Raw genomic sequence first — 45,000 nt, 5'->3', positions numbered from 1 at the left:
TGTGATATAACTCCATGTGTCCTTACCGGTTTCGACCGGATTGGACACAAGGAGTTTTCTGTGAAGCCGGCGCGTGAGCGATCCGGTGGAGAGATCACTAGTGAGAATGATGACATGAGTAGCGACAAAGAGTGTGAGAGACACTCTCGCCGAAAGTCCAAGGGTTCCTGCTTAAAGCTAATCTGAGCAGGGTAAGCCGACCCCTAAGGCGAGGCCGAAAGGCGTAGTCGATGGGAACCAGGTTAATATTCCTGGGCCAGATGGAAGTGACGGATCTCGAGGGTAGTTCATCCTTATTGGATTGAATGGGCTGCTTAGAGGTTCCTGGAAATAGCTCCATCATAAGATCGTACCCTAAACCGACACAGGTGGACTGGTAGAGAATACCAAGGCGCTTGAGAGAACTATGTTGAAGGAACTCGGCAAAATACCTCCGTAAGTTCGCGAGAAGGAGGCCCAGTTTCTACGCAAGTATTGGCTGGGGGCACAAACCAGGGGGTGGCGACTGTTTATTAAAAACACAGGGCTCTGCGAAGTCGCAAGACGACGTATAGGGTCTGACGCCTGCCCGGTGCCTGAAGGTTAAAAGGAGGGGTGAGAGCTCTGAATTGAAGCCCAGGTAAACGGCGGCCGTAACTATAACGGTCCTAAGGTAGCGAAATTCCTTGTCGGGTAAGTTCCGACCTGCACGAATGGCGTAACGACTTCCCCGCTGTCTCCAACATAGACTCAGCGAAATTGAATTACCTGTCAAGATGCAGGTTTCCCGCGGTTAGACGGAAAGACCCCGTGCACCTTTACTACAACTTCACACTGGCATTAGGCCGAACATGTGCAGGATAGGTGGTGGGCTTTGAAGCGTGAACGCCAGTTTGCGTGGAGCCACCCTTGAGATACCACCCTTGTTCTGCTTGATGTCTAACCGCGGTCCGTTATCCGGATCCGGGACCCTGTGTGGTGGGTAGTTTGACTGGGGCGGTCGCCTCCTAAAGCGTAACGGAGGCGCGCGAAGGTTGGCTCAGAGCGGTCGGAAATCGCTCGTTGAGTGCAATGGCAGAAGCCAGCCTGACTGCGAGACTGACAAGTCGAGCAGAGTCGAAAGACGGCCATAGTGATCCGGTGGTCCCGAGTGGAAGGGCCATCGCTCAACGGATAAAAGGTACGCCGGGGATAACAGGCTGATACTGCCCAAGAGTCCATATCGACGGCAGTGTTTGGCACCTCGATGTCGGCTCATCTCATCCTGGGGCTGGAGCAGGTCCCAAGGGTACGGCTGTTCGCCGTTTAAAGAGGTACGTGAGCTGGGTTTAGAACGTCGTGAGACAGTTCGGTCCCTATCTTCCGTGGGTGTAGGATACTTGAGAGGAGTTGCCCCTAGTACGAGAGGACCGGGGTGAACGATCCACTGGTGGACCTGTTGTTGCGCCAGCAGCAGTGCAGGGTAGCTATGATCGGAAAGGATAACCGCTGAAGGCATCTAAGCGGGAAGCCCCCCTCAAAACAAGGTATCCCTGAGGGCCGAGGTAGACCACCTCGTCGATAGGCCAGAGATGTAAGCACAGCAATGTGTTCAGTTGACTGGTACTAATTGCCCGATAGGCTTGATTTGATCCAGTAGAAGAGAGATTTTCTAATAGGCTCAAAAGCATACACAACACAGTCGTACGTGACTTGGACAGAGGTTTTTCATGGTTTGGTGGTCATAGCGCAAGCAAAACACCCAGCCCCATCCCGAACCTGGCAGTTAAGTGCTGTAGCGCCGATGGTACTGCGTCTTAAGGCGTGGGAGAGTAGGTCACCGCCAAACCTAGTAAAACCTCTGTTCCGTATCTCTCTTTCGATGCGCCTCATATCAGATCTGACCTGAGGCAGCGCAATTGGCGCGGGATGGAGCAGCCCGGTAGCTCGTCAGGCTCATAACCTGAAGGTCGTAGGTTCAAATCCTACTCCCGCAACCAATTTAACCTCCGAAGCGCCCTCTGGGGCGCTTTGGTCGTTTTGGACAAGCCCTAACGCGGCCTTGTGTGCTTCGAGTACAGCGTTTGTTAGTTGCGACTTGGACTTCGTTTCGTCTGACAGAGCCAGTATTCCAGCCAGACTGCCGTGAAGATCAGACACAAGACGGTTTTCGCTGTCGTCAGGTGTCAGTACGATCTTCTCGATGAGGGATCGAACAGCATCAATCGCTTCGGCGCGATGCTCTTGCGAATTTAGTGTTTCTATCAGTTGCCCCACTTGGACACGATATCTGTGCGACATGTTTGGATGTAGGAGCGGAGGCGGTTCCTCAACGTCCTCCAACAAGGCTTCAAGTTCCACCCTGCGGTTTTCCAAAGCGTGCATTCTGTCCTTGATGGGCGCGACAGGCGCGCCGTCACAGATGGCGTCAACCATTTGCGACAGCTTATTCTTTGTCCGTTCGTGTTCTGCCCTGAACTGATTCAACGCGGCGTCATGTTCGCTGCGGAGCTTGTTCATGTGTTTTGTATACTCTTCACAAAATACAGCGCAGAGCTCTGGGTCCATTAAGTGCTCTTCAAGGGCGCTGAGAACGCCAGCTTCGAGTTTCTCACGGTGGATGCCCTTCCGGTTGGAGCAGATGCCTGTGTTGCGGGCGCTAGAGCAGCCCATGTGCGTTTGCGAGATCATCGAGTATACTGCTGCAATATCTTGTTGATCACGTGATACACGATTCAGTGCCTCAGAGACCACCTCATCAAATTTGCCCGCTGCCGCGTCCTGCATGAGCATCTGGATGCCAGGACGCGTAAGGGAAGCCCCTGATACCGCATAGTGTGTGACGTCAGCGCCGATCGGACAAATTTAGGTGTTTGAGCAACGGAGGATTTCTGGTTCATCGAAGCCATTATGGAGCGAAGATGAACAAGAAATCCGGAACATCGAAAGACGCCGCTGACAAGTTGGTCAGGGGCATCAAGCGCTAGACCCGCAAGCACTACTCGGCCGAGGAAAAGATCAGGATTGTCCTGGCGCGCCAGTAAGGCGTTTTCACGCAAGTGCCCCCGGACCATCCCACCAAAACAGCTAAAGGAGCCTTAGAAGATGATCTCAGCCAATTACTGCCGTTTCATGGCGCGTTATAACGCCTGGCAGAATACCTCGCTGCTCAGCGCAGCAGATGAACTTTCCGACGCGGCCCGCCAGAAAGACCGGGGCGCATTTTTCCGATCGATAGCGGCGACGCTGAACCACCTTTACTGGGCCGACGCTCTGATACTGAACCGTTTGAAGGGGAACGCGCGACCGGAGGAGACTATCAGGCACTCGCTGACCAGCCCGTCGGTCTGGAGCGACTATAAAACCCTGCGGATGGAACGTGACGCCGAAATCGAGGCGTGGGCAGACCTGCTGGTCGATGCAGATCTGGCGGGCGTGGCCGTCTGGTATCCGGGCGATGGCTCAACCCGCATTGAGAAACCAAAAAGCCTTTGTGCTGCCGAGCTTTTCAATCACCAGACACACCACCGCGGACAGGTCCATGCAATGCTGACAGCCGCCGGTGCAGAGCCCGGACCAACCAATCTGTCAGCGATGCCGCAGGTGCCCCCGAATGCCCGTAACCGGTGAGACGAATAGACGTGCAGACAGAGCTCTCCGCGGCTGTCAGCCCCGCGGGAAAGGATGGGTTTCGCCTGTGTGATCGACAAGGTTGCGCACCATCTCTGCGGCACGAGCAGTGCCATGCGCAGCGAAAGGATCGGTGGGGGGATTTGGTGGAGCCTAGCGGGATCGAACCGCTGACCTCCTGCATGCCATGCAGGCGCTCTCCCAGCTGAGCTAAGGCCCCATCGTGGACATATGTCCGGTGCGCCGCTGAATAGGCGCATCGCGGGGCGGGATCAAGCGTAAAAATGACCCGCCGCGCGACTTGTTGCAAAATCAGCTGTCGTCATCCTCGGAGGCGACGTCGGCGATTTCGTCGAGCGGGACGCTGTCATCATCATCCTCGTCGTCGTCCAGGATATCATCGCCCAGATCCACATCGACGTCCTCGTCGTCATCGTCCAGAACAACTTCGTCATCGGCTTTGGCCGCTTTGGCCTTCGCAGTCGCGGCATCCTCGGCGTCGGCGGCAATCATGCGCGACTTGGAGTTGTCAATCTCGACTACTTCACCAGAGTAGGGACTGATGACCGGATTTGCGTTCAGGTCATAAAACCGCTTGCCAGTAGTGGGGCAGAGGCGCTTGGTTCCCCATTCTTCCTTGGGCATGAAAAACCCCCTTTGCATTTGTGGTTCATGTATAGATGATTCCGGCCAAGTGCCATATGCAACGGGGGCTGTAAAGGCCTGCCGGACAGGGCAGGAGATCAGGAGCCCGATAATGTCCCAGATTACACTGCCGGGCGATCCGCCGATTCCCGTTGTCCTGCGCCGTTCGGCGCGGGCGCGACGCATTTCGCTGCGGGTGTCACAGCTGGACGGCCGGGTCACACTGACCCTGCCGCGGCGTGTGTCAGAGCGCGAGGCGTTGTCCTTTGCCCGGGAAAAACAGTCGTGGATTCGCAGGCACCTGGAGGCGCGGGGTGAGGATGTGCAGATCGGCCCGGGCAGTGTAATTCCCATAGCGGGCGAGCCGCATGAAATCCGCAGCGGCAGTGGACGGCGTGTCGTGTTCACAGAAGGTCAGGTGCGTGTACCCGGAGACCCGGAGCGCATCGGACGCAGGCTGGCGGGGCATCTGCGCGAACTGGCTCGCGTGCGGCTGGCAGAGGCCTCGGATTTCTATGCAGAGCGGCTGGGCAGGCCCTACAGCGCAATCACCCTGCGGGATACACGCTCGCGCTGGGGGTCGTGCACGTCGGAGGGCCGGCTGATGTATTCCTGGCGTCTGATCATGGCCCCCCCGGGGGTGCTGGAGTATGTCGCGGCCCATGAAGTGGCGCATCTGGCTCAGATGAATCACTCTGCCGCTTTCTGGGCAGGGGTGGAGCGCATCTATGGCGAGTATGACGCACCGCGCCGCTGGCTGCGCACCTCTGGCGGGGAATTGCACCGGTACCGTTTCACGGACAAGGGCCGCACTTCTTGACGGGCTTTGATTTTGTGATCACAAACGATGCATGATACTGAACCAGCGCCCACCCGATGCCGCCCCTGCCGCCCACGACCGGGTGTACCGCGTATTGCGCGCGCGTATCATGCAGGGCGAGCTGCCGCCCGGGCAGGCGCTGACCCTGCGCGGGATCGGACGGGAGTTTGGCGTATCCATGACACCCGCGCGCGAATCTGCGCGGCGTCTGGTGGCAGAGGGCGCGCTGACCATGTCGACCTCCGGGCGTATCTCGACGCCGGAGCTGAGCAACGAGCGGATCGAGGAGCTGGCAGCCCTGCGGGCCCTGATCGAGGTGGAGCTGGCCAGCCGGGCGCTGCCGCGTGCGCATATGGCGCTGATCGAGCGGTTGCAGACCATCAATACAGCGGTGGCAGAGGCCGTCGCGCACCGGGACGCCGTCAGCTATATCCGGACCAATCTGGAATTTCACCGTACACTCTATCTGCGTGCTCAGGCCCCGGCCATGCTGGCGATGGCAGAGACTGTCTGGCTGCAGCTGGGCCCGACCATGCGGGCGCTTTATGGGAAACTGCGCAAAACCGAGCCGCCTCAGTTTCACCGTCTGATCATTGCTGCGTTACGTGCGGGGGATGAGCCCGGACTGCGGCTGGCTGTCCGGTCTGATGTCACGCAGGGTCTGCGCATGCTGGCCAGCTAGAACGCGGGCCGCAGCGGGATCAGGCCGCGAGGCCCTGTTTGCCCAGATCGAGGAATTTTCTGCGGCGATCCGCAATCAGCGCCGCAGGATCCTTTTCTGACAGACCGTCCAGCATGTCGCCGATCGCGTTGCCTACGGATTTGATGGCAACCAGTGGATCGCGGTGCGCACCGCCCAGCGGTTCGGTGATGATACGGTCAATGACGGCGAGCTGTTTGAGATCCTGCGCGGTCAACCGCAAAGCCTCGGCCGCTTCGCGCATTTTCTCGGCGTCTTTCCACAGGATCGAGGCACAGCCCTCCGGGCTGATCACTGAATACACGGAATGCTCCAGCATTGCGACGCGGTTTGCCGTGGCAAAGGCCACAGCGCCGCCCGAGCCGCCTTCGCCGATGATGACAGACACCAGCGGCACGCCGATCTGAAGGCATTTCTCGGTGGCGCGGGCGATGGCTTCGGACTGGCCGCGTTCCTCGGCCCCTTTGCCAGGGTAGGCGCCCGGTGTGTCCACAAGGGTGACAACAGGCAGGCCAAAGCGGTGTGCGAGATCCATCAGGCGGATGGCTTTGCGGTATCCTTCGGGGCGGGCCATGCCGAAATTCCGTTCGATCCGCGAGCGCGTATCGTTGCCTTTCTCGTGGCCGATGACCATGACCGGTTTTCCGTCGAACCGCGCCAGACCGCCCATGACGGCGTGATCGTCGGCAAAGTTACGGTCGCCTGCAAGCGGCGTGTAATCAGAGAAAAGCGCGTCGATATAATCCTGGCAATGCGGACGCTCGGGGTGACGGGCAACCTGGCATTTGCGCCAGGGTGTCAGGGATTTATAGAGATCCTCGAGCATGGCGCGGGCTTTGACATCAAGTGCCCCGGCCTCGTCCGAGACATCCATGCTCTCGTCCGAGCGGGCCAGGGCCCTCAGTTCCTCTGCCTTGCCTTCGATTTCGGCCAGGGGTTTTTCAAAGTCCATGTACTGGGTCATTCGGGTCTCCGCATCAGACCCCTGTTATATGGCGGGCATTCACGGGCAATGCAACGGCCTCAGCCCGGACGCAGCACCGGCCAGAGAGACGCAAGCAGCAGGGCGGCCATGATGCGGTTAAAGATGCGCAGGCGTGTCGGGCTGGTGAGCAGGCGTGCCACCTGCTGGCCCAGGACTGTCCACAGAGTAATTGCAGGCAGGTTCACCAGGCAGAACACAAGGGCGACAGTGACAAAAGATGCAAGCGCAGCATCCGGCGCATAAACTGTCAGCGCCGTCAGGGCCATTGCCCAGGCCTTGGGGTTGACCCATTGAAAAGCCGCGGCCTGCAGGAATGTCATAGGGCGGCCCGTGACCGTCTGGTCGGCAACGGGAGCCGCTGTTGCAATTTTCCAGGCCAGCCAGGTCATATAGATGACTGCCAGCACCCGGAGTATCGTGAAGCTGATCGGAAAGGCATCAAAAATCTGCATCAGTCCCGCACCCACCAGGATGATCATAACGGCAAAGCCGACCGAGATGCCCAGCATATGCGGCACAGAGCGCAGAAAGCCGTAGTTGGCCCCGGAAGCCATCAGCATCAGGTTATTGGGCCCGGGGGTTGCCGAGCTGACAAAGGCAAAGGTGGCCAGGGCAAGAAGGATGTCAGTGGTCATGGCGGTGGTTCCGGATCATGTCCGGGACTTTGTCTGCCGCCGCCGCAGGATTTGCAAGCACGGTCGCGCTGTCAGATTTTATGCCTCCGGCGGGGATATTTCAGGCCAGAAGAAACCGGCTATTGTGTTGCTGTCTGGCCGATGGCTGCGAATTTTTCATCCAGTTCGGCAGCGAGAGCGCGCAGCTCTGCGCCGCCTTCGTCGAAGTAGGGTGCGAAGACGAAGCCCGGTGTTTTCCAGGACAGGGTGGCTGTGCCGTCTGTTTCCTCTGTCACGTAAAAGCGGATCGGGGCCTCGATCATCGCGGCGGTGGAGGCCGCCAGTACGCGCACGGCAAAATCATTGTTAAAGACACCCACAACACGGTTTTCGGGAATGGTGATCCCCCTTTTGCGGGCTGTGGCGGTGGGGCCGGCCTGGGTCACCACGCCCATTTTGTGTGCTTTGACGGCTGCCCGCAGGTTTTTCAGCAGGTCTGCATGAGTCTGGCCGGTTTCGATGACGACCCAGCCATCGCGTAGCGCAATGTCACCGGCCAGGGCGGTTGAGAGGCTCAGAAATATGGCAGTCAGGGCAGCGGTAAGGCGCATCGGGCAGTCCTTTTCATGGGTCTGCCCTATTGAGACACGTGATCCTGTACCTGCCAAATCAAAGTTGCGTCAGCCAGAGATCATTTCGGACTGGCGCACGATGACCTCGGCCTGTTTGATCGAGGCAATGTCAACGAGACGGCCTTTGTAGACTGTCGCACCTTCGCCGTTGGCCTTGGCCTGTTCCATTGCCGCCAGAATTTCACGGGCCTCGGTCACGGCTTCCTGTGAGGGGGTGAAGACTTCATTGGCAATCGCAACCTGTTTGGGATGGATTGCCCATTTTCCGACCATCCCCAGAGTGGCAGAGCGCCTTGCCTGGGCGCGGAAGCCGTCGTCGTCAGAGAAATCACCAAAAGGCCCGTCTACCGGCAGCACGCCATGGGTGCGGCAGGCTGCAACGATGGCGGCCTGAGCCCAGTGCCAGGGGTCTGACCAGTGTTTCTGGCCTTCGCGGATCATATAATAGTTTTCCTGGGTGCCTCCGATGCCGGTGGTTGCCATGCCCATGGAGGCCGCGAAATCTGCTGCGCCGAGGCTCATGGCTGCAAGGCGCGGGGAACTGGCAGCGATTTCCCCGACATGTGCAATGCCGGCGGCGGATTCGATAATGACCTCGAAAGTGATTTTTTTGCTGCGTCCTTTCGCGGTTTCGATTGCGGTGACCAGGGCATCAACCGCATAGACATCTGCCGCGCATCCGACCTTGGGGATCATGATCTGGTCGAGGCGGTCTCCGGCCTGTTCGAGCAGGTCCACGACGTCGCGGTACCACCACGGCGTGTCCAGGCCGTTGATCCGAACAGAAAGGGTTTTACTGCCCCAGTCGATGTCCGAAATCGCAGCGATTATGTTTTTCCGTGCGCTGTCTTTGTCGGTGGGGGCAACGCTGTCCTCCAGATCCAGGTTGATCACGTCGGCCGCTGACGCGGCCATTTTCTCAAAGATTGCCGGACGCGAGCCCGGGCCGAAAAGCTGGCAGCGGTTTGGACGGGCAGGAGGAGTCGGTTGGATGCGGAAGCTCATGCGGATCCCTTGGGTAATAAAATTGCGATTGCGTTGCTGTGGTTGGTATTAAATTGCGCAGTATGCTGCAAGTGCATTTTGCATCCGCAGCAATTCAGTCGGCGTTGCCTGAGGTATGCGGGCGCTGAAAAATTCATCAATCCGGAGAATTGTTCGAAGAAAATTGCGCATAAGCCGTTAATGTCGCTGTTTTCACGAAGTCTTTGCGGCCTGTTTGGGTGAAATTGCGGCAAATCTGACGGAGGCTAAATCATGATCCAGACACCTTACCTTTTGTTCCTTGGAGACGCGCCTGACCAGCTGGCGGCCAAGGTCGCCCAGGGCATCCGGGACTGGCGTCCGGAAAACGCTGTCGGCCAGTTCCGGCTGCCGGGCTGTGGCGCGGATATGGGCCTGACGGACATGACACTGGAAGAGGGCCTGAAGGCCGGCGCAAAAACGCTGGTGATCGGCGTGGCCAACCGGGGTGGTGTGATCTCGGACGAATGGAAAGTGGTTTTGGTTAAAGCGCTGCAGATGGGTTATGACCTGGCCGCTGGTCTGCACAACCTGCTGCGCAACGAAGACGAGCTGCAGGCGGCGGCCAAGGTCAACGGCATGACCCTGCATGATGTGCGTGTGCCGTCCGTTGCCTATCCGATTGCCAACGGACAGAAACGCACCGGCAAACGTGTGCTGGCGATCGGGACTGATTGTTCCTGCGGGAAAATGTACACCGCGATGTCGATGGACGCCGAAATGGTCAAACGCGGCCTGAAGTCCGATTTCCGCGCGACCGGCCAGACGGGTATTCTGATCACCGGCAAAGGCGTGCCGCTTGATGCTGTGATCGCGGACTTTATGGCCGGTGCGGTTGAGTATCTGACACCGGACAATGACGCGGATCACTGGGACCACATTGAGGGCCAGGGCAGCCTGTTCCACGTGTCTTATTCCGGTGTGACCATGGCGCTTATTCACGGCGGGCAGCCGGATGCGCTGGTGCTTTGCCACGAACCCACGCGGACGCACATGCGGGGCCTGCCGCAATTCAGCCTGCCGAGCCTGGAGCAGCTGCGGGACACAGCGCTGCCGATTGCCCGTGTCGCCAACCCGGCCTGTCAGGTGACCGGCGTTTCGGTAAACACCAAGGCGCTGGATGAAGCCGCGGCCAAAGCCTGTCTGCAGGAGATTGAGGACCGGATGAACCTGCCGGCGACTGACCCCTTCCGGTTTGGTGCCGGTAAGCTGGTGGATGCACTGCTGGAGATGTAAAAGCCGCTGCGCGGCGGTATGATGCCTCCGGCGGGGATATTTATGGCCAGAAGAGAGCAGCGATGCAGATTGAAGTAACACGCGACGTATTCCGGCTGGCGCAGGTTTTTACCATCAGCCGGGGATCACGGACCGAGGCAAAGGTGCTGACGGTCCGGATCAGCGACGGGGGCGTAACCGGTGTAGGCGAATGTGTTCCTTACGCGCGGTATGACGAGACGCTGGACAGTGTGACGGCCGAGATTGAAGGGCTGCCGGAGGCGTTTACGCGCTCTGATCTCTTCGATCTTCTGCCCGCAGGGGCGGCCCGCAATGCGGTTGACTGTGCCTTGTGGGATCTGGAAGCGAAACGGGCGGGAAAACGGGTCTGGGACCTTGCCGGTCTGCCCGCACCCGGCCCTGAGATCACGGCCTATACGCTGTCGCTGGATTCGCCGGAGAAAATGCGAGCGCAGGCTGCCGAGAATGCCTTTCGCCCGCTTTTGAAGATCAAGCTGGGTACACCCGATGATATGCCAAGGCTGGAGGCTGTGCGGGCCGGGGCACCTGAGGCAAAGATTATTATTGATGCCAATGAGGGCTGGAGTGCTGCCGTCTATGCGGATCTGGCGCCGCACCTTGTCCGTCTGGGCGTGAGCCTCGTGGAACAGCCGCTGCCCGCAGGCGAAGATGAAGCGCTCATTGGCATGGAGCGGCCGGTGCCGGTCTGTGCTGATGAGAGCTGTCATGACCGCGCAAGCCTGCCCGGTTTGAAGGGCAAATACGATGTGATCAACATCAAGCTCGACAAGACCGGCGGGCTGACTGAAGCACTTGCGTTGCGGGCAGAGGGACTGGCGCTGGGGTATGATGTGATGGTGGGTTGTATGGTCGGCTCCAGCCTTGCGATGGCCCCCGCGACTTTGCTGGCCCAGGGCGCTCTGGTCACAGATCTCGATGGCCCGTTGTTGCTGGCCGAGGATCGTGAAACGCCTCTTTTGTTCGATGAGGCGGGCGTGCACCCGCCTGATGCGGCGCTTTGGGGATAGGCTGATGGAAACGGTCGTTGTTTATGACTGCGAGTTTCTGACAGCGCCCGGCGCGCCGCAGCGGTTCTGGTGCGGGCCGGATGATCCCGATCCGCTGACCATTCAGATTGGTGCCGTGCGGCTGGACCTCTCTGCACCCTTTGCCGTCTCTGACCCGGTGGGCTGGTACGTACGCCCGGTGGACCGTGATGGTCAGCTGGTGCCGCTGCACCCGCTGGTCACGCAGCTGACAGGGATCAGTGCGGCAATGATTGAGGCCGAAGGGCTGGATCTGGGTGAGGCTCTTGCGCGGCTGGATGACTTTTCGGAAGGTGCGCCGCTGCTGGCCTGGGGCAAGGATGAGCTGCTTACCCTGGCCGCACATCTGTTTGTAACCGGCACGCAAAGTCCGATCCCGGCGACGCGGTTTCGCAGTGCTGTGCCATTGCTGGTGCGTGCAGGTGAGCCGGTGGAAAGGGTTCAGACCCTGCGCAGCCATACCATCTGTGCGCATTTCGGTCTGCCGCCTGCGGGGGTTGCCCATGATGCGCGCGGGGACGCGCAGTCTGTGGCTGCGGTTCTGCAACACCTGCTTGCAACCGGACGGCTGACCGCCCTAGATGTGATGGAATTCTGTGGTCAGAGCCCAGACGGGCCGACCAGTTAACCAAAGCGCCCGACAGCTGATTTACGGGCAGGACGAATGGCAGGGAGAAAACGATGCGCACGGTATATCTGAACGGCGACTACATGCCCGAGAATGAGGCGCAAGTCTCCATCTTTGACCGTGGCTTTCTGATGGCGGATGGCGTCTATGAGGTGACGTCGGTTCTGGGTGGCAAGCTCATCGATTTTGACGGTCACGCGGTGCGGCTGCAACGGTCGCTGGACGCGCTGGAGATGCAAAGCCCGATCAGTAAAGAGGACCTGCTGGAGGTGCACCGCGAGTTGGTGCGCGCGAACGGGATCGACGAAGGCATGATTTATCTGCAGATCACGCGCGGTGCGCCGGGCGACCGGGATTTCGTGTTCCCTGATCCGGAGACGACGCCACCGACAATTGTGCTCTTTACCCAGAACAAGCCCGGCCTGGCCAACAGCCCGGCGGCACAGAAGGGTATGAAGGTCATAAGCATCGAGGACATCCGCTGGGGGCGTCGCGATATCAAAACAGTGCAGCTGCTCTATCCGTCGATGGGTAAGATGATGGCCAAAAAGGCCGGTGCCGACGACGCCTGGATGATCGAGGATGGCTATGTCACCGAGGGCACCAGCAACAACGCCTATATCGTCAGGGGCAATAAGATCATCACGCGTGCCCTGAGCAACGATATCCTGCATGGGATCACCCGTGCGGCTGTCCTGCGGTTCGCGCAGGAGGCACAGATGGAAGTCGAAGAACGCAACTTTACCATCGACGAGGCAAAAGAGGCGGATGAGGCCTTTATCACTTCGGCCAGCACTTTCGTCATGCCAGTGGTACAGATCGACGATGCTGTTCTGGGCGCGGGCGTGCCTGGGCGTGTCGCGCCGCGTCTGCGGGAGATTTACCTTGAGGAAAGCATCAAAGCGGCGGTCTGAACGCTGTCTGGTCCGATCCGCAAAGGTAGCAGCCTGACGCGTCATGCGCTTGGCGCGCTGACGGGCGGCGACATCGGTTGTTCCGACTGGATCCGTGTCGGTCAGGATCGTATCAGCGGATTTGCAGAGGTCACAGAGGACAGGCAGGGCATTCACCTGGACCCGGATGCGGGGCGGGCGGCCGGGTTTGATGGCACCGTTGCACACGGATTCCTCACGCTTTCGATGCTCTCGGCCTTTGCCTATGACGCTGTGCCAGGCGTTGAGGGTCAGACCGCATCAGTGAATTACGGCTTTGACCGCATTCGTTTTACAGCGCCTGTGCCGGCAGGTGCAGAAATCCGCGGGCGCTTTGTGCTGTCAGACTTTGAGGAGCGTTCCGACGGGTCACTGATGCTGGTGCTGGGCGTCACAGTTGAGGTCCGCGGGCAGGACGCGCCGGCGCTGCGCGCGGAATGGCGCATTCTCATCCTTTTCTGATCTGCCCTTGAAGCGGGTGGCACGGGCACCATGTCCTGCGACAGACAGCAAAGGACCAGTCCATGTACAAAGCAACCCTGACCGTCCTCATACTCAGCGCGCAGACTGCAGCTGCGGATATCTCCGTGCGGTTTGTCGAAAGTGCACCGAAAGACCGGTTCGTGATCGAAAACACGGGTGCATGTGCGCTGAAATCAGCGGCGATTACGCTGGATATGGCCGGTTCAGCCGGTGGTCTGATCTTTGACGTCACCGGCAGCGGTGCAGGGGTGGAGGTGTTTCAGCCCTTTGACCTCGTTGCAGGGGCGGAAGCTCTGACGGAGCTGCCGCTGGTGCAGGACGGTGACAGCGCGCTGTCGCTGAGTGTCGGAACACTCGAGCCCGGCGGTCAGATCGCCTTTACCATCGATGTGGATGACACCTCAGAAGCGCGGGGCATCATGGTGTCCGGCGCCGAGATCACAGGTGCGGCAGTGCGTGTCACCGAAGGCGCCGACACGCGCTCAGCCGCGTTTGACGCCGGTGCCACGGCGACGGTTGCGGCAGGAGCCTGCGCATCCACCTGAGCGCGTTACAGAGCAGGTCTGAAGCCAGAATCACCTTTCCGGGCACTGCGGATGCCCCGATACTGGTATGAGATCCTGGCTATTTTCGCCTGAACAGCCCTATTGTTGACAGAATCCGGGTGTATCCGGCCGCCTGAGAACACTCAGGGGTGCCACCCATGGATACCGTTTTGGGGTACTTTCGGTACCTGCTGAATATCTTTTTCAACATGAATGAGCGGTTCGCGCTCTTTTACATCTGCTGCACGGTGTTACTGGCGTTTGCCGTCTGGTGCTGGCGTGGCCGGCCCGGGTCCTTCCTGACATGGCTGGTGCCGGCAAAGATCTATCTGCATCGCTCGAACCTTCTGGACATAAAGCTGTTTCTCGCGGTGCGCTGCATTGCGTTTTTCGGCGTACTGGGAAGCCTGTTTTTCCCCACGGCAGTAGCCTATTTTGTCTTGTCCTGGTTGTCCGAGAGCTTTTCTGGCGGGTTCAGTCAGCCGCCGGTGACCTGGGGGCGCAGTCTGATCGCGACGATCGTGATCGTTATGGCGTCGGATTTCTGCAAGTACTGGGCGCACCGGCTTCATCACGAGTGGAAAGTGCTCTGGCCCTTTCATGCGGTGCATCACTCTGCTGATGTTCTGACCCCGCTTACTGTGCAGCGGGTGCATCCCATCGAACCGATCATCCGCAATCTGTTTATTAGCGTGCTTGTTGGTATCGTGCAGGGCGTACTGCTCTACGCGCTGATCGGCAAAATTGATCTGGTCACGCTGGGCGGTGCAAACGCGATGTATGTGGTGTTCAACGCGCTTGGCGCCAATCTGCGCCACAGTCATATCTGGCTGAGCTATGGCCGTGTCATGGAACATATTTTTATCTCGCCGGCACAACATCAGGTCCACCATTCTGTCGCCCTTGAGCATCACGACAAGAATTACGGTTCGATGTTCGCCATCTGGGACTGGATGTTCGGCACATTGTATGTGCCCGAAAAAATGGAACACATCACCTATGGGGTTTCTGATGGTACGGGCAAGCCGGTACCCCAGCCCTATGTGACGCTGCGCGATGCCATGATCAAACCGTTTATCGAGGCATGGCAGGCTTTCAGGCAACAGCAGTCAGAGCGCGCAGCCCGCCGCGCAGCGATGCCGCCCGTGGTCATGTCGCAGGGGTTTTCGATCTGGCTGGATTTTCTGCGGGCCGCTGCCGCGCTGGCGGTCCTGTTTGGCCATATGGCGCATATCCGTTTCACGCGCGGGGACTATTACATTCTGCGCGAAATCAATATCGCCAGCGACTCTGTGATCGTGTTCTTCGTATTGTCAGGTGTGGTGATCTCCTATGCCGCCACCCGCGACGGCACGTTGGAGCGTTTTGCATTTAACCGGCTGACCCGCCTCTGGTCCGTCGTGCTGCCGGCACTGGTGCTGACGGTCATCTTCGATACCATTGGGACCGGCATAAGGATGGAGGCCTATCCTGCAGGTTATTATAACCCGGCACCGGTATCCGAGATGTTCCTTCGGGGTCTGACCTTTACCAATGAGTGGCAGGGACAATGGGACAGGGTTCGGCTGGGGACGAACGGACCACTCTGGTCGCTGAGCTATGAAGTTGGATTTTACATAATGTTTGGCGTGGCATTCTTCCTGCGCGGGGTGCTGCGCTGGGTGTTGCTGGCGCTGCTCGTGCTTCTTGTGGGTCTCCCGATCCTCGCGCTGCTGCCCGCGTGGCTTATGGGCGTTCTGGTCTGGCATGGATCGCGCAGACCTGCCGAGGATACGGCCCTGCCCGCACGTGACTGGGCGCGCGCGGTTCTGAGCGTTGGTGCCCTGATCCTCCTCAGGCTCAATGGTGTGCCGGAACTGCTTTCAGAATTCACCGCGCAGGCGCTGGCACCTGTCAGTCATCATAAGCTGCTGAACTATTCGGATGAAGTCCTGTGGAATTCGATTATCGCGGCCTTTGTGGCACTGCATCTGTCCGGCGTGAAAAACATTGCTGACCGGATGACGATCCGGAGCGAGGGCTGTTCTGTTCAAACCATACGCTGGATCGCCGGTGCCAGTTTCTCGCTTTATGTGATGCACTATCCCACGCTTCATCTGCTCGATGCGACCCTGCCGGAAACGCTGCCGGGGTATGACCTCTGGCTGCTGGGGCTGACACTGCTCGTCTGTTTCGTCTTCGCCGCCCTGTTCGAACGCCCGCTAAAGATATTCAGACGGCTTGCGCATCCGGTCTGGCGCCGGGCCGCAACTCCATTCGCGCGCGTTCCGGCCGCCCCGGTCTGATCAGCCTTTGCCGACGTTTTCTGCAAAAGACTTGTCAAACGCGGCTTTCTGGTCGCCGGTCGCGTCTGTCTGATAGTTCGCTTTCCATTCAGCCATCGTCATGCCGTAGAAGAGCTCTCGCGCCTCGTCCTTGGACAGAGCGATGTTCTTTTCGGCTGCAGCCTCCTGGTACCAGCGCGACAGGCAGTTGCGGCAGAAACCTGCGAGGTTCATCATGTCGATGTTCTGTACATCGGTTCGGTCTTCCATCAGGTGTTTTTGCAATCTGCGGAATGCGGCGGCCTGAAGTTCGATCTCGGTCTGCGTCGGCATGATGATTTCCTTGCTGTTGTGCTGGACAAGGTGGGGATGCTTCCGCGCATGTCAAGCAGCGGGACCTTTGTCATGATGGTGTCACCTCCTGCGGTGCAGGTTCTGCGCTGTTGCGCCCTGCGCCGCGATGCGGCATAAGGCACACAACCCGTTAGCGATAACGGCTGCACAGAACTGCGGCCGGACCGGACAGACGAAAAGGACGACCGCTGGTATGAGACGCACCCGTAATGTAAAAATCGTGGCCACTCTGGGCCCGGCTTCTGACAGCTACGAAATGATCCGCGCGCTGCACGATGCCGGCGCGGATGTATTCCGCCTGAACATGAGCCACGGCAGCCACGAGGAAATCCGCGAGCGTCATGCCATTATCCGCAAGATCGAAGAAGATACGGGCGGCAGCATCTGCATTCTGGCCGATCTTCAGGGCCCCAAACTGCGTGTTGGCGTATTCGCCAGCGACGAAGGTGAGATGCTGGAAGAGGGCGCGAAATTCAGGATGGACCTGGATGAGACGCCAGGCGACAGCACCCGTGTGAACCTGCCGCACCCGGAGATTTTCGCGGCACTTGAGCCGGGCGCCACGCTGCTGGTCAATGACGGTAAAATCCGACTGACTGTGGACGACTGTGGGCCGGATTTTGCAAATTGCACTGTCAAGGCGGGGGGTGTGATTTCCAACCGTAAGGGCGTGAATGTACCGGACGTGGTGCTGCCGCTGGCAGCGCTGTCTGACAAAGACCGCAAGGACCTGGAGTTTGTCTGCGAACTGGGTGTGGACTGGCTGGCGCTGTCTTTTGTGCAGCGGCCCGAGGACGTGCTCGAGGCCTCTGACCTGGCAAATGGCCGGGCGGCGATCCTGTCCAAGATTGAAAAGCCTGCGGCAGTCAGGAATTTTGACGATATTCTTGCCGTGAGTGACGGTATCATGGTGGCACGTGGTGACCTGGGTGTGGAACTGCCGGTGCAGAATGTGCCACCCATTCAGAAACGTCTGGTGCGCAAGTGTCGCGCCGCAGCGCGCCCGGTGATCGTCGCCACCCAGATGATGGAGAGTATGATCGAGAGCCCTGTGCCAACGCGTGCCGAGGTATCGGATGTTGCGACAGCGATTTACGAGGGTGCAGATGCGGTCATGCTGTCGGCGGAATCTGCTGCTGGTGATTACCCGATCGAAGCGGTGACGACCATGAACAACGTGGCCACCGAAGTGGAGCAGGACCCGACGTATCGTCAGATCATCGAAGCCTCGCGCGAGGCCAAGGGCCGCACAATCGCGGATGGTATCGTTTCTGCGGCGCGCGAGATTGCCGAGACGACAAATATCAAAGCCATCTGCTGTTTCTCACAAAGCGGGACAACGGCAGCGCTGGTTGCGCGCGAACGTCCGCGTGTGCCGATCATCGCCATGACTTCTATGGCGCGGACGGCCCGTCGCCTGACCCTGTCCTGGGGGACCAACTGTGTGATCGTCGATCCGCTGGACCGGTTCAAAATGGCTGTCGTACAGTCTGCCCGCGCGGCAACGCGTCAGGGTTACGCGGGCAAAGAGGACATGATCGTTGTCACCGCAGGTGTGCCGTTCAACGTCCCGGGCAGCACGAATATTCTGCGTGTCGCCCCGTGCGACGAACGTTTGATTTTCAACACTGATCCGGAATAAGCTGCCCTGGGGCAAAGGGGAGCTTTCGCACGACATGGACCCGGATCTTGCATTCGTCGCAGGGCTGGTGCTGACAGTTTTTGCAGTGCCGTCGCTGGTTTCTGCACTGTCAGAGCGGCGTCCGCCGCGCGTCGGTGCGATTGCACTTCTGGCCGGTGTCAGCCTCGCCGGCTACGCAATTGCGTCGGTCGAGGGGGGCTATACTGTACAGAGCATCCCCAAGGTTTTTTCGCGCGTGCTCAATCACTACGTTTTCTGAGGAAACGGCGCGGATTCAGGGCTTGCCTTGGCAGCCCTCCCCCCCTATAGAGCAGCCTTCCACCGCGCGACCGGCCAAAGTGGCATGCCGAGTCGTGTGCAAACCGACCCAATACCGAGGAGACGGAAATGCCCAAGATGAAGACGAAATCAAGCGCCAAGAAGCGCTTTAAGGTGACGGCCACTGGCAAGGTCATCGGCGGCCAGGCGGGTAAACGCCACGGCATGATCAAACGGACACGCAAATTCATCCGTAACGCGCGGGGGACAACCGAATTGTCCGCACCCGATGCCAAAATCATCAAGGGCTTTATGCCCTACGACCGCTAAGGAGAGCCGATATGTCCCGAGTTAAAGGTGGTACAGTCACCCACGCCCGTCACAAGAAGGTTATCAAGGCAGCGAAAGGCTATTATGGCCGCCGCAAGAGCACCTTTAAAGTCGCACGCCAGGCCGTCGACAAAGCGAACCAGTACGCGACGCGCGACCGCAAGAACCGCAAGCGCAATTTTCGCGCACTGTGGATCCAGCGGATCAACGCTGCCGTACGCAGCCATGACGAAGCGCTGACATACAGCCGCTTTATCAATGGTCTGAACCTGGCAGGCATCGAAGTGGACCGTAAGGTTCTGGCTGATCTGGCAGTACACGAGCCCGACGCTTTCGGCGCGATCGTGAAGCAGGCGCAGGACGCGCTGGCAGCCTGATCTCTGCATATGAGTATTCAAGGCCGCTCCGGAAACGGGGCGGCTTTTTTCGTTTGGAATGGTTTTTCGCGGGACCGGCAGGCATAGTGGACCCAGCACAGTGAAAAAGGATTGCCTGCATGGCTGCTCTAATCAAGTCGTCCGCCGATATGGTGTCTGATGCCCGCGCCCGTATCGAAGAGATCGAGACAAAGGACCTGATTGCGATGGTCGGGCGCGAAGATGTTCTGATCGTGGATATCCGTGATGTGCGCGAACGTCAGCGCAGCGGTTTTATCCCCGGCAGCTTTCACGCCCCGCGCGGGATGATCGAATTCTGGGTGGATCCCAAAAGCCCGTATTACAAAGACGAATTCGCAGGCGGTAAAAAATATGTGTTTCACTGTGCCTCTGGCTGGCGCTCTGCGCTGACAGTGGCAACGCTGCAGGACATGGGGTTTGAGGCCGCGCATCTGAAAGAAGGGTTTTCAACATGGGAAGAGCAGGGCGGTCCGGTGGAGCGGATGCCGCCCAAAGAAAGCTGAAGACTGCGCCAGAGATGGAGCCTGCCAGTCACGATGTCGCTTCGTGCTTGCGGTCGCGCGGTCCGGGCGCAATAAATTCAGGCAACAGATTTTATCCGGGGAGAAAAAAACATGTGGAAAACAATGGTAACCGCAGGGGTGATGTCGGCCCTTCTGGCAGGTGGCGCTTTCGCCCAGAGCTGTTCTGATGGCAAAACACTGACCGGGGGCAAACTGACCATCGCGACCGGGAACCCTGCTTATTACCCATGGGTGCTGGATGACGCACCCGAGGCGGGAAAAGGGTTCGAGGCCGCCGTTGCTTATGCGCTGGCCGCAGAAATGGGGTTTGAGGCCGCTGATGTGGTCTGGACCCGGACGTCCTTTGATCAGGCGATCCAGCCCGGCGAAAAGGATTTTGATCTGAATATGCAGCAGTTCTCGATCACCGAGGCGCGCGACAAGGTCGTGGATTTCTCTGAACCCTACTACACCGCCCCGATGGCTGTTCTCGTGCGGGGCGCGGATGGTCTGGCGGCGGACATGGGCACGCTCAAGGGTCTGAAGTGGGGCGTTGTCGCCTCGACGACGGCGCTGCCGGTGATCCTCAAGACCATCGCACCCGACAGTAACCCGCTGATCTATGATGATAATGCGAATGTGGTGGAAGCGATGAAGGCCGGCCAGATTGATGCAGCTCTGTTCGATCTGCCGACGGCTCTCTATCTGTCGGCCGTGGTCCTTGATGGCGGCCAGGTACTGGGCCAGTTTCCAGCGGACGAAACGGACAACCCGGACCATTTCGGTGCGCTGATGCCCGAGGGGTCCGCGCTCAAAGAATGCGTTGATGCGGCCCTTGGTGCAATGAAAGCTGATGGCAGTCTGGCCGCGATCGAGGCGGAGTGGCTCCAGGAAGCAACGGGTGTTCCGCTGATCCGGTGATCCGATGAACCGCAGGCAGGCATATGAAGCGGCACAGCGGCGCAGGTCGCTGACCGTTGCGGGTATCAGCACGCTCGCGGTGGTGGCTGCTGTCTTTCTGCTGGTGCCGCTGGCTCCCGGCTGGCCTGCGGTCAGGGCGAGCTTTTTCGATGGCCAGGTTTTTGCGGAGACCTTTCCGACACTGCTGCGCGCCTTTCTGATTGATGTGATGATCTTTGCCTGGTCCGTGCCGCTGATCCTGGGGCTGGGGCTGGCCATAGCCCTTGCGCGCGGAGCGCGGGCGCCGGCGCTTTTTCCGTTGCGGATATTCGGTGCGGTTTACGTGGATATTTTCCGGGGCGTTCCGGTGGTGCTGACCATCTACCTGATCGGCTTTGGTGTACCGGGACTGGGGCTGCCACGGCCCTGGAACAGCCCCTATATCTGGGGCACAGTTGCGCTGGTACTGACCTATTCTGCCTATGTGGCGGAAGTCCTGCGCTCGGGCATTGAAAGCGTGCATGCCAGCCAGCGAAATGCTGCGATCTGCCTTGGCCTGACCGAACGCGACACCATGCGCTATGTCATTCTGCCCCAGGCAATCCGCCGGGTGGTGCCCGCCAATATGAACATGCTTGTGGCACTGCAAAAGGATGTCGCACTTTTGTCCTTTATCGGCCCAGTGGAAATCCTGCGCCAGGCGGGTATCTACAAAAGCCTGCTGGCAAATTTCACACCCTATGTCGTCGCTGCCGTTATCTTCCTGCTCGTTACGGTGCCCGCGACGCGCTATGCCGATTATCTGCTGAACAGGGACCGCGATGCCAGAAGCTAAGCTCTCGCTGCGCGGTGTGAAGAAATCTTTTGACGCCAATCACGTGCTGCGCGGTATCGACCTGGAGGTTGCACCGGGCGAGATGATCTGCCTGATCGGGGCGTCCGGCTCCGGCAAATCCACCCTGTTGCGCTGTATCAACCAGCTTGAGCCGATTGACGAGGGCACTGTGTGGCTGGACGGGCAGGACATTTCAGAGCCCGGGCTGGACCTTGGCCCGGTGCGGCGGCGCATCGGGATTGTGTTCCAGTCATACAACCTGTTTCCGCATATGACGGCGCTGGAGAATGTGCTGCTGGCCCCGCGCCGGGTGCTGAACGAGCAGGGGCAGGGCCTGGAGAAGCGAGCCACAGCGCTCTTTGAGCGGTTTGGTCTGGCGCAGCATATGCGCAAATATCCCGATCAGCTGTCGGGCGGACAACAGCAGCGGGTTGCGGTGATCCGCGCGCTGGCGATGCGCCCCGAGATCATGCTGTTTGATGAGATCACCGCCGCACTTGATCCTGAGCTGGTCGGCGAGGTTCTGGCCGTGCTGCGCCAGTTGCGCGAGGAGGGCATGACAATGCTGCTGGCCACGCATGAAATGGGTTTTGCGCGGGAGCTGGCGGACCGTGTCTGTTTCATGGATGGGGGCGTGATTGTTGAAGAAGGGCCGCCGGAACAGATATTCTCGGCCCCCCGGGTCGCGAGAACACAGAGTTTTCTGCGTTCCGTGCTGCGCCCGACGCTTTAGGCGGCGGGCAGGTTCTCGGCGATAAAGATGTTCACAGCGCAGGCCTGGCTGCCAAAAATTTTGCTGTCCAGCGCGGTGTTCACCGCTTTACGGCCCAGCTCATCGACATCATGGGCTACAACCAGCCTGTAAGTGCCATTGCGCAGGGCAGCACGGCTGGCATCCGAACCTCGTGGCCGATAACCACAGGCTGCGCACCACGCGTTACCCGCAGGGCATCAATCAGATAGGGCTGTCCACCCCCCGCCAGATAGACACCGCGCAGGTTCTGGCGGTCTGACATCAGATTTCGCACGATTGCCGCGGCCTGGGCCGGATCTGCGCCATAGGGGTGGCAGGGCTCGACCGACAAATCCGGGCGGTTGATGGCCAGTGCCTGCTGAAATCCCGATTGCCGGTCCAGCAGGTGGCGAAACTGCGGATGCCCGATCAGCACGGCGACACGGCCCTTTCCCGGCGCGACAAGGCTGGCCATCAGCTGTCCGGCAGTTCTGCCCGCGACGAAGTTATCCTGGCCGACATAAGCAGAACGTCGCGACATCGGCACATCAGATACAATGGTCACAACCCGGATACCCCGGTCTGCCAGATTGTTGATAGCGAGACTGGCTTCGGCATTGTCGACGCCAACGGTGATCACGGCAGTGGTCTGGTTGCTGACAGTGCTCAGGCTTTCCACTATTGTCTCGGGCTTGTAGGGGTCAAAGCCACGAATGCGCAGATCAACCCCTCTGTCCGAGGCAGCTTCGGCGGCAGCATCGATGCCCTTGCGCAGATGCGCGAAAAAAGGGTTGGTGCCTTCGGGTAAAAACACCTCGATCCGTCCGGTCCGGGCCTTTTGATGCAGTACCAGCGAGCTTGGCGCATAGCCCAGCGATGAGATTGCCTGTTCAACCTGCTGGCGCGTATCTTCGCGCACACCGGGCCGGTCATTCAGAACGCGGTCAACGGTCGAGCGCGACAGGCCCGTCAACCGCATCACATCGCTGATACGCATACGCTTGTGGTTTTTCATGTTCCCCCGCACCGGTCTTTCGGGATGGTTGACGGGATGCGCCGCGTCGTCTCCGTTCCCCGATACCTTCTCACCAATAATACCGTGACCCTCTGAGGGGTAAAGACCAGAAAATGAAGTAATTGCATTTCTGTTTGGCGCTATTGTCCGTATTTGTGCGCAAATTGGGTCAGTTTCGCGCCGAATTAAGCTGGTGAGCAGCGCTGGTTTTCGGGCGCTGGAAATTTCTGACACAAATAGCGCATTCTGGTGTATTCATGTCAGCCAGCCTTGTGGAGGTGTCAGGCGCTCCGGGCTGCCTCGAATCCTGAGCCCGTGTCTTTGCGCATCATCCGGACCTGTGAAAATGCCATGCGCCTTGCATTCAGTGTCTATTCTGCTAGCACCGGCCCTGACTGAAGAATGAGGCAGAGATGGACGATCTCAAGCAGAAATACCTGGGTCAGATTGCGGATGCCGCAGACGAGAATGCGCTTGAGGCGATCCGCCTCGCGGCCGTGGGTAAAAAGGGAGAGGTCTCCCTGAAGATGCGCGAACTGGGCAAAATGACCCCGGAGGAACGGCAGACTGCTGGTCCTGCGCTGAATGCTCTGAAAAATGAGATCAATTCGGCTCTCGCGGCCCGCAAGGCGGGGCTTGCCGATGCCGCGCTGGATGAACGGCTCCGTACAGAATGGCTGGACGTGACACTGCCCGTTCGGGCGTCGCGCCAGGGGTCCATTCATCCGGTCAGCCAGGTGACCGAAGAAGTCACGGCAATCTTTGGTGAAATGGGGTTTTCCGTTGCCGAAGGCCCCCGTATTGATACGGACTGGTACAACTTTGACGCGCTGAATATTCCCGGCCACCATCCGGCGCGCGCCGAGATGGACACCTTTTACATGGCGCGGGCCGAGGGCGACAACCGGCCCCCGCATGTTCTCAGAACACACACCTCTCCGGTTCAGATCCGCACGATGGAGGAACGCGGCGCGCCGCTGCGTATTATCTGTCCTGGCGGTGTGTACCGCGCGGACTATGATCAGACCCACACACCGATGTTTCATCAGGTCGAGGGGCTGGCCATCGACAAAGACATCTCGATGGCGAACCTGAAATGGGTGCTGGAAGAGTTCTTTTCGGCCTTTTTCGGTATTGAGGGGATCAAAACCCGGTTTCGCGCGTCGCATTTCCCGTTCACCGAACCCTCGGCAGAAGTCGACATCCAGTGCTCGTGGATCGACGGCCAGTTGCGGATTGGTGAAGGCGACGACTGGATGGAAGTCCTTGGCTCCGGTATGGTGCACCCCAAGGTGCTCAGAGCGGGCGGGATCGACCCGGACGAATGGCAGGGCTTTGCCTTTGGTATGGGGATCGACCGCATTGCCATGCTGAAATATGGCGTTCCGGACCTGCGGGCATTCTTTGACAGTGACCTGCGCTGGCTGCGCCACTATGGGTTCTCCAGCCTGGACCAGCCGACCCTGCATGGTGGTCTGAACCGCTGATCGTTTCCGCGTAAACCAGTGTCGCAATCTGACCAGTGCCGCCTGATATGCTGTGCCAGTCTGGGCAAGCAGACGTGGGGAGCCCGGAATTGGCAAAGCGCATTCTGGTCGTGGACAACGACCCGGGAGAGATCAACGCAAGGAAACGCGCGCAATACGGTGAAACCACGGGCGAAGGCTATGCCGCAGCACTGAAGGCCGTGGACCCGGCGTGCGATGTTGCAATTGCAGCCCCCTATGACGGCGATGCTTTGCCGTTGCTCTCTGAACTCGACGGCGTTGTTTTCACGGGCTCGGCAGTAGACTGGACAACCGAAGATCCCCTTGCGGCGGCGCTGGCAGAAGCGATGCGGCGGGTGTTTGCGGCAGGTGTGCCAACGCTCGGCTCGTGCAACGGGTTTCAGCTGGCAGCGTCTGTTCTGGGCGGTGCGACCGCACCATCACCCAACGGTCGCGAGGACGGTCTGGCCCTGGGTATCCGCCTGACTGACGCGGGCCGCACCCATCCGCTGCTGGCAGGCCGCAACGATGGCTATGCCGCGCCCTGTGTACATCGTGACGAGGTCGTCAGAGTGCCGCAGGGTGCTGTTGTGCTGGCTGCGAACAGCCATTCGCCCGTGCAGGCGATGGTCTATGAGCGTGACGGTGTGCGGTTCTGGGGCATGCAGTATCACCCGGAATACAGCCTGAAATTCATCGGTGCGCGTGTGCGGGACTGGGACCTTTTTCCGGATGACAAAGCGGCGGATCTGACCGTGGCAGATGAGGACCCTGACGCCGCGGCCCGCCTGGGCGTCCGTTTTGCGGACATGCAGCCAGAGATGCGCATGACCGAAATCCGCAACTGGCTGCGCAGTCTTTAAGTCATCAGCATCTTGTGAGGTGACAGTGCCGGGTGTGGCGTTAGAGTGCGGAACATGAAGCTTTTTTCTGCTCTTTTGTCCGCCCTGTCTGTTATGCCCGCCGCAGCGTTTGCAATGGGGCCGTGGAAAGATGCCTGTACCGGCCAGACGCCGTGTGAGATCGGCGGCCGCAGTTATCACGTGCTGCCACCGGACGGCTGGGACGGCGAAACCCCGATGCCTGTGCTTTTGCATTTTCACGGCTGGCAACGCCAGGGCACGCTGATTGTGCGCCATCAGCGGATTTCCGGAGCGACCCGGCGGCGTGGTGTTCTGTTGGTGGCCCCCAACGGTCTGGGGCGCAGCTGGGATTTCTGGCGACCCGGTACTCCGGATGTCGATTTTGCCCGGGCGGTTCTGAAAGAGGTCAGGAAAACCTGGCCCGTGACAGATGATCGCATCTATGTCTCCGGCTATTCCTGGGGCAGCAACATGGCCTGGCGTTTTGTCTGCGAGGATGGCGCAGATATCGCCGCCCTGCTGGCCGTTTCAGGTACATTGTCGCAAACCGAAGACTGCCCGACAGCCCCCGCTGAGGTGCGCCAGGTTTATGGTCTGAATGATCAGGTGCTTGATTTTCCGTTCGGCCCGGGCGGTGACACAGAGTACCCGGTTTCCCTGTGGCGCGAAAAATATGGCTGTGCCGACGGTACCGATCAGGGCCCCTGGGCGGCACGCGATTTTCTGACGTTCCGGCGCACAACATGGGATTGTCCCGGGGGACACGTCAGCCTGGATATCCACCCGGGCGGGCATTTCATCCCCCATGGCTGGATCGCACGTCAACTGGATGAGATGCTCGGACTGCCTCCCTCCTATCCCTGAGGCGCAGCAATGGCTTTTCCCCCGCCCGTCTTTGGTCTATCAGAGCGCGGAACCCTAAAGACCCGGCGGATACCTCATGAAATTCACGCTCTCCTGGCTCAAAGACCATCTGGACACCTCTGCGACGCTTGAGGAAATCCTCTATGCGCTTACCGATCTCGGCCTTGAGGTTGAGGAGGTTGAGGACCGCGCCGCGCGTCTGAAGGACTTTACCCTGGGCTATGTCGCATCTGCCGAAAAGCACCCGGATGCAGATCGCCTGCGCGTCTGTCAGGTGGATACTGATGAGGGGCAGAAGCAGATCATCTGTGGTGCGCCCAATGCGCGTCAGGGGATTACGGTCGTTATCGCAAAGCCGGGCGTTTATGTGCCTGGCATAGATACAACCATCGGCGTTGGCAAAATCCGCGGTGTTGAGAGTTTTGGCATGATGGCGTCCGAGCGCGAGCTGGAACTCAGCGACGAGCATGACGGCATTATTGAACTGCCTTCTGGTGAGGTTGGGCAGTCTTTTGTGGACTGGCTGGCGGAAAACGATCCGGCCAAAGTCGACCCGGTGATCGAGATTGCCATTACACCCAACCGCCCGGATGCCCTTGGCGTGCGGGGTATTGCACGTGATCTCGCAGCCCGCGGCCTGGGCAAACTGAAACAGCGTGACGTCGATGCGACAGAGGGCGCATTCCCCTGTCCGGTGAGCGTGACCATCGAAGGGGATACTCTTGAGCAGTGCCCTGTGTTTTACGGCCGGCTGATCCGGGGCGTGGCGAACGGGCCCAGCCCGGCGTGGCTGCAGGACAAACTGCGGGCAATCGGTCTGCGGCCCATCAGCTTTCTGGTGGATGTGACCAACTTCTTTACCTACGACCGCAACCGCCCGCTGCACGTGTTTGATGCGGACAAAATTGCGGGTAACACGCTGCGGGTTCACCGGGCAAAGGGCGGCGAAACGCTGGTTGGCCTTGATGAAAAGGAATACACCTTTGAGGAAGGCATGACGCTGATTTCTGATGCAAACGGAGTTGAGAGCATTGGCGGCGTTATGGGCGGGCTGGCATCGGGCTGTACGGCGGAAACAGTCAACGTTTTTCTGGAAGCCGCTTACTTCGATCCCGTCAGAACGGCCTACACGGGCAGGGGTCTGAAAATCAATTCCGATGCACGGTATCGTTTTGAACGGGGTATTGACCCGGCCTGGACGCCCTATGGGATTGAGCACGCGACCCGCATGATCCTTGATCACGCCGGTGGAGAGGCCTCCGAAGTGATCGTTGCAGGCAAGATTCCGGATACCTCCAGGGCCTACAGTCTGGATGCCGCGCGTGTTCAGTCGCTGGTGGGGATGGAGATCCCCGAAAGCGAGCAACGCCAGACGCTGACCTCGCTGGGGTTTATTCTGGAAGGCAATATGGCCCATGTGCCCAGCTGGCGACCTGACGTTCAGGGCGAGGCGGACCTTGTTGAGGAAGTCGCCCGGGTCGCATCGCTGACCAAATTGCAGGGGCGCCCCCTGCCGCGCCTGACGGATGGCGTCCCAAAGCCGATCCTGTCGCCGATGCAGCGCCGGGAGGCGATTGCCCGCCGCACCTGTGCAGCCCTAGGGTACAATGAATGTGTCACCTACAGCTTTATTGACGGCTCTTCCGCAAAGCTCTTTGGCGGTGGTGATCAGGCGACACAGCTCGAAAACCCGATCAGTTCGGACATGAGCCACATGCGCCCTGACCTGTTGCCGGGTCTGCTGCAGGCTGCGGCCCGCAATCAGGCCCGCGGATTTGCGGATATGGCCTTGTTCGAGGTTGGCCCGGCCTTCACCGGTGGTGAGCCAGGGGAGCAGCAACTGCAGGTTTCCGGTCTTCTGGTCGGCCGCAGCGGACCCAAAGACGTGCACGGCTCATCGCGTGCTGTAGATGTCTTTGACGTCAAAGCAGACGCGGAAGCAATCCTTGCCGCCATCGGCGCGCCTGCCCGTGTCCAGATCATGCGCAACGGTGCAGGCTGGTGGCACCCTGGTCGCCATGGTGTCATCTGTCTGGGGCCCAAAAAAGCACTTGGTGTTTTCGGAGAGGTCCATCCCCGCGTTCTTGAGGCGATGGACGTCAAAGGGCCCGCGATGGCCTTTACACTGTGGCCTGCCGAAGTTCCGATGCCGCGCAAAGCCGGATCCACGCGCGCTGCACTTGAGATCAGCGACCTTCAGGCTGTGGAGCGTGATTTTGCCTTTGTGGTGGATACAGAGGTCGAGGCGCTTACATTGATCAATGCCGCTCTCGGGGCGGACAAGGCGCTGATCGCGGATGTGCGGGTTTTCGATGAGTTTGTCGGAGGCGGTCTGGGCGAGGGCAGAAAATCTCTCGCGCTGACTGTCCGGATGCAGCCAAAGGACCAGACGCTGACGGAAAAAGACATCGAGGCGGTAAGCGCAAAGGTCGTCGAAAAGGTGACCAAAGCCAGCGGTGGCAGCCTGCGCAGCTGATCGCTCCGGCCTCTGAAAGGACAGTGACATGACACTCAAAGTATACCTCTCCGGCGAAATCCACACAGACTGGCGCGAACAGATCATTGAGGGCGCGTCAGCCCTAGATGTCAGCTTTGACAGCCCTGTGACGGACCATGACGCAAGCGATGACTGCGGTGTGGCCATCCTCGGCGCCGAGGAAAACAAATACTGGCATGACCACAAGGGTGCGATGGTCAACGCCATCCGGACGCGCAAAGGCATTGCCGATGCAGATGTGGTCGTTGTGCGCTTTGGCGAGAAATATAAACAGTGGAATGCCGCGTTTGATGCAGGCTATGCCTCGGCACTTGGCAAATCCCTGATTATCCTGCACGGGCCAGAGCACGCACACCCGCTCAAAGAAGTGGATGCGGCGGCACTCGCTGTTGCAGAGGAACCGCGTCAGGTTGTCGAGATCCTGAAATACGTTCTGACGGGAAAACTGCCGGGCTGAAAAACCTCTGACAGGAAGAACAAACGGCGGGCCTGGTGCCCGCCGTTTGTTGTTTTCAGGCCGGTGTACGGGGTGGGATGTTTTTGGCCTTGTCGACGGCCGGACGGGCGTAGAAACGATCCCGGTAACCCACGACGTTTTTGTAGCTCTCGTAGCCCACAACTTCTTTGGCACCATAAAAGTCCAGGGCGTTAACCCAGGGGGCAAGCGCGATATCCGCAATAGAGAAATCGCCCGCGATCCACTCCTTGCCCTCAAGAGCGCCATCAAGAACGCTTAAGAGGCGTTTCGCTTCGTTGATATAGCGTTCCTGCGGTCGCTTATCCTCATACTGAGATCCGGCGAATTTGTAGAAAAAACCGAGCTGGCCCAGCATCGGGCCAAGGCCGCCCATCTGGAACATCACCCATTGAATGATATGCGCTTTTTCAGCAGCATTCTTCCCCAGCAGCTTGCCTGACTTCTCTGCCAGATAGATCAGGATTGCGCCGCTTTCGAAGAGTTTCAGCGGTTCTCCGCCGGGGCCATCGGGATCGATGATCGCGGGGATTTTGTTGTTGGGGTTCAGGGACAGAAACTCGGGGCTTTTGACGTCCGCATCCGACAGGGTCACCGTATGAGCCTCATAGGGAATGCCCATTTCTTCTAGTGCAATAGAGACTTTGACACCGTTTGGTGTCGGAAAAGAATAGAGCTGCAGAACGGACGGATCACTGGCCGGCCATTTGTCATTAATCGGGAAAGCGGACAGATCAGCCACAGGCGTATCTCCTTTAAAGTGTGTATGGGGTAAAACTAGGTACCTTTCCCCGCAAAAACAGTCTCGTAAGCGCGCAGTAATGTGTTAACACGCGCACAGGGGGCACTGCAGCAAACTGCGGGCCTGCAACTTGTGCGAGGGACAGTAATGCTGAACGAATTTAAAGACTTTATTGCCAAGGGCAATGTCATGGACATGGCCGTTGGTATCATCATCGGCGCGGCCTTTACCGCGATTGTCACGTCGCTGGTGGGCGACCTGATCAACCCGATCATTGCGCTGTTTACCGGCGGGATCGATTTCTCTGGCTGGTTCTACGTGATGGGAGAGGACACATTCGCGTCCATCGAGGCCGCAACAGAAGCCGGTGTGCCGGTGTTCGCTGTGGGCAAGTTTGTGATGGCGATCATTAACTTCCTCATCGTGGCCTTTGTGGTTTTCATGCTGGTGAAAATGGTCAACCGGATCAAAGACGCCGCTGAAGAAGAACAGGAAGCAGCACCGGAAGAGCCCAAGGGCCCCAGCGAGCTTGACGTTCTGCTGGAAATCCGCGACGCGCTTGCGAAAAAAGACTGATCAGCCGCCAGGTTGAACAAAAGAGGCCCGCAGTACAAAACTGCGGGCCTCTTTTGCATTTGGTATCTCGGGCATCCGGGCGCCCTGGTTCAGGCCCGCCAGTAAGCGGGGCAGAGGGCCAAAGACATTACAGCAGCGTAATCTGAGTTTTCGCGCCGGTCGTGCGCAGCGCATGTGTCTCTGTCAGATCCGGATCGTTGATCCAGGCGTAAGCAGCCTCACGGTCAGGAAAGCTCAGAACCGCGATCCCGTCGGGCAGGGCGGCATCCCCTTCGATGGTCGTCAGATCTGTTGAGGCCTGAACGATTGCTCCGCCGTGTCGTGCCAGCGCGGCCCCCGCTTTTTCGCGGTACGCGGCCATTGCTTCGGGGTCTTTGAGGTGAAGTGTTGCAACTGCATGTGTGGTCATTGGAAAGTTTCTCCCTGTTTGAGTACCCCCTGAATTTAGGAGTACCTGTGCTGTGCAAAAACCGTTCAACATTGCAAACAGGCTGTGCAATAATGATCGGCATGACGAACTGGGATGATCTGAGGTACGTTCTTGAGTGTGTGCGCCATGGCGGGCTGAGTGGTGCCGCACGCGCTCTCAGGGTGAACCATGCCACCGTGTCCCGCCGCATATCCGCAGCCGAGCAGGCTATGGGTGCGCGCCTGTTTGACCGGCTGCCCGGCGGTTACAGCCCCACCGATGCGGGACGGGAGGCGGCGCGTGCTGCCGAGCGCATGGAAACCGCCGGGCATGAGCTGAGCCGCAGCCTGAGCGCGCGGGACCAGCAGTTAAGCGGGTCGCTCACCATCACAGCGCCGCAGCTGATGGTCGAACGCGTGCTGGCACCGGTGCTGCAGGATTTTGGGAACCTGTATCCGGATATCGACCTGAACGTGATCGCAGCCAACCGCGAGCTCAATCTGACCGCGCTTGAGGCAGACGTCGCCTTTCGGATTTCTGAGACGCCCGGGGATACCCTTGTGGGCCGGCGGGTGACTGAACAGGCGGCAGCAGTCTATATAAACAGACAGCAGGCAGCGCGATTGCGCGATGACCCTTCACTGCCGCTGGACTGGATCCGGTTTGCCCATTGGCCCGGGCCCCCGGACGTGCTGAAGGAGGCCTGGCCAGAGCGGCGTGTCAGGCTGACGGTGGATGATATGTACGCCGCCCTCGCAGGTGTGAGAGCGGGTATCGGTGCCACCCGTATCCCCTGTTTTCTGGGAGATGCCGAGCCGGAGATGGAGCGGCTGGGCCGCCTGCCGCTGCTGCCGTACCGCCCGGTCTGGATACTGACGCATGCGGATCTGCGCCGCACCCGCAGGGTTGTTACGTTTACGGAATTTGCCGCGACCAGGATCAACCGGCTGCGCCCTCTCTTTGAAGGACGCAGCCCGATGTACGATACCTCAGCCCTTTATCGCCAGTGACGGCGAGACAACATCAAGGCCCAGAGCTTTGCCGACCGCGTAGTAGGTCAGCTTGCCAGCATGCACATTCAGCCCGTTCAGCAGATGCGGATCGTCCTGGCAGGCCTGTCGCCAGCCTTTGTCTGCCAGCGCCAGCATAAAGGGCATGGTCGCATTTCCCAGCGCGATCGTAGACGTGCGCGCCACGGCCCCAGGCATGTTGGCCACACAATAGTGCATGATGCCGTCTACGTCATAGACCGGGTCCTGATGGGTGGTTGCGCGCGATGTCTCAAAACACCCACCCTGATCAATTGCGACGTCAACAAGTGCAGCACCCGGTTTTAGCTCTGCAAGCTGTGCGCGGCTGATCAGTTTGGGCGCGGCGGCACCCGGTATCAGAACGGCGCCGATGATCATGTCGGCGGCCTGCGCCAGTTCAAGCGTATTGCCTGCAGATGCATAGCTGGTCTTGAATTGCGCACCGAATGTATCGTCCAGATACCGCAAACGGGCCAGCGATCGATCCAGTACAGTGACATCCGCGCCCATACCGGCTGCGATCCGGGCCGCATGGGTGCCCACGACGCCGCCGCCGATGACCACAACGCGCGCCGGGCCAACACCAGGCACGCCCCCCATCAGCACACCGCGACCGCCATTGGCCTTTTGCAGCGTCCAGGCACCGACCTGGGGCGCCAGACGACCTGCGACCTCGGACATGGGCGCCAGCAGTGGCAGACCACCCCGGTCGTCTGTCACAGTCTCATAGGCGATGCAGGTCGCACCTGAGGCCAGCAGATCTTGAGTCTGTTCAGGATCGGGCGCCAGGTGCAGGTAAGTAAAGAGCACCTGACCTTCGCGCAGCATTTTGCGCTCTGCGGCCTGAGGCTCCTTGACCTTAACGATCATATCCGCGCGGGCAAAAACCTCCTGAGCGGTGTCGGCAATTGCCGCGCCTGCATCGACATAATCTGTATCCTCAAAACCAGCTCCGGTGCCGGCCAGTGTTTCGATCAGCACCTGATGTCCGTGCGCCACAGCTTCGCGCGCCGCGTTGGGTGTCATCCCGACGCGGAATTCCTGTGGTTTGATCTCTTTCGGGCAACCAATAATCATGGGATCTCCTCCAAATCCGTACCTGTACGCTGGATACAGGCGGAAAGGTGCAATCCGGCACGATTTTTGACTCGCGTTAGCGTATAAACTCCGAATAGTCTTCGAAGAAATGTACTAATGGCGGGAGGAAATTGCGACTATGCCGCTGGATACGACCGATAAACGGATTCTCGCGGCCCTGCAGCGCGCAGGGCGGATGTCCAACTCTGATCTGAGTGAAACGGTGAATCTGTCACCGTCGGCGTGCCACCGCCGGGTACAACGGCTGGAAAAAGAAAAATACATCAAAGACTATGTGGCCCTGCTGGATGCCCGCAAAATGGGCGTTCCAACCACCGTCTTTGTGGAAATAACCCTGCAGGCGCAGGCGGATGAGGTCCTGGATGCGTTTGAAAAGGCAGTGTCGCGCATTCCCGACGTGCTGGAATGCCATCTTATGGCGGGCTCCGCTGACTATCTGCTGAAAGTTGTCGCGGAAAACACCGAAGATTTTGCGCGGATACACCGTCAGTATCTGGCGCGACTGCCAGGGGTGGCCCAGATGCAGTCCAGTTTTGCGTTGCGCACCGTTTTCAAAACGACGGCTTTGCCGGTCGACTGACATGTTCATCACGGGTGACAGAAAACGACCGCTGCGCTAGGCTGCCTGCAAGACAGGGTACGCGGAATGCACACCACAACAGCTGTGAAAACGGTCACACCCACTGGCGGTAAGCCCGGCCGCGCGTCGACTTCGCGCGCCGGGGCAGAGCGGGTGGATCCGTCGGGCAGGCTGGACGGTATGAACGACCTCGCAGATGCATCGCCCGCGCAACTGCGGTTGAGTGCGCTGTCGCGGCGTGCAGCGGAATTCTCGCCGGCGCGCGGGCAGCAGGGGCTGGTAGTACAAAGGTATCAGGATCTCGCCATAGTTTATGCGGACGCAGCGTTCGACCGGAACCCGGACAGCGGCCTCGACGACAAAGACGAAATACTGGATTTTTTCCAACGCGTGCAGGCTGTCCTGATGGACGGTGACAATCTGCGCGCGGCACTGACTGCGCTGGCGGCAGAGATGGCTGATGCGGGTGAGACATTGTCAGAAGCTCTGGCACGCAATCTGAACCCGGAAGAGCGAAAGCGCGTAATACTCACCGACTTTGTCCCGGAGCACGCATTCCGCAAACTCGTCTCCGAGGAAGGGTATCTGTTTGAAGACTACGTACAAAAAGCGCATGGCGTCTATTCGCACCAGCTTCAGCACTACATCATCCTGCAAACAATGGGTCTCGATGCTTCCATGCGGGTTCGCGAAGAGTCTCTGAAACCCAGATGGAAAGTCGATGGAAAATACCTGTGGGATAGAGTTGTTGATGGCACGAATTCGCAGATTGCGAATGCCGAGGATCTGACTGTTCCGGACAACCTGACCAGCTATGTGGTCGACACGCTGCAGGCCGAACAGGAAGACGACGACGCGGGTGTAGATGCGGCACTGGGCGAGGTTGTCCGGTCGTTTGAGGAGTTCAGAGCGGACAAACCAAAGTTCCGCCAATACTACCCGCCGCAGAAAAAGCTGCCGAAGGTTCTCAGTAAGGCAAGTAAAAAATATGCCAAACAGACTAAGAAACTGCGCGTAGCAGATCGTAAGGGCAAAGCGGCAAAGAAAGCAGCGGCCACACAGGCACAGCTGGACATTCTGAACGCTATTGCCAACGAGGTGTTCATCTGGACCGCCTCTGTGGGGGGCGTAGAAATGACCTTTGAATGGACAGGCTGGCGCGTGAACAGCTCCGAAAGTGGACCGGTTATCGAGCCATCGATCGGCAAAGTAGTGGCTTAAGGCAGCCAGCTTCTATTCGTCCTGTACAGCCGCGCTTATCTTTGCGCGGATCGTCCGGAAACAGGCCTGTGGCATTAAAAAAACCCCCGCCCGTTGAGGCGGAGGTTTCTCAGACTATTCATTGCCAGCGGCAGAGAGGCTCAGAGCATCCCTTCGCGCTGTGCTTTTTTGCGTGCCAGTTTACGGGCACGGCGGATCGCTTCAGCTTTCTCGCGTGCTTTTTTCTCGGACGGCTTCTCGAAATGCTGCTTGAGCTTCATTTCACGGAAGACACCTTCACGCTGGAGCTTTTTCTTCAGAGCCCGGAGGGCCTGATCGACGTTGTTGTCGCGAACACTAACCTGCATGTGGTTTTCACCACCTTTCTAAGTTGAGTTGCAAGGATTTGCAGGAAGTGGGCATATAGCAAGGAAGAACTATATTGTCCAGTCATACAGTGCGCATCGAAAAGGGAGCAGCCCGTGACCGTATCCAGCGAAACAGCCAGAGAGAAACTGCTTGATGCAGCGCTGATGCACGTGCCTTTCGACGGTTGGTCAGAGGCAACATTCCAGGCCGCAATCCGTGACGCGGACCTTTCGGCAGAGGTGGCACGGTCCGTTTGCCCGCGCGGCGCTGTCGACCTGGCAATGGCTTTTCACAGGCGTGGCGACCTGACCATGCGGGAACGTCTGGCAGAAACCGATCTGTCAGGCATGAAATTCCGTGAAAAGGTCACTGAGGCTGTCTGGCTGCGGCTTGAGGCAGTGGACGATAAAGAGGCCGTGCGCCGGGGGACGACGCTCTTTGCCCTGCCGATGCATGCTGCCGATGGTGCGCGTCTGATCTGGGAAACGGCGGATGCCATCTGGACCACGCTGGGTGACAGATCCGACGATGTGAACTGGTACACCAAACGGGCGACGCTCGGGGGTGTGTGGTCTGCTACGGTGCTGTACTGGCTGGGCGATGACAGCCCGGATCACATGGCAACCCGCGCCTTTCTTGAGCGCCGCATCGAAGACGTCATGCAGATCGAAAAATTCAAAGCACAGGTACGCAACAGCCCCGTGCTCAGCAAACTGATGGCTGGTCCCAACTGGCTGCTGGGGCAGATAAAAGCGCCGACTTCCGTTCGGCGTGATGACCTGCCGGGCAGCTGGACAAGCCCGCGCAACTGAACAGAACGGCATCTTGAGGTTTTCCGCGACGTGCCAGCCTGTTACCAATCAGTCAGGCTGAAGGAATAAACCCATGACCGAAAAAATGCGCGCTGTTGAGATTTCCGGACACGGAGATCCGGATGTCCTGAAACTGACCGAACGTCCGGTGCCAAAGCCCGGTTATGGCCAGGTCGTGATCCGTGTGGCCTGGGCCGGGGTGAACAGACCGGATGCGTTGCAGAGGGCTGGTCTTTACAATCCACCACCCGGCGCGAGCGATCTGCCCGGACTGGAGGCTTCGGGGGAGGTCGCTGCCGTTGGCGATGGTGTTGCAGAGCTGTCTGTCGGCGACGCCGTCTGCGCGCTGCTTCCAGGCGGTGGGTATGCCGAATATGTGGCGACGCCGGCCGCTCATTGTCTGCCAGTGCCGGTCGGGATGGCGCTCAGGGAAGCGGCGTGCCTGCCCGAGACGTTCTTTACCGTGTGGTCCAATGTCTTTGGGCGCGGTGCGCTGAAAGCGGGAGAGCGTTTTTTGGTGCACGGCGGCTCCTCCGGGATCGGGACAACGGCCATTCAACTGGCCAATGCCTTTGGCGCCCGTGTTTTCGCCACCGCAGGCACAGCAGAAAAATGCGAGGCTTGCTCGGGGCTCGGGGCGGAAATGGCGATCAACTACCGCACCGAGGACTTCGTCGAAAGAGTCCGTGCGGTGGGTGGGGCTGATGTCATCCTTGATATGGTGGGTGGCGACTATATTCCGCGCAATCTTAAAGCGCTGGCGGATGATGGCCGTCTTGTACAGATTGCCTTTTTGGGCGGAATGAAGGCTGAAGTGAATTTTGTGCAGTTGATGACCCGTCGGCTGACCATGACAGGCAGCACTCTGCGCCCGCAGAGCGACCTGGCCAAGGCGCGCATTGCCCGCGAACTGCTGGAGGCCGTCTGGCCCATGATTGAAGCTGGCAAAATCGCGCCGGTCATGGATCAGGAATTTGCCCTGGAAGACGCCGCATCTGCGCACAGGAGGATGGAAAGTTCAGGCCATATTGGCAAGATTGTTCTCAGGGTCGCCTGAACTGAATTTGTGGTTGGCTATTTTCCGGCACACCGAGAGTGAGAGACTATCTGCACAGAAGGAAGTGTGGCTTGAACTGTCAGGTTGCGTACAAGATCGTGCACTTTGGATTGATCTCCCAAGAACAGGCAATTTTCGCTCGCCAGCGCCTGAAACTATTGTCCTGCTGGACACGGCGCCAGTCATGCACTTAGCAATCAAATTCGATCACTCCGGCGAGCTGATCACCGCTTCTGAAGCTTAGGATGACGCGACCGACACTAAATGCTGAATGCTTCCGGAAAACCAGTCAGGTCAAAGAGACTGACACCAAGAAAGATTGTTGATATGGAGTTCGGGCTACTCTTCGGTATACTGTTAGCAACGGAGCCATTTCTGCTATGACCGACCAAAAATCTGTGAGTAACGGCTTTGTTCGACTAGTCGACTTGCCTGTCGTCTCAGATCCTCGCGGTGACCTTACCTTTGTTGAAGGAATGAAGCACGTTCCGTTTGATATCCGTCGTGTCTACTACCTCTATAATGTGCCAGTGGACGCAGAGCGTGGAGGTCATGCTCACCGAGAATTGGAACAAGTCGTCTTTGCGCTTTCAGGCAGTTTTCGCATGAAAATTGATGATGGTGAAACCAAGTCAGAATATTGGTTGAGAGACCCCAGAAAAGGTCTCTACATCAACAAGTTAATCTGGCGAGAAATGGATAGTTTCAGTCAGGGAGCTGTGTGCATGGTGCTTGCTTCGAGGCCATACGACGAATCTGACTATTATCGCGACTATCAGGATTTCGTTGCGGCAAGCAAAGTTGGACCTTTGTAACTCTGCGATTGAGCCTGTTGGGAACGACACCGGCTTCATCTTTGGACTCTAAGTGAACAAGGAGGTCTGCGGCGGATACTGTCCGCCTCCATGTTTAATGCAAGAAGCTTTCTGTAATTCAGTAGCGCTCCTGCACGAGCTGTTGGAAATCAGGCATTTCCGGGCAGTGCCGGTGTGTTAGACAAGAAACGCTTTTTGAACCGAACCATTGAAGCAGACAGATAAGCTGCAACAAGAAACCAGGAAAAGGAAAGATGGGCCAGAAGATAGTGCCAGCGAAACAAAGGGTTGCTTACTTTTAGCGCACCCTGTTTCAGCGAAGACCTGAACTGTTCCGTTTGCATTTCTTTCCATACCATTTTGATGCGAGGGCACTCGTTAGCAAGGCTGGGTGTTCTGATGATCAATGAACGCGCACGAATTACAGATCTGAGAGTGCGGAGTGCAAACTGGCTGTGAACGGCAGGATCAAATCCGTTTTCTACGATAAGGCGCCAAATCATGAAGTTATTGTACCCCTCGTCTAAAAGGGCTGGACCCGCCTTTTTGGTAACGGCATTGGAATTGTCTTGGCGATAAAAAAATGTGCCTGTGCAGAAAACAACTTCCTGACACGCCAGAAAAAAGGTGCGTACTGAATATTCATCGGCAAACGCCCCAAAATCGCAAAACCCCTTTTCCTTCAAAAATCTGATAGGCCACAGAGCGTTGCCGGGTATTGTCCAGTCAAGCGATGCCTTGAACGCTTCATGTCCAGTAAGTCGCGCCGTATGATCGCCATGGTACCCGGATATTCTGCGCGTGCTTTTAGCATTTTCATAGTAAAATTCGACTTCTGGCAAAACGGCGTCGGCTCCGGTTTCAACGGCGCGGGAATGCATTTTTTCGAGCCAGTCAATCGAAAACAGATCGTCCTGGGAGCTGTACACAAACCATGTGCCGGTAGCCTTCTTCGCAACAAAGTTTGCGGCTTTTGAAGCCATCCCGAGGTTCGAGCCTGTGTGAAAGTAACGAAAACGTGGATCTCGGCGCGCATGTCTGAAAACAATCTCGTCACTGCCATCGCTTGAACAATCATCGACACACAGAACCTCAAAGTTTTCAAACGTTTGCGCGCTGATTGAGGATAGTGTCTCATCCAGATGTTTCGCGCCGTTGAATACTGGCAGAATTACGGAAACTGCGACCACGCTAGGACTCCTCGTTACCGGTCTTAGGGCGACCGGATTTCCGTCGGCGCCGACTTTCAGAATGGCAGATATAAAGCGCCAGAATCGGGTTCTGCAGCAGCTTTCTGGAGAACTGCGTACGTGTGTCTGAATAGTATGACAAGCCCAGCGAAGACTTGGCTTCTTCTTTTTTGAGTATCTGCCAGATCGGTGAGTCTTGGGCCAGCCCGAAAGTCTTTGCATCCTGCATTCGCTGGCGCATTACCGCATTGCTGGCTGCAAAGCTGTTTTTCCGGCTTTCATTGAAGCCATCTTGTGAGATGTGGTACCCGCTCGAGCTGGTAATCCCACGGCCTAACCGGTATCTGACCAGTTCTTCTCTGATAACCGCCACTTTCTCTTCTAGAGCGGCTCGGAAACCAAAAACAAGGTCTTCATATGCGCACGGGTCCAGTGGCCCGTACTTGTCATAGATCCTGCGATGCCAAGCGCCCGTAGCGCCAAGATAGAGTGACTTCGATCTTGCCGCTTTTTTAAGGTCGGCAGACTGATAGAATGCAGCAGTTCGGAAGTTTCCTGCGACCTTTTCGCCATTTGGTCCTATTACATCCGCATAAGAACAGACCAGCAGCGGATCGTCAGCGATGAACGTATCCAGAATGCGGGAACTTCGATGGGGCAGTGAAACATCGTCTCCGGCCGCAGCAATTATTATGTCGCCAGAACTTATGTCATGGGCCCGCCCGATGTTGCCGGCGAGGCCAAGGTTCTTTTCGTTCCTGTTCAAAATTATTCTGTGCGGCCCATGGTAGCCTTCGACTGTTTTCCGAATCAGACTGAAAGTGTCGTCTGTCGAGCAGTCATCGGTCACTACGATTTCTAAAGGTCTGCCCGTTTGCGAAAGAGCACTTGTCAGCGCTTCTTCGACTGTGCTCGCCTGATTATAAGTCAGTAGCACATAAGAACATCTGAAGTCTTGGGTCGACATCCATTTGTGCCCTTGTTTGCTCAATACTGGTAGCTAAAGGCTTCCTTGCGTGTCAGCAAGTCTGACCGACAATGGACAGCAAAAAGACCTGACCAAACAATTTTTTGGTCCTGGTGCCAGCAATACCGTGGCTCAAGGCTCTTTGGCGTAGCGATTGACTGCATCGATGACCCGGGTCTGTTGGTTCTGCGTCATATGGGGCCCGATTGGCAGGCTGAGCATGTCGCTTGCAAAGCTCTCGGCTAATGGAAAACTGCCTGCTGTGTACCCTGACCTGGAATAAGCCTGCTGTAGATGGGGCGGAACCGGGTAGTGGATCATTGTACTGATCCCTTCCTCTGCCAGCCGTGTCATCAATCGATTCCTTTGAGCGTGACGAATGACAAAAAGATGCCAGACCGGATCGGCCCAATCTGGCACAAAAGGCACCGTCACACCGTCCAGACCGTCAATATAGTTCGATGCGATCTCGCGACGCCTCGAAGTCCAATCGTCCTGGTGCTCCAGCTTCACTGTGAGAACTGCAGCCTGCAAAGGATCAAGGCGGCTGTTCATGCCCTGCACTTCGTTAACATACTTTTCGCGGGATCCGTAGTTGCGCAGTATTCTCACACGTTCTGCTACGTCGGCCCGGCTGGTTGTAACGGCGCCACCGTCGCCCATCGCACCAAGGTTTTTTCCTGGATAGAAGCTCCAACAGACTGCATCGCTGTGCGCCCCTATTCTTGTTCCCTTGTAAGCAGCTCCGTGTGCCTGTGCAGCATCCTCAATAACTGCCAATCCATGTTCCTTCGCCGTTTCGATGATCGGGTCAAGATCAGCAGGTTGACCATACAAGTGAACCGCTATGATAGCTTTGGTTGACAATGTTATTGCCTGTTTGATTCTGTCGGGATCAATATTGTAAGTGCTTGGACTGGGTTCCACCGGTACCGGAATTGCCCCAACGGCTGAAACTGCAAGCCATGTGGCTATGAAAGTGTTGCTCGGCACGATGATCTCGTCACCAGCGCCGATACCAAGTGCTCTGAGGCTTAGGATAAGTGCGTCAAGACCATTTGCGACGCCGATACACTCCCCGGCTTTGCAGTATGCAGCAAATGACGCTTCAAAACTGACCACCTCTGGTCCCAAAATGTACCAACCACTATCCAGAACACGCGCAACAGCAGCATCAATTTCGGGTTTCAGCGCAAGGTATCCGGCGTGAAGGTCAAGGAAAGGAACGGCAGACATATACCCTCGTAAATAGCTGTAAGTTTTTTTGATACACAGAGCTAAACTACTCCCGATCAATCCGGTCGGCCAGATCGCGGAATCAGAGACAACACCGCCATCAGGCTTATTTTTCTGGACGGCCAAGCGTGCGCCCGTCACACTACCTGCCTATAAGGTTCAGGCGTCGGGAAAAACCATTAAATGTTATCAGTGCCCCTCAAGCGTATAGATGGTATCGCGCTTTCATTGCGTCTGGTTGAAGTGCAAGACGCAAAATACATCCATCGTCTGCGACTAAATCCCCGGTACAACTCATACTTGTCAAAAGTAACTGGTACAGTGTCAGATCAGGAGGACTGGATAAGAAGCTATAAATCCAGAGAAGCCGCTGGCCACGAGCTCTACTATGTCGTGGAACGTATCACCGATTCTGTACGCTGCGGTCTTGTTCGGCTTTACGACATGACTTCGAACCGATTTACGTGGGGAAGTTGGATATTGGATGAAAATAAGCCTCCGAAAGCTGCTCTTGAAAGTGCTGTATTGAGTTTCGGCGTTGGGTTTACGCAGCTTGAGCTGTTGACCGCGGATATCGATGTGCGGAATGATAACGTGAAAGCCCGGCGGTTTTATGAGCGATTGGGAATGACCTTTCTGAGTGCGAATGGCACAGATTCCTTTTATGAATACAGCAGGTCGCGCTTCATGAGCGACCTTGAGGGTCACATGGAAATCATCCGAACTGCCCAGAATGCATGACAGCGGCAAAGATCCCGAAAGCGCTTGCCCTTTACAGGGCCGGGTAGGAAGCTTAGCTGTCCTGTGCAAACGCAGAAAGAACTGAGCAACATCCAGATGCTTGCAAAATTCAGGTCAAACTCCAACGGCAGAACTATTAAACGCCTGTTGCGCGAGAATATGCGGCTTCAGGCTGTTAACTATGGTGTTGCGATAGTTGCGATGGTTGTGATCGCCGCGACCACTGCCCTTACCGCCTGGATCATGCAGGATATTATCGACTCGATGATTGAGTCTGGAAATCGTGCAAAAGTCTTCGCCGTCGCGGCTTCTGTAGCGTTGATTTTCACGGTAAAAGGTGTAGCAACTTACGTTCAGGTCGTGTCACTCAGTCGCGCCGGAAACAGTATTGTGGCAGCGCAGCAGCGCAAGCTCTACTCCCATATTCTTCAACATGGCGTGGCGTTTTTCAGTGGTCAGAACTCGTCTAACCTGATGATGCGGGTCACCCATTCTGCCCAGGCTGCGAGACGCGTTATCGAAACACTGGTCATGGGTTTTGTGCGGGATTTGCTGACTTTGCTTGGGCTGATTGCTGTAATGATCTATCAGCAGCCTACTTTGTCTTTGTTCTCCCTGATTTTCGGGCCGATGGCGCTGTATGGCATACGAAGAATTCTTGGACGGGTCCGGGAAATCATGGAAGCTGAACTGGCTTCGATGGCGGAAATCATCAAGGTCATGCAGGAAACAACGACAGGCATCCGGGTAGTAAAGGCGTTTGCGCTCGAAGAAAGTATGACTGAACGGATGAACGGTGCGGTCGCTAATGTCGAGAAACGGGCCAATTCTCTTTCACGGCTTGAAGCGGCTACCAGCCCACTGATGGAAACACTTTCAGGTTTTGCAATCGCTTCTGTAGTCGCGCTCAGTGCTGTCAACCTTTTCGGAGAAGCTGCTACCTCTCCAGGCCAGCTTATGTCTTTTGTCACTGCGCTGCTGATGGCTTATGAGCCCGCAAAACGCCTCGCCAGAATGCGTGTTACGCTGGAAGCGGGGATGATCGGGGTCGGGATGATGTACCAGGTTATCGATACACCAATTTCGGTTGTTCAGGCAGAAGATGCGAAAGCCCTGCCCGATGGCACCAGCATCATGCGTTTCCACGATGTCAGTTTTGAGTATACAGATGGTCAAAGCATCCTGAAGAACCTTAACCTCGTGTTCGAGGCCGGTAAAACTACCGCCCTCGTTGGACCTTCCGGCGGGGGTAAGTCTACTATCATGAACCTGATAATGCGGCTTTATGATCCGACGCGGGGCTGTATCAAAATAGGAGATGTCGATCTCAAAGATGCCACCTTTGAATCGCTTAGGGACAGAATTGCATTTGTTGGACAGGAGACTTTTTTGTTCGCAGGTACAGTACGGGAAAACATTGCTTTAGGCCGCCGAAATGCCACTGACGAGGAGATCGTGGCGGCTGCCAAAGCGGCAAATGCGTACGATTTTGTTATGAATCTGGAAGAAGGCTTTGATTCCGACGTCGGAGAAAACGGTGGCAGTTTGTCAGGCGGGCAGCGTCAGAGGATCGCGATCGCGCGTGCAATACTAAGAGACAGCCCGATACTGCTGATGGATGAAGCGACCAGTGCGCTGGACGCAGAGTCGGAATACCTTGTGAAAGAAGCTCTCGATCATCTTACCAAAGGGCGAACCACAGTGGTTATTGCGCACAGACTTTCCACAGTCATCAGCGCTGACAAAATCGTTGTGATCAAAGACGGAGAAGTTGCAGAACAGGGCGAACTCGCAAGTCTTCTCGAGCAGAACGGTTTGTTCCGGAAATTGTACGATCGCCAATACACCCAGAGCAGTGAGCCTGAGTAGCATTTTTCTGATGGATTTCATGGGTCGCGTACGGAAGCAGTTTGATGACCCGCAGGTCTACTGCGGCATTCGAAACAGTTTGAGAAACGTACCAGAAAGACGAGGTTGACAAAACCAAACCGAAAATGAAGGGCTCGCAATAGGCCCGTGCTGATATTTGCTCATTCCTTGATTGAGTATTTTGCAACGAATCCTGGCGACTGCCCTGAACTTGTCGGGGGCACTCGCCGAGTGTGACCACTAGAACGCGTCTTTTCGCGGAAAATCTCCTAAAGGAGGCCAAATGCGGTTGAGCGATAACCGGCCGGTGGAAGATATCTCCATAATAACAGCCGTTTACAACCATGAAGGTACGATTTCAGATACTCTCGACAGTATTCTGATGCAGGGAACTTCCTGCAGCTTTCACATTTACTGTATGGACGACTCGTCAACTGATCGCAGCGCTGAGTTTCTCGAGGCCTATCGTGTGCGCCATCCGGACAAGATTACAGTTTTTACCAGTGCGCAAAATCAGGGGTCTGGGAAAAAATGTTTCTGCATCACCGGCCCCCGGCCAACGGGGCGTATTGGTGTTTACTTGCGGGAGACGACTATTGGACACGGAAGGACAAACTGGAAAAACAGGTGAATTTGCTCGAAGCTACACCTGATGCTGTAGGCTGTAGCACTCACACCTGCGTATTGAATGAACAAACGGGAGAAAAGGGTCTGATCAAGCCAGAAAAACAACGGTTTAATCTGGTCGATTTGTTGATGAAGAGATTCAAGCTTTACGTGCACCCGTCCGGTCTTCCTTGGCGGAACATCTATCTCGACACCGGTTTTTTCCTTCCACCGGACTATGTCAAGAATGACGTGTCAGGTGTCTTTCCCCCCTAAAACTGTGCCAAAGTTGGCTTAGTTTTGGAGGCGGTATTGATGGCACGGAAACGGTATTCGGATGAGGATATTCTGCGGCTTTTGCGCGAGATTGAGCTGAGCCTGTCATCTGGCTCGGATGTTGTGACAGC

49 protein-coding genes, 2 tRNA genes and 2 rRNA genes (1 of these 53 only partly in view) are annotated in these 45,000 nt (G+C 57.6%); 37 read left to right on the top strand and 16 right to left on the bottom strand.

The genetic code is table 11. The features are described from left to right. The 3 genes from Q1A34_RS07025 to Q1A34_RS07015 form a co-directional block, all read left to right on the top strand. Window positions 1-1,609: ribosomal RNA gene (locus tag Q1A34_RS07025) — 23S ribosomal RNA — on the top strand (it extends 1,764 nt beyond the left edge of the window). Between the two features lie 83 nt (window positions 1,610-1,692). After that, window positions 1,693-1,807: ribosomal RNA gene (gene rrf / locus Q1A34_RS07020) — 5S ribosomal RNA — on the top strand. A 74-nt stretch (window positions 1,808-1,881) separates the two neighbouring features. Then, window positions 1,882-1,958 (top strand) — tRNA-Met (locus Q1A34_RS07015). On the opposite strand, the gene Q1A34_RS07010 is transcribed toward Q1A34_RS07015, so the two are convergent. Further along, window positions 1,915-2,814 (bottom strand): recombinase family protein, encoded by a 900-nt coding sequence (locus Q1A34_RS07010; RefSeq protein WP_300034075.1) that lies wholly within the window; start codon window positions 2,812-2,814, stop codon window positions 1,915-1,917. The genes Q1A34_RS07015 and Q1A34_RS07010 overlap by 44 nt on opposite strands. Before the next feature lie 249 nt (window positions 2,815-3,063). Between Q1A34_RS07010 and Q1A34_RS07005 the strand changes: the two genes are divergently transcribed. Next, a complete protein-coding gene (locus Q1A34_RS07005) occupies window positions 3,064-3,588 on the top strand; it encodes a DinB family protein (RefSeq protein ID WP_300032462.1) in 525 nt (174 codons plus the stop codon). Window positions 3,589-3,732: 144 nt separating this feature from the next. Here Q1A34_RS07005 and Q1A34_RS07000 read toward each other — a convergent pair. Further along, window positions 3,733-3,808 (bottom strand) — tRNA-Ala (locus Q1A34_RS07000). A 92-nt stretch (window positions 3,809-3,900) separates the two neighbouring features. Further along, complete coding sequence (locus tag Q1A34_RS06995) at window positions 3,901-4,233, bottom strand: TIGR02300 family protein (protein ID WP_300032460.1); 333 nt, start codon at window positions 4,231-4,233, stop codon at window positions 3,901-3,903. 112 nt (window positions 4,234-4,345) lie between these two features. Between Q1A34_RS06995 and Q1A34_RS06990 the strand changes: the two genes are divergently transcribed. Together Q1A34_RS06990 and Q1A34_RS06985 are read left to right on the top strand one after the other, a co-directional pair. Further along, complete coding sequence (locus tag Q1A34_RS06990) at window positions 4,346-5,053, top strand: SprT family zinc-dependent metalloprotease (RefSeq protein ID WP_300032458.1); 708 nt, start codon at window positions 4,346-4,348, stop codon at window positions 5,051-5,053. 31 nt (window positions 5,054-5,084) lie between these two features. Then, window positions 5,085-5,735 carry a GntR family transcriptional regulator gene (locus tag Q1A34_RS06985; protein ID WP_300032456.1) on the top strand — a complete coding sequence of 217 codons (651 nt, stop codon included), beginning with the start codon at window positions 5,085-5,087 and terminating at the stop codon, window positions 5,733-5,735. Window positions 5,736-5,754: 19 nt separating this feature from the next. Here the strand turns inward: Q1A34_RS06985 and Q1A34_RS06980 are convergent, their stop codons facing one another. The 4 genes from Q1A34_RS06980 to Q1A34_RS06965 form a co-directional block, all read right to left on the bottom strand. Next, a complete protein-coding gene (locus Q1A34_RS06980; RefSeq protein ID WP_300032454.1) occupies window positions 5,755-6,717 on the bottom strand; it encodes an acetyl-CoA carboxylase carboxyltransferase subunit alpha in 963 nt (320 codons plus the stop codon). Window positions 6,718-6,776: 59 nt separating this feature from the next. After that, window positions 6,777-7,373: a LysE family translocator gene (locus Q1A34_RS06975; RefSeq protein WP_300032452.1), complete on the bottom strand. Its 597-nt coding sequence runs from the start codon at window positions 7,371-7,373 to the stop codon at window positions 6,777-6,779. A gap of 119 nt (window positions 7,374-7,492) precedes the next feature. Further along, window positions 7,493-7,963 (bottom strand): DUF302 domain-containing protein, encoded by a 471-nt coding sequence (locus Q1A34_RS06970; RefSeq protein ID WP_300032450.1) that lies wholly within the window; start codon window positions 7,961-7,963, stop codon window positions 7,493-7,495. 69 nt (window positions 7,964-8,032) lie between these two features. Beyond that, a complete protein-coding gene (locus tag Q1A34_RS06965) occupies window positions 8,033-8,989 on the bottom strand; it encodes an L-malyl-CoA/beta-methylmalyl-CoA lyase (protein WP_300032448.1) in 957 nt (318 codons plus the stop codon). A 252-nt stretch (window positions 8,990-9,241) separates the two neighbouring features. Between Q1A34_RS06965 and dgcN the strand changes: the two genes are divergently transcribed. From dgcN to Q1A34_RS06930, 7 genes are all read left to right on the top strand, one after another. Beyond that, window positions 9,242-10,243, top strand: coding sequence for an N-acetyltransferase DgcN (gene dgcN, locus Q1A34_RS06960; RefSeq protein WP_300032446.1), 1,002 nt, complete (start codon window positions 9,242-9,244; stop codon window positions 10,241-10,243). Window positions 10,244-10,305: 62 nt separating this feature from the next. Continuing rightward, complete coding sequence (dgcA, locus tag Q1A34_RS06955; RefSeq protein ID WP_300032444.1) at window positions 10,306-11,271, top strand: N-acetyl-D-Glu racemase DgcA; 966 nt, start codon at window positions 10,306-10,308, stop codon at window positions 11,269-11,271. Window positions 11,272-11,275: 4 nt separating this feature from the next. Beyond that, the gene (locus Q1A34_RS06950) at window positions 11,276-11,917 is read left to right on the top strand and encodes an exonuclease (protein ID WP_300032443.1); all 642 of its coding nucleotides are present in this window, start codon (window positions 11,276-11,278) and stop codon (window positions 11,915-11,917) included. A 53-nt stretch (window positions 11,918-11,970) separates the two neighbouring features. After that, complete coding sequence (locus Q1A34_RS06945; protein ID WP_300032442.1) at window positions 11,971-12,831, top strand: D-amino-acid transaminase; 861 nt, start codon at window positions 11,971-11,973, stop codon at window positions 12,829-12,831. 3 nt (window positions 12,832-12,834) lie between these two features. Beyond that, on the top strand, window positions 12,835-13,311 hold the full coding sequence (locus tag Q1A34_RS06940) for a MaoC family dehydratase (protein WP_366942829.1): 477 nt from the start codon (window positions 12,835-12,837) through the stop codon (window positions 13,309-13,311). Between the two features lie 62 nt (window positions 13,312-13,373). Then, complete coding sequence (locus Q1A34_RS06935; protein WP_300032440.1) at window positions 13,374-13,877, top strand: aggregation factor core; 504 nt, start codon at window positions 13,374-13,376, stop codon at window positions 13,875-13,877. 158 nt (window positions 13,878-14,035) lie between these two features. After that, on the top strand, window positions 14,036-16,162 hold the full coding sequence (locus tag Q1A34_RS06930; RefSeq protein WP_300032438.1) for a sterol desaturase family protein: 2,127 nt from the start codon (window positions 14,036-14,038) through the stop codon (window positions 16,160-16,162). Here Q1A34_RS06930 and Q1A34_RS06925 read toward each other — a convergent pair whose 3' ends face one another. Beyond that, entirely contained in the window at window positions 16,163-16,474 is a 312-nt protein-coding gene (locus tag Q1A34_RS06925; RefSeq protein ID WP_300032436.1) for a DUF1244 domain-containing protein, read from the bottom strand. A 214-nt stretch (window positions 16,475-16,688) separates the two neighbouring features. On the opposite strand from Q1A34_RS06925, the gene pyk reads away from it, so the two are divergent. The 8 genes from pyk (at window position 16,689) to Q1A34_RS06885 (ending at window position 22,094) form a co-directional block, all read left to right on the top strand. Continuing rightward, window positions 16,689-18,137: a pyruvate kinase gene (pyk, locus tag Q1A34_RS06920; protein ID WP_300032434.1), complete on the top strand. Its 1,449-nt coding sequence runs from the start codon at window positions 16,689-16,691 to the stop codon at window positions 18,135-18,137. Between the two features lie 34 nt (window positions 18,138-18,171). Beyond that, window positions 18,172-18,396: a hypothetical protein gene (locus tag Q1A34_RS06915; RefSeq protein WP_300032432.1), complete on the top strand. Its 225-nt coding sequence runs from the start codon at window positions 18,172-18,174 to the stop codon at window positions 18,394-18,396. Window positions 18,397-18,524: 128 nt separating this feature from the next. Continuing rightward, on the top strand, window positions 18,525-18,725 hold the full coding sequence (gene rpmI / locus Q1A34_RS06910; RefSeq protein ID WP_300032430.1) for a 50S ribosomal protein L35: 201 nt from the start codon (window positions 18,525-18,527) through the stop codon (window positions 18,723-18,725). Window positions 18,726-18,736: 11 nt separating this feature from the next. Continuing rightward, complete coding sequence (gene rplT / locus Q1A34_RS06905) at window positions 18,737-19,102, top strand: 50S ribosomal protein L20 (RefSeq protein ID WP_219504822.1); 366 nt, start codon at window positions 18,737-18,739, stop codon at window positions 19,100-19,102. Between the two features lie 119 nt (window positions 19,103-19,221). Continuing rightward, a complete protein-coding gene (locus Q1A34_RS06900; protein WP_300032428.1) occupies window positions 19,222-19,626 on the top strand; it encodes a rhodanese-like domain-containing protein in 405 nt (134 codons plus the stop codon). Window positions 19,627-19,737: 111 nt separating this feature from the next. Beyond that, window positions 19,738-20,547, top strand: coding sequence for an ABC transporter substrate-binding protein (locus Q1A34_RS06895; protein WP_300032426.1), 810 nt, complete (start codon window positions 19,738-19,740; stop codon window positions 20,545-20,547). Window positions 20,548-20,551: 4 nt separating this feature from the next. Beyond that, window positions 20,552-21,361, top strand: coding sequence for an amino acid ABC transporter permease (locus tag Q1A34_RS06890; RefSeq protein WP_300032424.1), 810 nt, complete (start codon window positions 20,552-20,554; stop codon window positions 21,359-21,361). Further along, window positions 21,348-22,094, top strand: coding sequence for an amino acid ABC transporter ATP-binding protein (locus Q1A34_RS06885; RefSeq protein WP_300032422.1), 747 nt, complete (start codon window positions 21,348-21,350; stop codon window positions 22,092-22,094). The genes Q1A34_RS06890 and Q1A34_RS06885 overlap by 14 nt, the downstream gene beginning before the upstream one ends. Before the next feature lie 115 nt (window positions 22,095-22,209). On the opposite strand, the gene Q1A34_RS06880 is transcribed toward Q1A34_RS06885, so the two are convergent. Beyond that, a complete protein-coding gene (locus tag Q1A34_RS06880; protein WP_300032420.1) occupies window positions 22,210-23,109 on the bottom strand; it encodes a LacI family DNA-binding transcriptional regulator in 900 nt (299 codons plus the stop codon). 413 nt (window positions 23,110-23,522) lie between these two features. Between Q1A34_RS06880 and pheS the strand changes: the two genes are divergently transcribed. From pheS to Q1A34_RS06855, 5 genes are all read left to right on the top strand, one after another. Continuing rightward, the gene (gene pheS / locus Q1A34_RS06875) at window positions 23,523-24,596 is read left to right on the top strand and encodes a phenylalanine--tRNA ligase subunit alpha (RefSeq protein ID WP_300032418.1); all 1,074 of its coding nucleotides are present in this window, start codon (window positions 23,523-23,525) and stop codon (window positions 24,594-24,596) included. Between the two features lie 89 nt (window positions 24,597-24,685). After that, on the top strand, window positions 24,686-25,459 hold the full coding sequence (locus Q1A34_RS06870; RefSeq protein ID WP_300032416.1) for a type 1 glutamine amidotransferase: 774 nt from the start codon (window positions 24,686-24,688) through the stop codon (window positions 25,457-25,459). Between the two features lie 54 nt (window positions 25,460-25,513). After that, window positions 25,514-26,323 carry a polyhydroxybutyrate depolymerase gene (locus Q1A34_RS06865; RefSeq protein ID WP_300032414.1) on the top strand — a complete coding sequence of 270 codons (810 nt, stop codon included), beginning with the start codon at window positions 25,514-25,516 and terminating at the stop codon, window positions 26,321-26,323. 76 nt (window positions 26,324-26,399) lie between these two features. Further along, complete coding sequence (gene pheT / locus Q1A34_RS06860) at window positions 26,400-28,799, top strand: phenylalanine--tRNA ligase subunit beta (protein ID WP_300032412.1); 2,400 nt, start codon at window positions 26,400-26,402, stop codon at window positions 28,797-28,799. 28 nt (window positions 28,800-28,827) lie between these two features. Continuing rightward, complete coding sequence (locus Q1A34_RS06855; protein ID WP_300032410.1) at window positions 28,828-29,277, top strand: YtoQ family protein; 450 nt, start codon at window positions 28,828-28,830, stop codon at window positions 29,275-29,277. A 55-nt stretch (window positions 29,278-29,332) separates the two neighbouring features. On the opposite strand, the gene Q1A34_RS06850 is transcribed toward Q1A34_RS06855, so the two are convergent. After that, a complete protein-coding gene (locus tag Q1A34_RS06850; RefSeq protein WP_300032408.1) occupies window positions 29,333-30,037 on the bottom strand; it encodes a glutathione S-transferase N-terminal domain-containing protein in 705 nt (234 codons plus the stop codon). 147 nt (window positions 30,038-30,184) lie between these two features. Between Q1A34_RS06850 and mscL the strand changes: the two genes are divergently transcribed. Continuing rightward, window positions 30,185-30,613 (top strand): large conductance mechanosensitive channel protein MscL, encoded by a 429-nt coding sequence (mscL, locus tag Q1A34_RS06845; protein ID WP_300032406.1) that lies wholly within the window; start codon window positions 30,185-30,187, stop codon window positions 30,611-30,613. 127 nt (window positions 30,614-30,740) lie between these two features. Here mscL and Q1A34_RS06840 read toward each other — a convergent pair whose 3' ends face one another. Beyond that, complete coding sequence (locus tag Q1A34_RS06840; RefSeq protein ID WP_300032404.1) at window positions 30,741-31,022, bottom strand: DUF1330 domain-containing protein; 282 nt, start codon at window positions 31,020-31,022, stop codon at window positions 30,741-30,743. A gap of 101 nt (window positions 31,023-31,123) precedes the next feature. Here Q1A34_RS06840 and Q1A34_RS06835 point away from each other — a divergent pair, with 101 nt between their 5' ends. Continuing rightward, window positions 31,124-32,032 (top strand): LysR family transcriptional regulator, encoded by a 909-nt coding sequence (locus Q1A34_RS06835; protein WP_300032403.1) that lies wholly within the window; start codon window positions 31,124-31,126, stop codon window positions 32,030-32,032. Here Q1A34_RS06835 and ald read toward each other — a convergent pair. Further along, entirely contained in the window at window positions 32,012-33,130 is a 1,119-nt protein-coding gene (ald, locus tag Q1A34_RS06830) for an alanine dehydrogenase (protein ID WP_300032402.1), read from the bottom strand. The genes Q1A34_RS06835 and ald overlap by 21 nt on opposite strands. A gap of 139 nt (window positions 33,131-33,269) precedes the next feature. On the opposite strand from ald, the gene Q1A34_RS06825 reads away from it, so the two are divergent. Both Q1A34_RS06825 and Q1A34_RS06820 read left to right on the top strand, forming a co-directional pair. Continuing rightward, window positions 33,270-33,731, top strand: coding sequence for an Lrp/AsnC family transcriptional regulator (locus Q1A34_RS06825; RefSeq protein WP_300032401.1), 462 nt, complete (start codon window positions 33,270-33,272; stop codon window positions 33,729-33,731). Window positions 33,732-33,797: 66 nt separating this feature from the next. Then, window positions 33,798-34,952, top strand: a complete 1,155-nt coding sequence (locus Q1A34_RS06820; protein ID WP_300032399.1) for a hypothetical protein — start codon at window positions 33,798-33,800, stop codon at window positions 34,950-34,952. Between the two features lie 140 nt (window positions 34,953-35,092). Here Q1A34_RS06820 and rpsU read toward each other — a convergent pair whose 3' ends face one another. Continuing rightward, a complete protein-coding gene (rpsU, locus tag Q1A34_RS06815; RefSeq protein ID WP_008207378.1) occupies window positions 35,093-35,299 on the bottom strand; it encodes a 30S ribosomal protein S21 in 207 nt (68 codons plus the stop codon). A 114-nt stretch (window positions 35,300-35,413) separates the two neighbouring features. Between rpsU and Q1A34_RS06810 the strand changes: the two genes are divergently transcribed. The 3 genes from Q1A34_RS06810 to Q1A34_RS06800 all read left to right on the top strand — a co-directional run bounded on the left by Q1A34_RS06810 (window position 35,414) and on the right by Q1A34_RS06800 (window position 37,984). Beyond that, a complete protein-coding gene (locus Q1A34_RS06810) occupies window positions 35,414-36,112 on the top strand; it encodes a COQ9 family protein (protein WP_300032397.1) in 699 nt (232 codons plus the stop codon). A gap of 73 nt (window positions 36,113-36,185) precedes the next feature. Continuing rightward, a complete protein-coding gene (locus tag Q1A34_RS06805) occupies window positions 36,186-37,169 on the top strand; it encodes an NAD(P)H-quinone oxidoreductase (protein ID WP_300032395.1) in 984 nt (327 codons plus the stop codon). Between the two features lie 380 nt (window positions 37,170-37,549). Next, window positions 37,550-37,984 carry an FdtA/QdtA family cupin domain-containing protein gene (locus tag Q1A34_RS06800; RefSeq protein ID WP_300032393.1) on the top strand — a complete coding sequence of 145 codons (435 nt, stop codon included), beginning with the start codon at window positions 37,550-37,552 and terminating at the stop codon, window positions 37,982-37,984. Between the two features lie 149 nt (window positions 37,985-38,133). On the opposite strand, the gene Q1A34_RS06795 is transcribed toward Q1A34_RS06800, so the two are convergent. The 3 genes from Q1A34_RS06795 to Q1A34_RS06785 form a co-directional block, all read right to left on the bottom strand. Further along, window positions 38,134-39,174 carry a glycosyltransferase family 2 protein gene (locus Q1A34_RS06795; protein ID WP_300032391.1) on the bottom strand — a complete coding sequence of 347 codons (1,041 nt, stop codon included), beginning with the start codon at window positions 39,172-39,174 and terminating at the stop codon, window positions 38,134-38,136. A gap of 1 nt (window position 39,175) precedes the next feature. Continuing rightward, entirely contained in the window at window positions 39,176-40,141 is a 966-nt protein-coding gene (locus tag Q1A34_RS06790) for a glycosyltransferase (protein ID WP_300032389.1), read from the bottom strand. 132 nt (window positions 40,142-40,273) lie between these two features. Beyond that, window positions 40,274-41,377 (bottom strand): DegT/DnrJ/EryC1/StrS aminotransferase family protein, encoded by a 1,104-nt coding sequence (locus tag Q1A34_RS06785; protein ID WP_300034071.1) that lies wholly within the window; start codon window positions 41,375-41,377, stop codon window positions 40,274-40,276. 183 nt (window positions 41,378-41,560) lie between these two features. Here Q1A34_RS06785 and Q1A34_RS06780 point away from each other — a divergent pair, with 183 nt between their 5' ends. The 4 genes from Q1A34_RS06780 to Q1A34_RS06765 all read left to right on the top strand — a co-directional run bounded on the left by Q1A34_RS06780 (window position 41,561) and on the right by Q1A34_RS06765 (window position 44,869). Continuing rightward, window positions 41,561-42,118, top strand: coding sequence for a GNAT family N-acetyltransferase (locus Q1A34_RS06780; protein WP_300032387.1), 558 nt, complete (start codon window positions 41,561-41,563; stop codon window positions 42,116-42,118). 96 nt (window positions 42,119-42,214) lie between these two features. Then, window positions 42,215-43,987 carry an ABC transporter ATP-binding protein gene (locus Q1A34_RS06775; RefSeq protein ID WP_300032385.1) on the top strand — a complete coding sequence of 591 codons (1,773 nt, stop codon included), beginning with the start codon at window positions 42,215-42,217 and terminating at the stop codon, window positions 43,985-43,987. 283 nt (window positions 43,988-44,270) lie between these two features. Continuing rightward, window positions 44,271-44,618: a glycosyltransferase family A protein gene (locus tag Q1A34_RS06770; protein ID WP_300032383.1), complete on the top strand. Its 348-nt coding sequence runs from the start codon at window positions 44,271-44,273 to the stop codon at window positions 44,616-44,618. Then, a complete protein-coding gene (locus Q1A34_RS06765; RefSeq protein ID WP_300032381.1) occupies window positions 44,615-44,869 on the top strand; it encodes a hypothetical protein in 255 nt (84 codons plus the stop codon). The genes Q1A34_RS06770 and Q1A34_RS06765 overlap by 4 nt, the downstream gene beginning before the upstream one ends. The last annotated feature ends 131 nt before the right edge of the window (window positions 44,870-45,000 follow it).

Source organism: uncultured Roseobacter sp. (assembly GCF_947491795.1).
Classification (GTDB): Bacteria; Pseudomonadota; Alphaproteobacteria; order Rhodobacterales; family Rhodobacteraceae; genus Roseobacter.
The sequence above is the reverse complement of the archived record's forward strand: the minus strand, read 5'-3'. Positions and strand labels throughout refer to the sequence as shown.

What these genes read in the sequence shown, in the direction of transcription:
- mscL (WP_300032406.1), top strand. Translation starts at nt 30,185, where the DNA reads ATGCTGAACGAATTTAAAGACTTTATTGCCAAGGGCAATGTCATGGAC.
- Q1A34_RS06980 (WP_300032454.1), bottom strand. Translation starts at nt 6,717, where the DNA reads ATGACCCAGTACATGGACTTTGAAAAACCCCTGGCCGAAATCGAAGGC.
- Q1A34_RS06820 (WP_300032399.1), top strand. Translation starts at nt 33,798, where the DNA reads ATGCACACCACAACAGCTGTGAAAACGGTCACACCCACTGGCGGTAAG.
- Q1A34_RS06770 (WP_300032383.1), top strand. Translation starts at nt 44,271, where the DNA reads ATGCGGTTGAGCGATAACCGGCCGGTGGAAGATATCTCCATAATAACA.
- pyk (WP_300032434.1), top strand. Translation starts at nt 16,689, where the DNA reads ATGAGACGCACCCGTAATGTAAAAATCGTGGCCACTCTGGGCCCGGCT.
- Q1A34_RS06785 (WP_300034071.1), bottom strand. Translation starts at nt 41,377, where the DNA reads ATGTCTGCCGTTCCTTTCCTTGACCTTCACGCCGGATACCTTGCGCTG.
- pheS (WP_300032418.1), top strand. Translation starts at nt 23,523, where the DNA reads ATGGACGATCTCAAGCAGAAATACCTGGGTCAGATTGCGGATGCCGCA.
- dgcA (WP_300032444.1), top strand. Translation starts at nt 10,306, where the DNA reads ATGCAGATTGAAGTAACACGCGACGTATTCCGGCTGGCGCAGGTTTTT.
- Q1A34_RS06900 (WP_300032428.1), top strand. Translation starts at nt 19,222, where the DNA reads ATGGCTGCTCTAATCAAGTCGTCCGCCGATATGGTGTCTGATGCCCGC.
- Q1A34_RS06935 (WP_300032440.1), top strand. Translation starts at nt 13,374, where the DNA reads ATGTACAAAGCAACCCTGACCGTCCTCATACTCAGCGCGCAGACTGCA.
- Q1A34_RS06915 (WP_300032432.1), top strand. Translation starts at nt 18,172, where the DNA reads ATGGACCCGGATCTTGCATTCGTCGCAGGGCTGGTGCTGACAGTTTTT.
- Q1A34_RS06925 (WP_300032436.1), bottom strand. Translation starts at nt 16,474, where the DNA reads ATGCCGACGCAGACCGAGATCGAACTTCAGGCCGCCGCATTCCGCAGA.
- Q1A34_RS06885 (WP_300032422.1), top strand. Translation starts at nt 21,348, where the DNA reads ATGCCAGAAGCTAAGCTCTCGCTGCGCGGTGTGAAGAAATCTTTTGAC.
- Q1A34_RS06805 (WP_300032395.1), top strand. Translation starts at nt 36,186, where the DNA reads ATGACCGAAAAAATGCGCGCTGTTGAGATTTCCGGACACGGAGATCCG.
- Q1A34_RS06895 (WP_300032426.1), top strand. Translation starts at nt 19,738, where the DNA reads ATGTGGAAAACAATGGTAACCGCAGGGGTGATGTCGGCCCTTCTGGCA.
- Q1A34_RS06865 (WP_300032414.1), top strand. Translation starts at nt 25,514, where the DNA reads ATGAAGCTTTTTTCTGCTCTTTTGTCCGCCCTGTCTGTTATGCCCGCC.
- Q1A34_RS06800 (WP_300032393.1), top strand. Translation starts at nt 37,550, where the DNA reads ATGACCGACCAAAAATCTGTGAGTAACGGCTTTGTTCGACTAGTCGAC.
- Q1A34_RS06930 (WP_300032438.1), top strand. Translation starts at nt 14,036, where the DNA reads ATGGATACCGTTTTGGGGTACTTTCGGTACCTGCTGAATATCTTTTTC.
- Q1A34_RS06970 (WP_300032450.1), bottom strand. Translation starts at nt 7,963, where the DNA reads ATGCGCCTTACCGCTGCCCTGACTGCCATATTTCTGAGCCTCTCAACC.
- Q1A34_RS07005 (WP_300032462.1), top strand. Translation starts at nt 3,064, where the DNA reads ATGATCTCAGCCAATTACTGCCGTTTCATGGCGCGTTATAACGCCTGG.
- Q1A34_RS06990 (WP_300032458.1), top strand. Translation starts at nt 4,346, where the DNA reads ATGTCCCAGATTACACTGCCGGGCGATCCGCCGATTCCCGTTGTCCTG.
- Q1A34_RS06835 (WP_300032403.1), top strand. Translation starts at nt 31,124, where the DNA reads ATGACGAACTGGGATGATCTGAGGTACGTTCTTGAGTGTGTGCGCCAT.
- Q1A34_RS06975 (WP_300032452.1), bottom strand. Translation starts at nt 7,373, where the DNA reads ATGACCACTGACATCCTTCTTGCCCTGGCCACCTTTGCCTTTGTCAGC.
- pheT (WP_300032412.1), top strand. Translation starts at nt 26,400, where the DNA reads ATGAAATTCACGCTCTCCTGGCTCAAAGACCATCTGGACACCTCTGCG.
- Q1A34_RS06790 (WP_300032389.1), bottom strand. Translation starts at nt 40,141, where the DNA reads ATGTCGACCCAAGACTTCAGATGTTCTTATGTGCTACTGACTTATAAT.
- ald (WP_300032402.1), bottom strand. Translation starts at nt 33,130, where the DNA reads ATGATTATTGGTTGCCCGAAAGAGATCAAACCACAGGAATTCCGCGTC.
- Q1A34_RS06950 (WP_300032443.1), top strand. Translation starts at nt 11,276, where the DNA reads ATGGAAACGGTCGTTGTTTATGACTGCGAGTTTCTGACAGCGCCCGGC.
- Q1A34_RS06825 (WP_300032401.1), top strand. Translation starts at nt 33,270, where the DNA reads ATGCCGCTGGATACGACCGATAAACGGATTCTCGCGGCCCTGCAGCGC.
- Q1A34_RS06985 (WP_300032456.1), top strand. Translation starts at nt 5,085, where the DNA reads ATGATACTGAACCAGCGCCCACCCGATGCCGCCCCTGCCGCCCACGAC.
- rpmI (WP_300032430.1), top strand. Translation starts at nt 18,525, where the DNA reads ATGCCCAAGATGAAGACGAAATCAAGCGCCAAGAAGCGCTTTAAGGTG.
- Q1A34_RS06965 (WP_300032448.1), bottom strand. Translation starts at nt 8,989, where the DNA reads ATGAGCTTCCGCATCCAACCGACTCCTCCTGCCCGTCCAAACCGCTGC.
- Q1A34_RS06890 (WP_300032424.1), top strand. Translation starts at nt 20,552, where the DNA reads ATGAACCGCAGGCAGGCATATGAAGCGGCACAGCGGCGCAGGTCGCTG.
- Q1A34_RS06840 (WP_300032404.1), bottom strand. Translation starts at nt 31,022, where the DNA reads ATGACCACACATGCAGTTGCAACACTTCACCTCAAAGACCCCGAAGCA.
- Q1A34_RS06995 (WP_300032460.1), bottom strand. Translation starts at nt 4,233, where the DNA reads ATGCCCAAGGAAGAATGGGGAACCAAGCGCCTCTGCCCCACTACTGGC.
- Q1A34_RS06855 (WP_300032410.1), top strand. Translation starts at nt 28,828, where the DNA reads ATGACACTCAAAGTATACCTCTCCGGCGAAATCCACACAGACTGGCGC.
- dgcN (WP_300032446.1), top strand. Translation starts at nt 9,242, where the DNA reads ATGATCCAGACACCTTACCTTTTGTTCCTTGGAGACGCGCCTGACCAG.
- Q1A34_RS06880 (WP_300032420.1), bottom strand. Translation starts at nt 23,109, where the DNA reads ATGAAAAACCACAAGCGTATGCGTATCAGCGATGTGATGCGGTTGACG.
- Q1A34_RS06780 (WP_300032387.1), top strand. Translation starts at nt 41,561, where the DNA reads ATGTTATCAGTGCCCCTCAAGCGTATAGATGGTATCGCGCTTTCATTG.
- Q1A34_RS06945 (WP_300032442.1), top strand. Translation starts at nt 11,971, where the DNA reads ATGCGCACGGTATATCTGAACGGCGACTACATGCCCGAGAATGAGGCG.
- rplT (WP_219504822.1), top strand. Translation starts at nt 18,737, where the DNA reads ATGTCCCGAGTTAAAGGTGGTACAGTCACCCACGCCCGTCACAAGAAG.
- rpsU (WP_008207378.1), bottom strand. Translation starts at nt 35,299, where the DNA reads ATGCAGGTTAGTGTTCGCGACAACAACGTCGATCAGGCCCTCCGGGCT.
- Q1A34_RS06775 (WP_300032385.1), top strand. Translation starts at nt 42,215, where the DNA reads ATGCTTGCAAAATTCAGGTCAAACTCCAACGGCAGAACTATTAAACGC.